The sequence below is a fragment of the Actinomadura sp. 9N407 genome, from assembly GCF_044326315.1.
Classification (GTDB): Bacteria; Actinomycetota; Actinomycetes; order Streptosporangiales; family Streptosporangiaceae; genus Spirillospora.
The window spans coordinates 1-56833 of the sequence record NZ_JBIRAW010000036.1 but is presented as its reverse complement, the minus strand read 5'-3'; the positions used below and the strand labels follow the sequence as shown (position 1 = coordinate 56833).

The 56833-nt window shown below is 72.9% G+C and carries 47 protein-coding genes, 1 rRNA gene and 1 pseudogene (1 of these 49 cut by a window edge); 15 read left to right on the top strand and 34 right to left on the bottom strand.

Going from position 1 to position 56833, the window contains the following annotated elements:
* The 4 genes from ACH34Q_RS38945 to ACH34Q_RS38930 form a co-directional block, all read right to left on the bottom strand.
* A protein-coding gene (locus ACH34Q_RS38945; protein ID WP_395988206.1) for a sarcosine oxidase subunit beta family protein crosses the window boundary here: on the bottom strand, positions 1–871 show its 5' portion. 341 nt of this gene lie to the left of the window's left edge; the window shows 871 of its 1212 coding nt (coding positions 1–871); its start codon is at positions 869–871; the stop codon falls past the left edge of the window.
* Complete coding sequence (locus ACH34Q_RS38940) at positions 864–3233, bottom strand: FAD-dependent oxidoreductase (RefSeq protein ID WP_395988204.1); 2370 nt, start codon at positions 3231–3233, stop codon at positions 864–866. The genes ACH34Q_RS38945 and ACH34Q_RS38940 overlap by 8 nt, the downstream gene beginning before the upstream one ends.
* Positions 3234–3384: 151 nt before the next feature.
* Positions 3385–4251: an IclR family transcriptional regulator gene (locus ACH34Q_RS38935; RefSeq protein WP_395988203.1), complete on the bottom strand. Its 867-nt coding sequence runs from the start codon at positions 4249–4251 to the stop codon at positions 3385–3387.
* A 39-nt stretch (positions 4252–4290) separates the two neighbouring features.
* Entirely contained in the window at positions 4291–5730 is a 1440-nt protein-coding gene (locus ACH34Q_RS38930; RefSeq protein ID WP_395988202.1) for a trimethylamine methyltransferase family protein, read from the bottom strand.
* Between the two features lie 112 nt (positions 5731–5842).
* Here ACH34Q_RS38930 and ACH34Q_RS38925 point away from each other — a divergent pair, with 112 nt between their 5' ends.
* The 7 genes from ACH34Q_RS38925 (at position 5843) to ACH34Q_RS38895 (ending at position 11997) form a co-directional block, all read left to right on the top strand.
* Entirely contained in the window at positions 5843–6643 is an 801-nt protein-coding gene (locus ACH34Q_RS38925; protein ID WP_395988201.1) for an IclR family transcriptional regulator, read from the top strand.
* A 99-nt stretch (positions 6644–6742) separates the two neighbouring features.
* Positions 6743–7411: a corrinoid protein gene (locus ACH34Q_RS38920; RefSeq protein ID WP_395988200.1), complete on the top strand. Its 669-nt coding sequence runs from the start codon at positions 6743–6745 to the stop codon at positions 7409–7411.
* The gene (locus ACH34Q_RS38915) at positions 7408–7767 is read left to right on the top strand and encodes a methylenetetrahydrofolate reductase C-terminal domain-containing protein (protein WP_395988199.1); all 360 of its coding nucleotides are present in this window, start codon (positions 7408–7410) and stop codon (positions 7765–7767) included. Before ACH34Q_RS38920 ends, ACH34Q_RS38915 begins: the two co-directional genes overlap by 4 nt.
* Positions 7767–8744, top strand: coding sequence for a methylenetetrahydrofolate reductase (locus ACH34Q_RS38910; RefSeq protein WP_395988198.1), 978 nt, complete (start codon positions 7767–7769; stop codon positions 8742–8744). The genes ACH34Q_RS38915 and ACH34Q_RS38910 overlap by 1 nt, the downstream gene beginning before the upstream one ends.
* On the top strand, positions 8686–9567 hold the full coding sequence (locus ACH34Q_RS38905) for a dihydropteroate synthase (protein WP_395988197.1): 882 nt from the start codon (positions 8686–8688) through the stop codon (positions 9565–9567). Before ACH34Q_RS38910 ends, ACH34Q_RS38905 begins: the two co-directional genes overlap by 59 nt.
* A complete protein-coding gene (locus tag ACH34Q_RS38900) occupies positions 9522–11408 on the top strand; it encodes an ASKHA domain-containing protein (RefSeq protein WP_395988196.1) in 1887 nt (628 codons plus the stop codon). Before ACH34Q_RS38905 ends, ACH34Q_RS38900 begins: the two co-directional genes overlap by 46 nt.
* Before the next feature lie 46 nt (positions 11409–11454).
* Complete coding sequence (locus ACH34Q_RS38895) at positions 11455–11997, top strand: DUF1638 domain-containing protein (protein WP_395988195.1); 543 nt, start codon at positions 11455–11457, stop codon at positions 11995–11997.
* Positions 11998–12024: 27 nt separating this feature from the next.
* Here the strand turns inward: ACH34Q_RS38895 and uvrA are convergent, their stop codons facing one another.
* The 3 genes from uvrA to ACH34Q_RS38880 all read right to left on the bottom strand — a co-directional run bounded on the left by uvrA (position 12025) and on the right by ACH34Q_RS38880 (position 16505).
* Positions 12025–14865 carry an excinuclease ABC subunit UvrA gene (gene uvrA, locus ACH34Q_RS38890; protein WP_395988194.1) on the bottom strand — a complete coding sequence of 947 codons (2841 nt, stop codon included), beginning with the start codon at positions 14863–14865 and terminating at the stop codon, positions 12025–12027.
* Positions 14866–15123: 258 nt separating this feature from the next.
* Positions 15124–15687: a GNAT family N-acetyltransferase gene (locus ACH34Q_RS38885; RefSeq protein WP_395988193.1), complete on the bottom strand. Its 564-nt coding sequence runs from the start codon at positions 15685–15687 to the stop codon at positions 15124–15126.
* Positions 15684–16505: an MBL fold metallo-hydrolase gene (locus ACH34Q_RS38880; protein ID WP_395988192.1), complete on the bottom strand. Its 822-nt coding sequence runs from the start codon at positions 16503–16505 to the stop codon at positions 15684–15686. The genes ACH34Q_RS38885 and ACH34Q_RS38880 overlap by 4 nt, the downstream gene beginning before the upstream one ends.
* 83 nt (positions 16506–16588) lie before the next feature.
* Between ACH34Q_RS38880 and ACH34Q_RS38875 the strand changes: the two genes are divergently transcribed.
* On the top strand, positions 16589–17329 hold the full coding sequence (locus ACH34Q_RS38875) for a maleylpyruvate isomerase family mycothiol-dependent enzyme (RefSeq protein ID WP_395988191.1): 741 nt from the start codon (positions 16589–16591) through the stop codon (positions 17327–17329).
* A gap of 25 nt (positions 17330–17354) precedes the next feature.
* Here ACH34Q_RS38875 and ACH34Q_RS38870 read toward each other — a convergent pair whose 3' ends face one another.
* The 3 genes from ACH34Q_RS38870 to ACH34Q_RS38860 form a co-directional block, all read right to left on the bottom strand.
* A complete protein-coding gene (locus ACH34Q_RS38870) occupies positions 17355–18089 on the bottom strand; it encodes a Crp/Fnr family transcriptional regulator (protein WP_395988190.1) in 735 nt (244 codons plus the stop codon).
* A 151-nt stretch (positions 18090–18240) separates the two neighbouring features.
* Positions 18241–21966, bottom strand: coding sequence for a tetratricopeptide repeat protein (locus ACH34Q_RS38865; protein WP_395988189.1), 3726 nt, complete (start codon positions 21964–21966; stop codon positions 18241–18243).
* A gap of 3 nt (positions 21967–21969) precedes the next feature.
* Positions 21970–22425: a hypothetical protein gene (locus tag ACH34Q_RS38860; protein WP_395988188.1), complete on the bottom strand. Its 456-nt coding sequence runs from the start codon at positions 22423–22425 to the stop codon at positions 21970–21972.
* Positions 22426–22659: 234 nt separating this feature from the next.
* Here ACH34Q_RS38860 and ACH34Q_RS38855 point away from each other — a divergent pair, with 234 nt between their 5' ends.
* Together ACH34Q_RS38855 and ACH34Q_RS38850 are read left to right on the top strand one after the other, a co-directional pair.
* Entirely contained in the window at positions 22660–23313 is a 654-nt protein-coding gene (locus ACH34Q_RS38855) for an MBL fold metallo-hydrolase (protein ID WP_395988187.1), read from the top strand.
* 140 nt (positions 23314–23453) lie between these two features.
* The gene (locus tag ACH34Q_RS38850; protein ID WP_395988186.1) at positions 23454–24059 is read left to right on the top strand and encodes an AAA family ATPase; all 606 of its coding nucleotides are present in this window, start codon (positions 23454–23456) and stop codon (positions 24057–24059) included.
* A 43-nt stretch (positions 24060–24102) separates the two neighbouring features.
* On the opposite strand, the gene ACH34Q_RS38845 is transcribed toward ACH34Q_RS38850, so the two are convergent.
* Positions 24103–25362 carry a hypothetical protein gene (locus ACH34Q_RS38845; protein WP_395988185.1) on the bottom strand — a complete coding sequence of 420 codons (1260 nt, stop codon included), beginning with the start codon at positions 25360–25362 and terminating at the stop codon, positions 24103–24105.
* Between the two features lie 346 nt (positions 25363–25708).
* Between ACH34Q_RS38845 and ACH34Q_RS38840 the strand changes: the two genes are divergently transcribed.
* On the top strand, positions 25709–26287 hold the full coding sequence (locus ACH34Q_RS38840) for a hypothetical protein (protein ID WP_395988184.1): 579 nt from the start codon (positions 25709–25711) through the stop codon (positions 26285–26287).
* Here the strand turns inward: ACH34Q_RS38840 and ACH34Q_RS38835 are convergent.
* Positions 26284–27867 (bottom strand): adenylate/guanylate cyclase domain-containing protein, encoded by a 1584-nt coding sequence (locus ACH34Q_RS38835; RefSeq protein WP_395988183.1) that lies wholly within the window; start codon positions 27865–27867, stop codon positions 26284–26286. The genes ACH34Q_RS38840 and ACH34Q_RS38835 overlap by 4 nt on opposite strands.
* 66 nt (positions 27868–27933) lie before the next feature.
* Positions 27934–28434, bottom strand: a complete 501-nt coding sequence (locus tag ACH34Q_RS38830; protein ID WP_395988182.1) for a winged helix-turn-helix transcriptional regulator — start codon at positions 28432–28434, stop codon at positions 27934–27936.
* 70 nt (positions 28435–28504) lie between these two features.
* Between ACH34Q_RS38830 and ACH34Q_RS38825 the strand changes: the two genes are divergently transcribed.
* Positions 28505–29950: an MFS transporter gene (locus ACH34Q_RS38825; protein ID WP_395988181.1), complete on the top strand. Its 1446-nt coding sequence runs from the start codon at positions 28505–28507 to the stop codon at positions 29948–29950.
* 22 nt (positions 29951–29972) lie between these two features.
* Here ACH34Q_RS38825 and ACH34Q_RS38820 read toward each other — a convergent pair whose 3' ends face one another.
* The 14 genes and pseudogenes from ACH34Q_RS38820 to ACH34Q_RS38755 form a co-directional block, all read right to left on the bottom strand.
* A complete protein-coding gene (locus ACH34Q_RS38820) occupies positions 29973–31430 on the bottom strand; it encodes a VWA domain-containing protein (protein ID WP_395988180.1) in 1458 nt (485 codons plus the stop codon).
* Between the two features lie 5 nt (positions 31431–31435).
* Positions 31436–32329, bottom strand: coding sequence for an AAA family ATPase (locus tag ACH34Q_RS38815; RefSeq protein ID WP_395988179.1), 894 nt, complete (start codon positions 32327–32329; stop codon positions 31436–31438).
* Positions 32326–32814, bottom strand: a complete 489-nt coding sequence (locus ACH34Q_RS38810) for a hypothetical protein (protein WP_395988178.1) — start codon at positions 32812–32814, stop codon at positions 32326–32328. Before ACH34Q_RS38810 ends, ACH34Q_RS38815 begins: the two co-directional genes overlap by 4 nt.
* A 119-nt stretch (positions 32815–32933) precedes the next feature.
* Positions 32934–35135 (bottom strand): acyl-CoA dehydrogenase, encoded by a 2202-nt coding sequence (locus ACH34Q_RS38805; RefSeq protein ID WP_395988177.1) that lies wholly within the window; start codon positions 35133–35135, stop codon positions 32934–32936.
* Between the two features lie 103 nt (positions 35136–35238).
* A complete protein-coding gene (locus ACH34Q_RS38800; protein ID WP_395988176.1) occupies positions 35239–36318 on the bottom strand; it encodes a TerC family protein in 1080 nt (359 codons plus the stop codon).
* 292 nt (positions 36319–36610) lie between these two features.
* Positions 36611–37759 (bottom strand): glycosyltransferase family 4 protein, encoded by a 1149-nt coding sequence (locus tag ACH34Q_RS38795; protein WP_395988250.1) that lies wholly within the window; start codon positions 37757–37759, stop codon positions 36611–36613.
* Positions 37760–37836: 77 nt separating this feature from the next.
* Entirely contained in the window at positions 37837–39441 is a 1605-nt protein-coding gene (murJ, locus tag ACH34Q_RS38790; protein WP_395988175.1) for a murein biosynthesis integral membrane protein MurJ, read from the bottom strand.
* A gap of 200 nt (positions 39442–39641) precedes the next feature.
* Positions 39642–40706 carry a hypothetical protein gene (locus tag ACH34Q_RS38785; RefSeq protein WP_395988174.1) on the bottom strand — a complete coding sequence of 355 codons (1065 nt, stop codon included), beginning with the start codon at positions 40704–40706 and terminating at the stop codon, positions 39642–39644.
* A gap of 5 nt (positions 40707–40711) precedes the next feature.
* A complete protein-coding gene (locus ACH34Q_RS38780) occupies positions 40712–41671 on the bottom strand; it encodes a copper transporter (protein WP_395988173.1) in 960 nt (319 codons plus the stop codon).
* Positions 41668–42906, bottom strand: a complete 1239-nt coding sequence (steA, locus tag ACH34Q_RS38775; RefSeq protein ID WP_395988172.1) for a putative cytokinetic ring protein SteA — start codon at positions 42904–42906, stop codon at positions 41668–41670. The genes ACH34Q_RS38780 and steA overlap by 4 nt, the downstream gene beginning before the upstream one ends.
* Positions 42907–43245: 339 nt before the next feature.
* Entirely contained in the window at positions 43246–44943 is a 1698-nt protein-coding gene (gene recN / locus ACH34Q_RS38770; RefSeq protein WP_395988171.1) for a DNA repair protein RecN, read from the bottom strand.
* Positions 44944–45184: 241 nt separating this feature from the next.
* A pseudogene (locus ACH34Q_RS38765) lies at positions 45185–46072 on the bottom strand (NAD kinase); the annotation flags it as partial.
* Positions 46073–46153: 81 nt separating this feature from the next.
* The gene (locus ACH34Q_RS38760) at positions 46154–46963 is read right to left on the bottom strand and encodes a TlyA family RNA methyltransferase (protein WP_395988170.1); all 810 of its coding nucleotides are present in this window, start codon (positions 46961–46963) and stop codon (positions 46154–46156) included.
* Positions 46960–47292: a hypothetical protein gene (locus ACH34Q_RS38755; RefSeq protein ID WP_395988169.1), complete on the bottom strand. Its 333-nt coding sequence runs from the start codon at positions 47290–47292 to the stop codon at positions 46960–46962. The genes ACH34Q_RS38760 and ACH34Q_RS38755 overlap by 4 nt, the downstream gene beginning before the upstream one ends.
* 114 nt (positions 47293–47406) lie before the next feature.
* Between ACH34Q_RS38755 and ACH34Q_RS38750 the strand changes: the two genes are divergently transcribed.
* Positions 47407–47748, top strand: coding sequence for an SCP2 sterol-binding domain-containing protein (locus ACH34Q_RS38750; RefSeq protein ID WP_395988168.1), 342 nt, complete (start codon positions 47407–47409; stop codon positions 47746–47748).
* 16 nt (positions 47749–47764) lie between these two features.
* Here ACH34Q_RS38750 and ACH34Q_RS38745 read toward each other — a convergent pair whose 3' ends face one another.
* From ACH34Q_RS38745 to ACH34Q_RS38735, 3 genes are all read right to left on the bottom strand, one after another.
* The gene (locus ACH34Q_RS38745) at positions 47765–48826 is read right to left on the bottom strand and encodes a glycerophosphodiester phosphodiesterase family protein (RefSeq protein ID WP_395988167.1); all 1062 of its coding nucleotides are present in this window, start codon (positions 48824–48826) and stop codon (positions 47765–47767) included.
* A 99-nt stretch (positions 48827–48925) separates the two neighbouring features.
* A complete protein-coding gene (locus tag ACH34Q_RS38740) occupies positions 48926–49930 on the bottom strand; it encodes an HAD-IIA family hydrolase (protein WP_395988166.1) in 1005 nt (334 codons plus the stop codon).
* A 21-nt stretch (positions 49931–49951) separates the two neighbouring features.
* Positions 49952–50392: a tetratricopeptide repeat protein gene (locus ACH34Q_RS38735; protein ID WP_395988165.1), complete on the bottom strand. Its 441-nt coding sequence runs from the start codon at positions 50390–50392 to the stop codon at positions 49952–49954.
* A 71-nt stretch (positions 50393–50463) separates the two neighbouring features.
* On the opposite strand from ACH34Q_RS38735, the gene ACH34Q_RS38730 reads away from it, so the two are divergent.
* Positions 50464–51735, top strand: coding sequence for a DUF1015 family protein (locus ACH34Q_RS38730; RefSeq protein WP_395988164.1), 1272 nt, complete (start codon positions 50464–50466; stop codon positions 51733–51735).
* Positions 51736–51831: 96 nt separating this feature from the next.
* Positions 51832–52764, top strand: a complete 933-nt coding sequence (locus ACH34Q_RS38725; RefSeq protein WP_395988163.1) for an MBL fold metallo-hydrolase — start codon at positions 51832–51834, stop codon at positions 52762–52764.
* A gap of 36 nt (positions 52765–52800) precedes the next feature.
* Here ACH34Q_RS38725 and ACH34Q_RS38720 read toward each other — a convergent pair whose 3' ends face one another.
* The 4 genes from ACH34Q_RS38720 to rrf form a co-directional block, all read right to left on the bottom strand.
* Positions 52801–53970 (bottom strand): alkaline phosphatase PhoX, encoded by a 1170-nt coding sequence (locus ACH34Q_RS38720; protein ID WP_395988162.1) that lies wholly within the window; start codon positions 53968–53970, stop codon positions 52801–52803.
* 128 nt (positions 53971–54098) lie between these two features.
* Positions 54099–55280 carry a hypothetical protein gene (locus ACH34Q_RS38715; protein WP_395988161.1) on the bottom strand — a complete coding sequence of 394 codons (1182 nt, stop codon included), beginning with the start codon at positions 55278–55280 and terminating at the stop codon, positions 54099–54101.
* Complete coding sequence (locus ACH34Q_RS38710) at positions 55262–56089, bottom strand: hypothetical protein (RefSeq protein WP_395988160.1); 828 nt, start codon at positions 56087–56089, stop codon at positions 55262–55264. Before ACH34Q_RS38710 ends, ACH34Q_RS38715 begins: the two co-directional genes overlap by 19 nt.
* Before the next feature lie 623 nt (positions 56090–56712).
* Positions 56713–56829: ribosomal RNA gene (gene rrf, locus ACH34Q_RS38705) — 5S ribosomal RNA — on the bottom strand.
* Between the last annotated feature and the right edge of the window lie 4 nt (positions 56830–56833).

The following is a 56833-nucleotide window of genomic DNA, read 5'->3' as shown; positions in this document are numbered from 1 at the left end:
ATCCGTTGTACGAATCGACGCCCGCGCCCATGACCAGTTCCCCCTTGTGGGCCTGGCTCACGTACACGTGGACGGCGTTCGACATCACGACCGTGTCCAGGACCTGTTCCAGCAGTTCCGAGACGAGTGCCTGGAGGGGGTGGCTCTGCACGGGGAGGTCGAATCCGAGCATTTCCGCTAGCACGGACGTGTGCCCGGCCGCGCAGAGTGCAACCCGTCCGGCGCCGATGACGCCCTTTGAGGTCTCCACTGCCGTGACGGAACCCTTCGTTCGCCGGAAGCCGGTCACCTCGCAGTTCTGGACGAGGTGAACGCCGAGCGCGTCGGCGGCCCGCGCGAAGCCCCAGGCCACGTGGTCGTGCTTGGCTATCCCGCCGCGCGGCTGGAACGTACCGCCCAGCACCGGGAACCGCACCGACCGGCTCGTGTTCAGGATCGGCACGAGTTTCTTGATGTCGTCCGGGGACAGCCATTCGGCGTCGACGCCGTTCAGGCGGTTGGCGTTGACGCGGCGCGTTCCCTCCCGCACATCAGGGAGAGAATGCGCGAGGTTGAGAACGCCCCGCTGGCTGAACATCAGGTCGTAATCGAGCTCGTCCGCCAAGCCTTCCCACAGTTTCAGAGAGTGCTCGTAGATCGCGGCACTCTCGTCCCAGAGGTAATTGGAACGGATGATGGTGGTGTTGCGGGCCATGTTGCCGCCGGCCAGCCAGCCGCGTTCCAGCACGGCGACGTCCGTGATTCCGTGATCGCGTGCGAGGTAGTAGGCGGTGGCCAGCCCGTGCCCTCCGGCGCCCACGATGACGACGTCGTAGGAGCTCTTCGGCTCGCGGTCCCGCCACAGGAACTCGGGGTGGGTGTCATCAGCCACGCAGCCGCTCCATCCCGGGGTCGAACAGCGGCTCTCGCGCGACGACGGCCGGTACGCGCCGGTCGAAGTAGCCGATGTCCACGTCCGCTCCCGTCACGGCCAGGTCGGAGGGCAACCACGCGTAGGCGATGCCGTGCCCCACCGTATGGCCCCAGGCGGCGCTGGTGACGTACCCGACCGGCCTGTCTCGCATGTACACAGGCTCCCTGCCCATGACCACCTCATCAAGAGCGAGGCAGGTGAGGCGCCTGGCCGGCCGCGGTCGCTCGGGGTCCTTGCCGTGGACGGCGGAATCGTGGACGGCGAAGCCCAGGCCCGCCTCGTACGGGTCGTGCTCGCTGGTCATGTCGATCCCGTACGAGCGGTAGCCCTTCTCCAGCCGCAGGCTGTTGAACGCGCCGCGCCCCGCCGCGATGAGGCCGTGCGCGCGGCCCGCGCCCCACAAGGTGTCCCACAGCTTGAGACCCATGTCGGCCGTGGTGCACAGCTCCCAGCCGAGTTCCCCGACGTAGGACACGCGCAGTGCCGTCACCGGCACCATGCCGATGTGTACACGCCGGACCTGGAAGTACCGGAAGGCTTCGTTGGACAGGTCGTCGTCGGTCAGCGGCTGCACCAGGTCACGGGCGCGGGGGCCCCACACTCCGACGCAGCATGTCCCGGCCGTCACGTCCCGTACGACCACGGTCTCCGGTGCTGAACGCGCCAGGTGGGCCGCGTCCATGACGGTGTTGGCGCCGACCTGGAATTCCTCCTCCCCCAGCCATGCCACCGTGACGTCGCTGAGGATGCCACCGTGCTCGTCCAGCATCAGGCAGTACGTCACCGAGCCGGGGCCGCGCACCAGCTTTCCGGTCGTCATCCGGCGCAGATGGGCCAGCGCCCCAGGGCCGGACACCTCGATGCGCTTGAGCGAGGTCATGTCGTACAGGGCGACGCGTTCCCGCGTCACCTGCGCCTCCGCGCCGACGATGGGCGACCAGTAGCGCGACGCCCAATCCCCCGGCTCGTGAATGTCACGCCCCTCGACCAAGGGCGCGTTGGCCGCGTACCACTGGGGGCGTTCCCAGCCCGTCCCCTCCAGGAAGGCCGCGCCGAGCTCGCGTTCGCGCTGATGGAACGGCGTCGTACGCAGAGGGCGCGGATCCTCCATCGGCTGCAGCGGATGGATGATGTCGTAGACCTCGGCGTAGTTCTGGCAGTCGCGGGCCAGCACGTACGCCGGAGCACGCTGGTGCGTCTCGAAGCGCCCGATGTCGCACTCGCGTACCGCCGTCGTGGGCTTCTCCCCAGTCATCCACTCGGCCATGGCCCGCGCGACACCGGCCGAGTGGGTGATCCAGACGGCCTCGGCCACCCAGAGGCCGTCGACCTCGGGCGCGGGACCCATCAGCGGCAGCCCGTCGGGAGTGAACGAGAAGAGCCCGTTGATGCCCTCCTCGAACTTCGCCTCGCGGGCAGCCGGGAACAGCCACCGCGTTTCGTACCGTGCCTCGGCGAAATCGTCCTCGGTGAACGCGAGCGTCGCCGTCCCGCCCAGGTCCTCGGCGCGGACGGGCAGCGGCCGGTGGCCGTAGTTGCCGACGCCGAGCCGGTCGAACCGTTCACGGAAGTACAGGCCGGCGTCCTGATGCCGCAGGATCGGATGCACCGCCTCCTGCTCCGCTCCGGCCAGCGCGGGGATCGGATCGGTCCAGGCGAGCTGGTGGGCCAGCGGCGTCAGCGGGAGCGTCACCCCCGCCATCCGCGCGATCCTCGGGCCCCAGATCCCGGCACAGCAGACCACGATGTCGGCCGGGACCGGGCCGTCGCCGGTGACGACCCCGGTGACGCGGTCGCCCTCCATCGTGAGGTCGAGGACCTCGCGGCCGCCGTGGAACGCGGCGCCGCGTTCCCTGGCGGCCGCCGCCTGGGCCGCCGCAGCGTCGAGCGCACGGGCGATCCCGTCGGACGGCACGTACAGGCCGCCGAGCACCCGGCCGGGATCGACCAGGGGATGCAGGCGGGCGCACTCGTCCGGTGCGAGGACGCGGGCGCCGATGCCCCACGACTCGGCCCAGCCCCGCCTGCGGTGAAGCTCGGCGAGCCGTTCGGGAGTCGCCGCCAGTTCCAGCCCGCCGACCTGGTCGAACGCGCCGAGCGCCGCGTACTTGCGGGCGGTGTAGCGGGCGAACTCGGCCATCGCCTTGACCGGATTGATCTGGAAGACCAGCCCGGGCGCGTGCGAGGTCGAACCGCCGGTGGCGAACAGCGGCCCCTGGTCCAGGACGGTCACCGCCCGCCGGCCGCGCCGGGTCAGCTCCTCGGCCAGGGCGCACCCGACGATGCCGGCACCGATGATGACCACACGGGGCTCCGCCATCACGCCACCCCCTATGCGTTGCGTCATCCGCAACTAATAACTGGTATACGCAACACACTGATGCACGTACCACGGTAGGCCGCCAGGGGACGGCGTCAACCCTCTCCGGCGAGATCGCCCGCGATCGCTCCCTCGGCGGGAGCGCCCGCCATCATCCGGGACCACCGGTACCCGGACTCCAGCCGATCCGCCGGGAGATCTCGGCGGCGGCGCGGACCACGGCGGCTCCGACGGCCGGGATCCGGTCCGGCGGCAGCCGGAAGCCCGGCCCGGACCCGCTGACGCTCGCGGCCACCTCACCGTCCGCGCCGCGGATCGGCGCCGCGACCGCGGTCAGCCCGAACTCCAGCTCGTCGACGGCGGTGGCGTAGCCGCGCTCGCGCACCCTCGCCAGCTCCTCCTCCAGCGCCCGCCGGCCGGTGATCGTACGGTCGGTCAGCCGCGCGCGGGGCGGATCGAGCTGCGCGGCGAGCCGGTCGGGCGGCAGGTACGCCAGCAGCGCCTTGCCATTGGACGTGGCGTGCGCGGGAAGCCGCTGCCCGACCCAGTCGTGCGGCCGCAGCACCGACGGGCCCGCGACCTGGTCGACGTACAGCACCTCGTGCCCCGACAGCACGGTGAGGTTGACGGTCTCGCCGATCTCGGCGGCCAGCTCGCGGCAGACGGGACGGCCCGCGCGGACCACGTCCAGCCGCGCCGTCGTGGCACCGGCCAGCCGGACCAGGCCGAGACCGAGGCGGTACTTGCCGCGCTCGCTCTCCTGCGCGACGAGCCCGCGCTTCTCCAGCGCCGCGACCAGCCGGAACGCGGTGGACTTGTGCACCCCGAGCCGCGCCGCGATCTCGGTGACCCCGGCCTCGCCCTGCTCCGCCAGGATCTCCAGGATCGTGACCGCGCGGTCCACCGACTGCACGGGCGATGCGACGTCGCGTAGCCGGCCGTCCTGGTCGGGCCGGCCAGGCTGCGCGTGCTGGTCATGCTGGTCGCCCTGCGCGTCCTGCGGAGCACTGTTGCCCATTGGGGAACAGTACCCAGCTTGTTCAGCCGCCCATCTCGTTCAGTCGCCCAGCTCGACCCGCCGGCGGGCCACGTACTCCTCCAGTTCGGCGCGGACCGCCTCGTCCAGCGGCGGCGGCTCGTACTCCGCCAGCCGGGTACGGACGATCTCGGCGGCGCGGGCGGCGGTGTCGGCGGCGCCGTTCTTCACCCAGCGCTCGTAGTTCTCCGACGAGGACAGGAACGGCCGGTAGAAGCAGGTACGGAAGCGTTCCAGCGTGTGCGCGGCGCCGAGGAAGTGCCCGCCGTGCCCGACCTCCTCGTGCGCGCCGAACGCGAGCGACTCCTCGTCGATGTCCAGCGGGCTGAACTCGTGCTGGAGCATCTCCAGCAGCTGCAGGTCGATGACGAACTTCTCGTACGAGGCGACCAGCCCGCCCTCCAGCCAGCCGGCCGCGTGCATCACCCAGTTCGCCCCGGCCAGGAACGCCGGCAGCATCGTCATCAGCCCCTCGTACGCGGCCTGCGCGTCGGGCAGCTGGGCCGAGGTGAGCGCGCCGCCGGCCCGGAACGGCAGCCCGAAGTGCCGCGCGATCTGGCCCGTGCAGAGCAGCCCGGTCGCGGACTCGGGCGTACCGAAGCAGGGTGAGCCGGACTGCATGTCGATGTTGGACAGGAACGACCCGAACACCACGGGCGCGCCGGGCCGGATCAGCTGCGACAGCGCGATCCCCGACAGCGCCTCGGCGATCTGCTGGACGAGCGCGGCCGGGACGGTGACCGGTGACATCGCCCCCATCAGCAGGAACGGGGTCAGCACGACCGGCTGCCCGGCCCCGGAGTAGGCGAACTGGGCGTCCAGCATCCGGCCGTCCCAGCGCAGCGGCGAGTTGCAGTTGACCAGCGACAGCGTGACCGGGGTGCTCTCGACGGCCTCCCGGCCGCCGAAGAGGATCGCCGACATCGCGAGCGTGTCGCGGGCGTTCTCGCCGGACACGACGTTGCCCATGTAGACCTTGTCGGTCAGCGTCTGCAGCGCGTACGTCATGTCGAGATGGCGGGAGTCCAGCGGCGCGTCGTTGGGCTCGCAGATCACCCCGCCCGCCGAGTCCAGCGCGCCGGCGGTCTGCGCCAGCATCGCCAGCCTGCGGAAGTCGTCCAGCGTGGCGTCCCGGCGCAGGGCGCCCTCGCGGACGAACGGCGGCCCGTACACGGCGCCGAAGGACATGTGGTCGCCGCCGATGTGCAGCGACCTGGCGGGCTCGCGGGCGCGGACGTCGAACTCGCGCGGGGCCTTGGCGACCTGCTCCAGCACGAAGCCGGGATCGAGCCGTACGGTCTCGCCGTCGACCCGCTGGCCAGCCTCGCGGAACAGGCGCAGCGCGCGCGGCGAGTCGAACTGGACGCCGACCTCGGTCAGCAGGCGGCGCCAGCCGCGGTCCAGGACGGCCATCGCGTCGGGCGTGAGGATCTCGTAACGCGGCATCCGGTTGACGAACATTCCGGCTCCCTTCGGCGCGGGGAGGAACGCGAGGGGGAATCGGCCCTTGACGGCGTTCTGCCCGGAATCTTACGCTCGATTTATGGAACCAAGGTTCCATATGATGGAACTCATGAAGCGACCCACCGCACCCGCGTCCGCCCCCTCGGGCACCCAGGCGATCGACCGCGCCGCCGAGCTGCTCCGGCTCGTCGTCGAGTCGGCCGGGCCCCGCACGTTCACCTCCCTCGTCGAGGAGACCGGGTTGGCCAAGTCGACCGCGTCCCGGCTGCTGCAGGCCCTGGAACGGCACCGCCTCGTCCGGCGCGACCGCGACGGCGCGTTCCGGGCCGGCGCGGTCTTCACGCAGTACGCGCTGCGCGGCGACATCACCGACGTGCTGGCCGACCTGGCCGGCCCGGCGCTGGAACGGATCGGCGAGCGCACCGGCGAGACCGTCACGCTCGCCGTCCCCCGGGCCGGCGCCGTCATCACGATCGCGCAGGTCGACAGCAGCTACCTGCTCAGCGCGACCACCTGGGTCGGCATCGACCTGCCGCCCCACTGCACCTCCACCGGCAAGGTCTTCTTCGCCCACGAGCGGCTCCGGCCGCCCGCCGGCGCGCTGGACCGGCGCACCGAGCACACCCTCACCAGCGGCATCGAGCTGGCCCGCGAGTTCCCCGCGATCCTGCGCCGCGGCTACGCGGTGGCGCGCGAGGAGCTGGAGATCGGGCTGGTCTCCATCGGCGCGCCCGTCCTGGCCGCCGACGACACCGTCATCGCCGCGGTCGCGGTCACCGGCCCGACCGCGCGCCTCACCCCCGACCGCACCCCCGAGGTCGGAACGCTGCTGGCCGAGGAGACCCGCGCGCTGTCGGCGCTGCTCGGCCACGCCCCCGGCCACCACATCCGCGGAGGCCCACGCCTCTGAACCATCGATCTCCCGCGGCTCGATCCCGCGGAAGGGCCCGGTCCCGGAGAAGGCCCGATCCTCCGGAAGGGCTCGATCGTCCAGAAAGGAAGGCGCGGCATGTCACCGGAGGAGATCCTCACCGCCCTCTACGACGAGACGCTCGTCGGGAACGCGCCCGCGGTCTTGGAGCTGACGCACACCGGCCTCGCCACGGGGCTGACCCCGGAGCGGATGCTGTTCCAGGCGCTCATCCCGTCCCTGGAGGAGGTCGGCGCACGGTTCGAGCGCGGCGACTTCTTCGTTCCCGAGATGCTGATCGCCGGCCGCGCGATGGCCGGCGCCCTGGAGGTGCTGCGGCCGCTGCTGGCCGAGACCGGCGCGCGGACGACCGGCACGTTCCTGATGGGAACGGTCAAGGGCGACGTGCACGACATCGGCAAGAACCTGGTGAACATCATGCTGGAGGGCGCCGGGTTCCACGTGATCGACCTCGGCGTGCAGGTCTCCCCCGAGCGGTTCATCGAGGCGATCCGCGAGCACCGGCCCGACATCGTCGGCTTCTCGGCGTTCCTCACCACGACGATGCCGATGTTCAAGGCCAACATGAACGCGCTCACCAAGGCCGGGCTGCGCGACGAGGTGATCGTCATGGTCGGCGGCGCACCGGTCACCCAGGAGTACGCCGACGCGGTCGGCGCCGACGGCTACGCCTCCGACGCCTCGGCGGCGGTCAAGCGCGCCAAGGAACTGCTGGAGCGGCGCCGCACGATGGCGGGCGCCCCGTGACTCCCCGGCTGCTGCCGCTGGTCGAGCGGGCGGTGAAGGGCCCGGTGTTCGGCTGCCGGATGTGCGGGCGGTGCGTGCTGCACTCCACCGGCCTCACGTGCCCCATGACCTGCCCGAAGACGTTGCGGAACGGGCCGTGCGGAGGGGTGCGCGAGGACGGCGGCTGCGAGGTCGTGCCGGGCATGCGCTGCGTGTGGCTCGCCGCGTACGAGCGTTCCCGGCGCCTGCCGCGCGGCCGGCGCGAGGAGTTCGCCGAGGTGCGCCCGCCCGTCGACGAGCGGCTGCGGGGCACCTCGTCCTGGCACAACCTCATCACCGGCCGCGACCGCGAGACGCCCGCGGGCTGGGGAGCGTGATGTCGCGGCTGGCCGACCTCGTCGAGAACGGGGGCCGGCCGATCGTCACGGCGGAGCTGCCCGCGGTCGACGGCGGCGGCCTTGACATAGTAAGGCGGCACGTGGCGGCGCTGGCGCCCTGGGTCGACGCGGTCAACGCCACCGACAACACCGCCGCGCACGCGCACGCGTCCAACGTCGCGGTCGCCATCGCGCTGCGCGGGCTCGGGGTCGAGCCGATCCTGCAGGTGGTGTGCCGGGACAAGAACCGGCTCGCCGTCCAGTCCGACATCGTCGGCGCCGCGCTGCACGGCGTCACCAACATCTGCTGCCTGACCGGCGACGACGTCAGCGCGGGCGACGAGCCCGAGAGCCGCCGGGTGTTCGACCTGGACGGGCCGCAGCTGGTCCGGGTCGCAGCGGGCCTGCGGCGCGGCGCGTACCTGTCCGGCCGCCCGATCACCCCGCCGCCGCGGCTGTTCATCGGCGCGGTGGAGAACCCGTCCGCGCCACCGCACGAGTACCGGGTGCGCAGGGCGCTGCGGAAGGCCGCGTCCGGGGCGCGGTTCTTCCAGCTGCAGATCTGCTTCCGGCCCGAACGGCTCGAGCGCTTCGCCACGCTGGCCGAAGAGGCGGGGCTCACCGCCCGCGCCGCCCTCCTGCAGACGATCGTGCTGGTCAAAGGCGTCCGGGGGCTGCGGTTCATGGACGAGAAGGTGCCCGGCGTCAGCGTCCCGGCGGAGACCCTCGAACGGATCGGGCGGGCCGCCGACCCGGCCGAGGCCGCCTACCGGCTGGCCCTCGAACAGGCCCGGCACGCGCTCGCGCAGCCGGGGATCCGCGGCCTGCACCTGGCCGACATGCGGCGGGACGGCTCGCTCCCGCGCCTGATCACCGAACTCGGACTGCGCGGGCCGTCCGGAGAAGGGAACCGGCACGATGCGCACGACCCCCACGACGCACACGACCCCGACGCACACGACCCTGCGCTCCCGTGACGAGGAGATCGTCATCGGCGCGGACCGCCCGTTCTGCGTGATCGGCGAGCGGATCAACCCCACCGGCCGGCCCGCGTTCGCCGAGCGGCTGCGCGCCGGCGACCTGTCCCGGGTCGAGTCCGACGTCAAGGAGCAGGTCGCGGGCGGCGCGATGATGCTGGACGTCAACATGGGCGTGCCGCTGGCCGACGAGGCCGAACTGCTCGCCCGCGCGGTCCGGCTGATCCAGGACCGCACCCGCCTGCCGCTCTGCCTGGACTCCTCGGTCATCGAGGCGCTGGAGGCCGGGCTCGCCGCGTACGAGGGCAAGGCGCTGGTCAACTCGGTCACCGCCGAGGACGACCGGCTCGAGCGGATCCTGCCGCTGGTCAAGCGGTACGGGGCGGCGGTGGTCGGGCTGCCCAACGACGCCGACGAGATCCCCGCCGAGCCGCGCCGCCGGCTCGAGCTGGCCCGCAAGATCGTCGACACCGCCGGCGGCTACGGGATCCCGCCCGAGGATGTGCTGATCGACCCGCTGGCGATGCCCGTCGGCGCCGACACGTCGCTGGTGCGGACCACCCTGGACACGATCGCGCTGATCCACGATGAACTCGGCGTCAACATGACGCTCGGCGCCTCCAACGTCTCGTTCGGGATGCCCGAACGGCACGCGATCGGCGCGGCGTTCCTGCCGATGGCCATGGCGCACGGCCTGACCAGCGCCATCATGGACGCCCGCGCGCCGCGCCTCGTCCAGTCGGCCAAGGCCGCCGACCTGCTGCTCGGCAACGACCCGTGGGGCGGCGCCTGGATCGCCGCGTTCCGCGCCGGGCGGCCGTGACCGCCGGCCGGGTACGGCTGACGTACCGGCTCGGCGACGGCCGGGAGCGCGAGGTCAGCGCGCCGCCGGGCGTGACGGTGTTCGACGCCGCGAGCTGGAACGGCATCGCCGTCGACTCCACCTGCGGCGGGCACGGGACGTGCCGCAAGTGCGGCGTGCGCGTGTCCGACCCGGCGCCGCCCACCCTGGCCGACGCCCGCGCGTACGACCCGGACCGGCTCGCCGCGGGCTGGCGGCTGTCCTGCCGCGCGGTGGCCCGCCACGACCTGGCGATCGAGGTCCCGCCGCTGCTCACCCGGCCCAAGGCCGCCACCGTCGGCGTCGGCCGCCAGGTCATCCTGCGCCCCGCCGTACAGAAGCGCGCCCTGGTCCTGGACGAGCCCACGCTGGCCGACCAGCGCCCCGACCTGGAACGCGTGCTCGACGCCATCGACGACCTCGAACCGCGCGCCGGCCTCGGCCTGCTCCGTACCCTCGGCCGGACGCTGCGCGAGGCGGACTGGCAGGTCACGGCGGTCGTCGTGGACGATCTCCTCATCGCCGTCGAACCGGGCGACACGACCGGCCGCCGCTTCGGCCTCGCGTTCGACCTCGGCACCACCACCGTCGTGGCGACCCTGCTGGATCTGTCGGCGGGCGTCCCGCTGGCGGCGGCGTCCCGGCTGAACGCGCAGCAGCCGTACGGCGCCGACGTCATCACCCGGATCAGCGCCACCATGCTGGACCATGAAGCCCTCCCCCGCCTGCGCGACCTGGCCCACTCCACCCTCTCCGAACTGGCCCGGGAGGTCTGCGCCGAAGGCGGCGTCGACGCCGGGGAGGTCTACGAGATCGCGGTGGCCGGCAACGCCACAATGATCCATCTCGCCCTCGGCCTGGACCCCGAACCGCTCGGCGTCGCCCCGTTCACCCTGGCCGCGGCCCGGCTCCCGGAGACCCGCGCCGCCGACTTCGGCGTCCCCGCGCACCCGTCCGCGCCCGCCATGGTGTTCCCCGCGCTGGGCGCCTACGTCGGCGGCGACATCGTGGCCGGGCTGCTGGCCGCGGGCATGGACCGCGACCGGCGCGTCCGGCTGTTCATCGACGTCGGCACCAACTGCGAGATCGTGCTCGGCTCGGCCGCCGGGCTCGCCGCCACCGCCGCCCCGGCCGGGCCCGCGTTCGAGGGCGCCGCGATCCGCTGCGGCATGCGGGCCGCCGAGGGCGCCATCGAGACCGTACGGCTGGGCGGCGGTCCCGGCGTCGCCGCGGACCCCGTTGTGGACGAGGTCGTTCTCGGCGTGATCGGGGACGTGGAGCCGCGCGGGCTGTGCGGATCGGGCCTGGTCGACGCCGTCGCCGAACTCGTACGGACCGGTCTCCTGGACGCCTCCGGCCGCCTGGTCACGCCCGGCCGGGCCGCCGAGATCGCTCCCAAGATGGCCGAGCGCTTCACCGAGGTCGGCGGCGAGCGCGTCTTCGTCCTGCACGGCGACATCTACCTGTCCCAGCGCGACGTACGGGAACTGCAGTTCGCCAAGGCCGCCATCGCGACCGGCTGGAGCCTGCTCCTGGAGGAGATGGGGACACAGGGGCCTGCGGTCGAGCAGGTCCTGCTGGCCGGCTCGTTCGGTTCCTACCTCTCCCCCGCCAACGCCATCCGCATCGGCCTGGTCCCCCGCCTCCCCGTCCCCCGCGTGGTCAGCGCGGGGAACGTCGCGGGCGAGGGAGCCAAGCTCGCCCTCCTCAACCTGCGCGAACGCGCGGGCGCCGACGCGCTCCTGCGGGAGGTCCGCTATGTCGAACTCTCCGACCGGCCCGACTTCAACGACCGCTTCATCGCCAACCTCGCCTTCCCCTGAAGGCCGCGGGGTCGCCGTGGTGGGTTGCGGGGCGCTGGCTGGACATGTGGAGGAGATCGTGCGCCGGAACGGCTGGCCGGTGGACGTGTACGCGCTCGCGCCGCTGCTGCACAACCGGCCCGCGCTGATCGCGGGGGCGGTGGAGGAACGGGTGCTCGCACTGCGCGATTCGTACGAGCGGGTGGCCGTCGCCTATGCCGACTGCGGCACCTACGGGGCGCTGGAGGAGACGTGCCGGAGCCTTGGTGTGCGGATGCTGCGGGGGGCGCACTGCTACGAGATCTTCGCGGGGCCCTACGGCTGGGACGAGGAACCCGGGACGTACGTGCTCACGGACTTCCTGGTCCGGTCGTTCCGGCACACCGTGATCGGGCAGTTGGGTCTGGACCGGTACCCGGAGCTGCGCGATGACTACTTCCGGCACTACCGGCGAGTGGTGTGGCTGGCCCAGCGGCCGACGCCGGAACTGCGCGCCAAGGCCCAGCACGCGGCCCGCCTTCTTGCCCTGCCCCTGGTGGTAGTGCCCACCGGGGATGCCGGGCTGGAAAACGGACTCCGCGCGCTGGTCCAGGGCGGCCAGGACAACTGAGGCGGCTAAGGCACCGTGAGCCTGGACTTAGGAAGAAAGCAGCTTGGCCAGGAAGTGTCCGGTGTGGCTGGTCTCGACCTTGGCGACGTCCTCGGGGGTGCCGGTGGCCACGACGGTGCCGCCGCGGGAGCCGCCCTCGGGTCCCATGTCGATGACCCAGTCGGCGGTCTTGATCACGTCCAGGTTGTGCTCGATGACGATCACCGTGTTGCCCTTGTCGACCAGGCCGTTGAGCACCCCGAGCAGCTTGCGGATGTCCTCGAAGTGCAGCCCGGTGGTCGGCTCGTCCAGGACGTAGATCGTCCGGCCGGTGGAGCGGCGCTGCAGCTCCGAGGCCAGCTTGACGCGCTGCGCCTCGCCGCCCGACAGGGTCGGGGCGGGCTGGCCGAGCCGGACGTAGCCGAGCCCGACCTCGTTGAGGGTGTGCAGGTGCCGGTGGATCGCCTTGATCGGCTCGAAGAAGACGGTGGCCTCCTCGATCGGCATGTCCAGCACCTCGGAGATCGTCTTGCCCTTGTAGTGGACCTCCAGGGTCTCCCGGTTGTAGCGGGCGCCGTGGCAGACCTCGCACGGGACGTAGACGTCCGGCAGGAAGTTCATCTCGATCTTGATGGTGCCGTCGCCGGAGCAGTTCTCGCAGCGGCCGCCCTTGACGTTGAACGAGAACCGGCCCGGCTGGTAGCCGCGCACCTTGGCCTCGGTCGTCTGCGCGAACAGCTTGCGGATGTGGTCGAACACCCCGGTGTAGGTGGCCGGGTTGGAACGGGGCGTGCGGCCGATCGCCGACTGGTCCACGTGCACGACCTTGTCGAGCTCCTCGACCCCGAGGACCCGGCGGTGCTTGCCCGGCACCGTGCGGGCGCCGTGCAGCTGCTTGGCCAGCGAGTTGTAGAGGATGTCGTTGACCAGCGTGGACTTGCCGGAGCCGGACACGCCGGTGACCGCGGTGAACACGCCGAGCGGGAACGCCACGTCGACGCCCTGCAGGTTGTTCTGCCGGGCGCCCTTGACCGTGACCTCGCGGCCCTTCTCCCGGGGACGGCGGATCGGCGGCACCGCGATCTCGCGGCGGCCGGACAGGTAGGCGCCGGTCAGCGAGCGCTCGGAGGAGATCAGGTCCTGGACGGTGCCGGAGACGACGATCTCGCCGCCGTGCTCGCCGGCCCGGGGGCCGATGTCGACGATCCAGTCGGCGGCCTGGATGGTGTCCTCGTCGTGCTCGACGACGATCAGCGTGTTGCCCATGTCGCGCAGCCGCAGCAGGGTGTCCAGCAGCCGGTGGTTGTCGCGCTGGTGCAGGCCGATGGACGGCTCGTCCAACACGTACAGCACCCCGACCAGGCCGGAGCCGATCTGGGTGGCCAGCCGGATCCGCTGCGCCTCGCCGCCGGCCAGCGTGGCCGAGGCGCGGTCAAGGGTGAGGTAGTCCAGGCCGACGTCCAGCAGGAAGCCCAGCCGGGCGTTGATCTCCTTGAGCACCCGCTCGGCGATCTGCTTGTCGCGCTCGTTCAGCTCCATGGCCAGCAGGAACTTGGCGCACTCGCCGATCGGCATCGCGGCCACGTCGGCGATCGAACGGCCGGCCATGGTGACCGCCAGAATGATCGGCTTGAGCCGGGCGCCGTCGCAGGACGGGCACGGGATCTCCCTCATGTAGCCCTCGAACTTCTCCCTGCTGGAGTCGCTCTCGGACTCGGCGTGCCGCCGCTGGATGTAGGGGATCACGCCCTCGTAGGAGGTGTAGTACGAGCGGGTGCGGCCGTAGCGGTTCTTGTAGCTGACGTGCACCTGGGTCTCGTGCCCCTGCACGATCGCCTTGCGGGCCTTGGCCGGCAGCTTCTCCCAGGGGGTGTTGAGGTCGAAGCCCATGGCGTCGCCGAGCGCCGACAGCAGCCGCAGGAAGTAGTCGCTGACATGCCCGCTGGACCAGGGCTGGACGGCGCCCTCGCCCAGCGTCATCGTGGGGTCGGGGATGACCAGCTCGGGGTCGACCTCCATCCGGGTGCCCAGGCCGGTGCAGTCGGGGCAGGCGCCGTAGGGCGAGTTGAACGAGAACGAGCGGGGCTCCAGCTCCTCGAACGACAGGTCGTCGTAGGGGCAGTAGAGGTGCTCGGAGAACATCCGGGTGCGGTGCTCGTCGGCCTCGGGCAGGTCGACGAAGTCGAGCACGATGGTGCCGCCGGCCAGGCCGAGGGCGGTCTCCACCGAGTCGGCCAGCCGCTGGCGGGCCGAGTCCTTGACCGCCAGCCGGTCGACGACGATCGAGATGTCGTGCTTCTCCTGCTTCTTGAGCTTGGGCGGGTCGTCCAGGCGGATCATCGCGCCGTCGACCAGCGCCCGGGAGTAGCCCTTGGACTGCAGCTCGCGGAACAGCTCGCCGTACTCGCCCTTGCGGCCGCGGATCACCGGGGCCAGCACCTGGAAGCGGGTGCCCTCCTCCAGCTCCAGCACCCGGTCGACGATCTGCTGCGGCGCCTGCCGGCTGATCGGGCGGCCGCAGTCGGGGCAGTGCGGGTGGCCGATCCGGGCGTACAGCAGCCGCAGGTAGTCGTAGACCTCGGTGATCGTGCCCACCGTGGAGCGCGGGTTCTTGCTGGTGGACTTCTGGTCGATCGACACCGCCGGGGACAGCCCCTCGATGAAGTCGACGTCGGGCTTGTCCATCTGCCCGAGGAACTGCCGGGCGTACGCCGACAGCGACTCGACGTACCGGCGCTGGCCCTCGGCGAAGATCGTGTCGAACGCCAGGCTCGACTTGCCGGAACCGGACAGGCCGGTGAACACGATCATGGAGTCCCGCGGCAGGTCGAGCGAGACGTCCTTCAGGTTGTGCTCGCGTGCTCCACGCACGATGAGTCGGTCATGCACGGCGTTGTTCCGGCTTCCTCTAGTGGCGTCTCTCGGCCCGGCAGGCCTCGGCCGGCCGGCGGTCCCGGGGGCATGCTGGGGACACACTCGTCGTTCTCAGGCTAGTCAGGGGGTCCGACAGAAATCCGGCGGTCGTCCCCGTCCTTCAACAGCGGGGCGCCCCGCGGCATTTCTCATGACCATCGCCGCACGCTCCTCCCCCGTCCCGGAAGCCTGCGGCGCCACTCAGAAACCGTACACGTGTTCGAAGATCTCTCGCTACCGGAACGCCTCGCGGGTCAAGGTCCAGCACATCGTACGTCCGCTCTCGGCGGGCGCACCGATCTCGCGCGGCTCGTAGCGGTCGAGCCGGTAGCCGAGCTTCCGCGGCACCGTGGCGCTGGCCACGTTGGCCTCGTCACAGCGGATCTGCACGAGGTTCACGCCCGGCGAGTCGAAGGCCGCCCTGGTCAGCGCGCCGGCCGACAGGGTTGCCAGGCCCCGGCGAAGGTACGCGGCGTGCGTCCAGTAGCCGATCTCGCGCAACTCCGGGCCCGCCGGGACCATGAGTGCGGCGCTGCCCTGGACCGTCCCGGCCGGGTCGAAGATCCCGTAGGTGTAGGACGTGCCCTCGTCCCACTCGCGGATCGCCTGCCGGACGAAGCGCCGCTCGTCCTCGAACGTCGGGGGCTCGGCCGCCCAGGCCGCCCAGGGGTGCAGGTGCTCGAACGACTCGGTGACCGCCAGGAACACGCGCTCGGCGTCGTCCTCGGTCCAGCGGCGCAGCTCGAGCCCCGGCGCGGCGGAGGTGGACAGGGGGATCCGCTCGGGCGGGGGTGTCATGGCTCCGATCCTGCCTCGTCGTCGAGGGCGAAGTCGAGGTAGCGGGCGGCCGAGCGGGCCACGGCCTGCTTCCCGTCGGTCTGCACGATCCGCTTCCACCATGCCCCGTACACCCGGCTGAACGGGTAGGGCTCCAGCAGCCGCAGGGCCCGGCGGACCGTACGGGGCCGCTCGGGGATGAAGTTGGGGTAGCTGTACATGAAGCTGACCCAGTCGCGGTCGCTGACGACCTGGAGGATGTCGCCCGACAGCAGCGCGCCGGCGCCGTCCTCGCCGTCCCGCCAGTGCAGGACCTGCCCGCCGTCGAAGTGCACCCCGGCGTTGACCAGGGTCATCCCGTCGGCGATCTCGAGCGTGTCGCCGGTCCAGAACGTCACCGCGTCGTCCGGCCGGGCCACCCAGCGGCGGTCGGCCTCGTGGATGAACACCGGCGCGCCGAAGGCGTGCGCCCACTCGATCATGGTGCCGTAGTAGTGCGGATGGCTGATCGCGATCGCCGCGATCCCGCCCAGCGCGCGGACCTCCTCGACCAGCGCGTCGTCGATGTAGGTGATCATGTCCCAGAGCACGTTGCCCGCGGGGCTCCTGACCAGCAGGGCGCGCTGGCCGATGGCGGTCGCGGGCTCGGCGCCGATCCCGGTGAGGCCCGGGCCCTCGTCCCGGACGACGCCCCGGTGGCCGGCGGCGCGCAGCTCCTCCAGGGTCGTCCAGCGCTGGCCGTCCCAGCCCACGTACTGGCGCTCGTCCTCGCAGATGGGGCAGTCGGGACGCGGGTCGGAGTACTGGACCCCGCAGGTGGCGCAGATGGGAAACCTCATGGAGATCATTGTCACCGGCGTGGCCCGGGACATGCCAGGGCAGGATGGATCCGACCGGACGGGCGCGACGGAGGCAGGGCGAGATGAGCGAATGGCGGAAGGTCCTCGCGGAGGTCGACGCGGGGACGGAGCGGATCGTGGCGACGGTGGCGGGGCTCGGCGAGGAGGAACTGCGGGCGCCGTCCGCGCTGCCGGGCTGGACGCGCGGCCATGTGGCCACCCATATCGCGCGCAACGCCGATTCCCTGTGGAACCTGCTCGAATGGGCGCGGACCGGCGAGGAGATCCCGCAGTACCCGAGCCTGGACGCCCGCAACGCCGATCTGGAGGCGGGCGCCGGGCGGCCGGCGCGGGTCCTGGCCGACGACGTCCGGGCGACGGCGGAGCGGTTCAGCGCGCAGGCCGAGGCGCTCCCGGAGGAGGCGTGGCAAGCGCCGGTACGGGCGATGCCGGGCTGGTCGCATCCGGCCTGGTTCACGGTCTACCGGCGCTGGCATGAGGTGGAGGCCCATCACGTGGACCTCGCGGCCGGCTACGGGCCCGCCGACTGGCCCGTCACGTACGTGGAGTGGGCGCTGACCTGCACGCTGGCCGATCTGGAGGGGCTGCCGGAGGGCCTGCGCGGCGGGCTGGCGGGGTACAAGCTGGTGGCCACCGACACCGGTGACACCGCGGACCTCGGCGACGCTGCCGAGATCGCGGGCGGTGGCCGGGCGCTGCTGGCCTGGCTGAGCGGCCGGTCGGAGGGCGAGGGGCTGATCACGCGTCCGGAGGGACTGCTGCCCGCGCCGCCGCCGTGGCCGCACGCCCCCAGCGGTTTCTAGGGACTCGGGAGTCAGCGGGACGGGGTCAGGGCGCCACGCGCTCGCGGGCGTCGTGCAGGTGCGGGCGGGGGGCGAACGGCTCGACGACGGCCGGCTCGGGGTCGTCGGACAGGCGGCGCAGGGCCTCCGCCGACCGTACGGTGATCATGTTGCGGGCGACGGTGACCCGGCCGCCCTCGGCGGCCAGGATCTGGGCCACCTTGCGCCGGCCCATGCCCGCCCAGCGGCCCAGGTCCTGCTGGCTGACCGGGACCTGGACCGCGTGGCCGAGGCCGCCGGGCAGCGGCTGGCCGAAGCGGGCGACCAGGCGCCGCAGCCGGCCCGCCAGGCGCCGCCGCGGCTCGTCGGGGAAGTGCGCGGTGCGCAGGGTGTTGGCGTCGCGGAGCCGTTCGGCCAGGACGGCGGCCACGGCCCACGACGAGCCCGGATGGGCGTCCAGTACGGCGCGGAACCGGTCCGCGGGCAGGACCAGCGCCTGTACGGCGGTGAGCGCCTCCACGCTCGCGTCGCGGACGCCTCCGTCCACGGCCTCCAGTTCCCCGACGATGTCGCCGGGGCCCAGCACGTCCAGGATGACGGTCTCGCCGTCCCGCTCGACCCAGACCTTGGCCGCGCCCGAGCGCAGCACGAAGACCGGCGCGGCGCGGGTGTGCTCGCGGGCGAGGAACCCGCCCGGTTTGATCATCACGTTGGTGCCCGCCCGCAGCAGGCCCTCCCGTGCCCGCTCGGGCAGCACGTCCCAGAATCTGATGATGTCCATACCGCCAGTGAACGCGGTGGTACGGCGGCCGACCGCGTACGACGCCACATTCGCTGCGCAATACATGCAAATTGCACCACGGGTTGCGATTCCTCCCCCGCCGTTCTCCTCCGCGCCGTCCCGCGTTCGCGTCGGTCGCCCAAGCCCGCTGTCAGTCCTCCTCGGGCGCGGCCGACTCCAGCCAGCTGTCGATGGCGCGGAGCCTGCGGTCGCAGTCGGCGACACCGGCACCGTCGCCGAGCATCAGGCACGAGTCGCGCAGCCGTTCCAGCGCGGCCCGCTGGCCCCGGTGGTCGCCCATCTCCCGGCGGATGACGATCTCGTCCAGGAAGCGGTCGACGGACCGGGAGTGCCGGCCGAGCCGCTGGGAGGCGCGCCCCATGGTGTGCAGCGACATGGCCTGCTCGCGGGTGTCGCCCAGCTCGGCGGCCATGCCGTGGGCCCGCTCGCCGGTCTCCAGCGCCTCCTCCGCGCGGCCGAGCTCCAGGTAGATCGCGGCCAGATGGACCAGCGCGGTGCCCTCGCCGTGCCGGTCGCCGACCTCGACGAGCAGCCGCAGCGCCTCCAGCTCCTTCTTCAGCGCCTCCTCGGGACGGCCCCTGGCCCGCAGGACGGCGGCGATGGTGTCCATCCCCACGCCCATCCCGTACCAGTCGCCGATCTCCTGCCGGATGGCCAGCGCCTGCTGGGCGGCCTGCTCGGCCTCCTCGTACAGGTGCAGCCGCAGGTAGGTGCGGGCGAGGCTGCCCAGCGTCCCGGCGAGCCCGCCCTTGGCGCCGAGCCGGTGCCACAGGTCCAGCGCCTCCAGGCCGAGAACGAACGCCTCCTGGTCGCGCTCGAGCCGCCGCATGACCATCGAGAGGTGCTCGAGGTCGTGCGCCTCCCCGTGCAGGTCGCCGATCTCCCGGCGGATCTCCAGGGCGCGGACGAGATGCTCGCGGGCCTCCCGGTAGCGGCCGAGCCGCCAGTGCACGATCCCGGTCTGCGCCAGCGCCTCGGCCTCCCCGGAGCGGTTGCCGGTCTCGCGGTGCAGCCGCAGCGCCTCGCCGCAGTGGGTGAACGCCTCGGCGAACCGGGTGGCGTCGCACATGAGCATGCCGAGCGTCGACAGCGCCCTGGCCTCCCCATGGCGTGCCCCAAGGGACCGATAGGTGCGCAGGGCTTGCTCGGCGTCCTGCAGGGCCAGGTCACGCAGGCCCAGGGCGGCGTTCATGCGGGCGAGTTCGGTGAGCGCCTGCGCGGCGCCGTACAGGTCCGACAGGTCCTGCCTGATGTAGAGCGCCTCCAGCGCGTGCGAGACGGCCTCGTGTACGGCGCCGCGCCGCCGGTGCACCCGCGCCAGGGTCAGCAGCGTCTCCGCGACGCCCGGCATCTCCCCGATCTCCCGCCGGATGTTCAGCGCCTCGCCCGCATGGTCCAGGGCCGCGTCGTAGTCGGCCAGGCCTATGTAGGCGGTGGCGAGGGTCTCGTGTCCCTTGGCCACGCCGCCTCCGTTGCCGAGGGCCTCATGGATGTTCAGGGAGCGGCGCGCGTGCTCGATCGCCGTCAGGTAGCGCCCCAGCGACGCGTGCACATCGGCGAGCGTCGCCTGCGCCACGGCCTCACCGAAGCGGTCGGGCGGTTCGACCGAGCGGAAGCCGCGCCGCGCGTCCTCGCCGTAGCCGATGGCCTGGACGGACAGGCCCAGCTCGAAGTGCGCGACCGCCAGGTTGTGCAGCATGACGGCGGCGGCCTGCCAGTCCTCCTCCGCGCGGGCGGCCCGCAGGCCCGCCTGGTGTACGGCGATGTTGTCCTGGCTGTAACGGCGGAACGCCTGGAAGTCGAACAGGGCGTCCGCCAGTTCCCAGCACGTCCGGTGCAGTCCCAGCCGTGCCGCCTGGTGCACCGCGGCGACCAGGTTGCGGCGTTCGGCCTCGAACCACGACAGGGCGACGGTCCGTACGGCGGACTCCGGCTGCGGGCCCTCCCGCCCGTCCAGCACGGGGCGCCGCGTACGGGGCAGATGCGCGCCCGCCCGCCGCGCCTCGGCCAGGTACCGGCCGAGCAGGCGGCGCTGCGCCGCGAGGCGCTCGTTGTCGGCGTCCTCGCCGAGCCCGCGCTCGCGGGCGAAGTCGCGCAGCAGGTCGTGCATGCGGTAGCGGCCGGGGCCGAGGTCCTGGACGAGGTGCGCCTGGCGCAGGTCCTCCAGGCACTCGCCCGCCTCCTCCTCCGGCGCGTCCAGCAGGGCGGCCAGGGCGCCGGCGTCGAAGTCGGGCCCGGCGATGAGCCCCAGCAGCCGGAACGCCTCGCGCCGGTCGCGCCGCAGGCCCCGGTAGGCGATGTCGAACATGGGGCTCAGCACGGTGGTCAGGCCCTGCCCGACGGCCGGTGAACCCCGCCCGACGGCAGGCGAGGTGTCCGCCAGCTCCCGTACCGTCTCGGCGACCGACTCCCCGGGGTTCTCCGCGAGCCGCGCGGCCATGATGGCCAAGGCCAGGGGCAGGTGGCCGCACTCGCGCGCGAGCCGTTCGACCGCCCGGTTCTCCTCCCGGACCCGCCTGTCCCCGGGGCCCAGCACGCCCGCGATGAGGTCCACCGCCTCCTGCGTCGCCATCTCGCGCAGCTCCAGGGTCCGGATGTCGGCCCCCTCCACCAGCGCCGGCAGCCGCCGCTGCGTGGTCACCACGACCAGGCCCGAGGTGACGGCCGCGACGACCGGGCGGATCTGCTCGGCCTCCGAGGCGTTGTCCAGGATCAGCAGCACCCGCCGGCCGGCCAGCAGCGAGCGGCACTGCGCCGCCAGCTCCCGCTCGGTCCGCGGCAGCAGGTCGCCCTGGACGCCGACGCCGCGCAGCACCTGCCCCATCGCCTCCGCCGGGGTGGCGGTCGCGCGCAGGTCCACGAAGATCGAGCCGTCCGGGAACCGGTCGGCGGCCCGGTGCGCCCAGTGCAGCGCGAGGGTGGTCTTCCCGACGCCGGCCATGCCCTGGACGATCACCGCGCGGGGCAGCTCGGCCTGCGACACCAGCAGATCGAGCTTGCCGAGGCTGACCGCCCGCCCGGCGAAGAACGGCTTGGCCTCCGGCAGCCGCGGCGTCCGGGCCGGCGGCTCCAGCCGGACGGGCGCGCGCGCCGCGATCCTGGTGGCCTCCAGCGGAGGCTGGGGCGGCCGTACGGCGGCGTCGGGCCACTCGTCGCCCCAGGGGCTGGCGGCCCGGCGCAGCGCGTCGGGATCCAGGATGGTCAGCGGGCGCGGCTTGCGGTCCAGGATCCCCCGCGACCGCCAGAGCCGGAACCAGCGCACCAGCGTCTCCCGCGAGATGCCCGACCAGTTGGCCAGCTCCGCCTGGCTCATCCGCAGCGGGATCTCCACGCCCCGCGCCGTCCGCCTCCCGAACCGGTGCGCCAGCTCCAGCAGGTGGTACGCCAGGCGCTGCTGGTGCTCGGCCGACCGGACCGCGTGCCGCCGCCCCCCGAACGTGGTGGTGCGCGCGAGCGTGTGCATCATCGCCTCGGCGACCCGCGGGTTGGCGGCCATCAGGCTGCCGAACTTCTCCCGGTCCAGCCGCAGCGTCGCCACGTGGTCCAGGGCCGCGACCGTGGCGCGCTGGGGATGCCCCCACGGGGCCAGCGCGCCCACCAGGTCGCCCGGCCCCACCAGGTCGATGATCGACTCATCGCCCTCGCTGGAGTCCACGAACTCCTTGGCCACCACGTCGCTGGTGGTGCGCGCGCCCAGCTTGAACACCACGTGCACGCCGGCCGCGATCACCCCCTGGTGGCACAGCATGCCGCCCGGCGGGATGTCGGTACGCCGTCCCATCGCGCGCAGCGCCTGCCGGTCGGTGTCGCCCAGCCGCTCCCAGAAGCTGCCGGGCCGCGCGTCATGGTCGGCCATGGCTCACCCCGCCGCCGTCATGATCGTCGTCCAGAGCAGGAAGGCCCCGCCGGTCCCCACCGCCCAGACCACCGCCTGCCAGGACAGCTCGGCGCACCGGTAGGCCGCCCCCAGCAGCCGGCGCAGCTCGGCGTCGCGCACCCGCGGTTCGACGTCGGCGCTGAGGCCGAACGGCGTCCACGGCACGCCCGGGTCGAGCGGGGCTCCCGTGCCCGCTCGTACCGCGCCCAGCGCCGACACCATCGTCCGCCGGGCCCGTACCGCGAGGCTCGCCGCCATCGCGAACGGTCCCACCACGGGGGTCAGCAGCACCAGCGGTATCACTCCCGCCACCATCTGAGTGATGACCCCGGCCGCCACCAGCGTCAGCAGCATCGCGGCGATGGCGGCGTCATGCGCACAGAGCCGCAGCAGCGTGCACGCGTGCCCGAGCAGTTCTTCGGGCGTGCCGGTGAGCACCGGTGCGTCGTGAGGCGAACGTGTCTCGTGACGCGAACGGAAAACCGTAGCCAACGCGCCCTCCAAGGTCGAAACTGCCCTTGCGTACTCGATACTGGGGCATCGCGCCGGAGACGTCCGTCCGGAACGGCACTCTTCGACTGAGTCCGGTGACTCATTCTGGCTGCGGGCCCCTTGCGGGGCCACCCCCGGCGATGGGGGAGGATGGTCACAGCACCACGGACGGAGACGCATATGGGCTACACGGGAACCGTCGAAGTCGGCGGCAAGGCCGAGGTACGGGAACTCGACGGGCTGACCATCACCAAGGTCGCGGTCGGCCCTTACGACAACAACGCCTACCTGCTGCGCTGCACCGCCACCGGTGAGCAGCTCCTCATCGACGCCGCCAACGAGGGCCCGCGCCTGCTGGAGCTGATCGGCGACGCCCCGCTGGCCCGCATCGTCACCACGCACCGCCACCAGGACCACTGGATGGCCCTGGCGGAGCTGGTCGAGGCCACCGGCGCCCCCGTCGTGGCCCACCCGTTCGACGCCGAGGCCCTCCCCGTTCCGGTGGCCGAGCCGGCCGAGCACGGCTCCACCGTCCAGGTGGGCGAGGCGTCACTGGACGTCATCCACCTGCGCGGCCACACGCCGGGCTCGATCGCCCTGCTGTACGCGGGGGACGACCGCCCCCACCTGTTCACCGGCGACAGCCTCTTCCCCGGCGGCGTCGGCAACACCTGGGGCGACGAGGGCCGCTTCAAGCAGCTCCTGACCGACGTCACCGAGCGCGTCTTCGACCCGCTGCCCGACACCACCTGGTTCTATCCCGGCCACGGCAAGGACTCCACCCTGGGCCGCGAGCGGCCGAGCATCCCCGAATGGTGGAACCGCGGCTGGTAGCCGGGAACGGCGGGGCGACCGCGCCCTCTGGAGTACCCTCCGGTAACGGAGGAGGCCGCCTTTCGGTCATAGGAACCACTGGTCACAGGTGTTCGTTTTCCCAACCACCAGTGATTCCGGGGGCCGAGACCAGGAGATGCGTGATCCGCGAACTCAAGAAGGCGGAGCCGGAGGCGGGGGCCGGCGCCGAGCTGCGCTTTCCCGCCGGCTCCCTCGTGCTCGTGGCCGGGCTGCCCGGCGCGGGTAAGAGCACGCTGCTGGAGCGGCTCTACCGGCTGGGCGGTGAGGAGACGGCCCCCGTCGCGATCGACGGCGGCTTCGTGATCGACTCCCGCCAGGCCCGCAACCGGTGGTCGCACCGGCTGCGGCTGGTCCCTGCCCGGGCCAGGGTGCCCCTGGTGAACGCCACGCACGTCTGGTGGATCGCCCGCGCGGTCAGGAGGGGCGAGGGCGTGGTGGCCCACACCCGCGGCACGTGGCCGCACATCCTGCGCATGTTCTCCTGGCTGGCCGCCCGGCACGGCGGCCAGGTGCATCTGGTCCTCATCGACGTGGACCCGCGTACGGCGCTGGAAGGGCAGCGCGCCCGCGGCCGGGTGGTGGCCACCATGACCTTCGCGCGGCACTGCCGCCGCTGGCATCCCCTGCTGGAACGCGCCCGTGACGGCGCGGTGCCTCCGGCCGCCACGGTCACCCTGCTGTCGCGCACCGAGGTGGACGCCCTGACCGCGATCCGCTTCCGCTGAGCACGCGGGTCGGCCGAGCACCCGGGTCGACTGAGCACGCAGGTCAGCCGAGGGTGGCGAACCAGCGCGCGATCATCGCGGTGCCGGCCACGTTGGCGCCCAGATGGCGGGACTCCCCGTAGGTCCGCTCCCCCACGTCCACGACCGGCACGTCCGCACCCGACGCGGCGAACGCGTCGCGGCAGTGGTCGGTGTTCGCGGTGACCGCCTGCTCGTCCCGGCTGATCTTGTAGAGCCGGAGCGGTGCGCGCGGCGTCCAGCCCGAGCAGACCTCGTCCCGGCGCAGGGCTTCGGCGAACCGGCCCGACGGCTCGCGCAGCATGGCGAACCCGTCCTTCGTGAGCAGCTCGTCCAGCGTGCCGGGCAGGCCGGCGAGCATCTCCTGGCCGGGAGTGGTGCCGTCGAAGAACCTCTCCACGCGATCCGCGTACGGGGCCTGGAAGAGTTCGGACGGCGAGTCGTACAGGCCGTAGACGCGGTTCCAGGAGGTCAGCAGGTACGAGGTGTACGCGACGGCCAGCTTCGGGGGCAGCGGCGAAGGCACCTCGTCGCTCAGCATCGCCGGCAGCTGGGCGCCCCGGAAGTCGTACCCGCCGGCGATCGGAGCCACCGCGCGGACGCGGAACCACCGGTCGTACTGCAGTGCCCTGGCGAGGCCCAGCGCGCTGGAAGCACCCTGGGAGAACCCGGTGACCAGCACGTCGCGGTCCAGGGTCCGGCCGGTACGGACCACGGCGCGGCGGGCGGCGCGCAGCATGTCCAGCGAGGCGGTCGTCTCCGAGGCCACGTGCTTCCAGGGGTGGACGCCCGGTCCCTTGCCCAGGCCGAGGTAGTCGGGCGCGACGGCGGCGAAGCCCGCGGCGGCATAGGTGACCGCCGGGCCCGGGCCCCAGACGTCGCTGAACATCGACGGCGCATCGGGCTTGTAGCTCATCGTCCCGTGGGTGTACGAGACGGTCCGCAGGTGCCTTTGGTGGTTGCGGGGCAGCACCAGCAGCCCGCTGGCGGTGGTGGGCCGCTTCCTGGCGTCGACGGTGCGGTAGACGACCTGGTAGGCGTCCACCCCGTACCGTACGGACGACACGTCGAAATCGTCACCGGCCAGCCACGCGCGCACCTGCTTCGCGGTGAACCCGCGAACGTGCACGGCCGACACGACGTGGCCGCGCTGGACGGAGTCCCGTGCGTGGACGGCACGTACGCCGTCCTGGGACGGCACGGCCAGCGCGGGCGCGGCCATCGTGGTAACGGCCAGCCCGGCGCCGATGGCGGCGGCGGCCAGGGTGGTGCTGACGCGGTTCATGAGGATCCCCTCGTGCTGGACCGGCCTCGTCGCCGGCCGGAGTACAGCGTCCGACGGGACGAGCCGGACGGGCATCACGCATGAAGGTGATCTCGCAAGTGGCTCTGAGGACAGACGCGGCCGGGCCCGCGTGGCACCATGGTCTCCGTCCGGGCGGCGCGGGAGAGGGACATTGATGCGGTCGAGGCCCTTCCGTCTCGCTCTGTGGGGGCTGGTGCCGTGCGTGTTGGCGGCGGGCTGCGGTACGCCCTCCACGGCCTCCACCGGGACCCAGGACGTACCTCCCCCGACCGCCACGGCAGGCACGCCGTCCTCGGCCCCCACCACGCCCACGAGTTCCGCGACCGTGCCGAGTCCTGCGCTCCAGCCGCTCGGCAAGGCGGAGTCGTGGCGTATCACCACGTATTACACGGCGGTCCAGTCGTTCCACGGCGGGAAGCCCAAGGCGGTACGCGGCTGCCCCGAGCTGCACTGCAAGTGGGGCAAGACGCCGCTCGGTGCGTACCCGGAGGACTTCCTGAAGATCATCCAGACCGAGGGCAGCGGCCGGATCACCGGCGGCCCGCAGCGCGGCCGGTACCTCAACTGGTCGAGCAGTACCGGCTGGTGGCTGGACGACACCACCCGCGACTCGACGGCGCGCCCGCTGAAGGCCTGGTCCTCGGCGGCGGCCGACCGGGACGTGATCACCCGCGGCCGGCGCTTCAGGATCCTCGACTGCGGCAAGGACTGGAAGGGACGACCGGTGCCGTCCCGGGTGTGCGACCGGTTCCGCGCGGCCACCTGGACGGTGACGGACCTGTTCCGTCCCGGGTACGGGGGCGAGCACCACGCCGACGTCTACATCGGCGAGGAGACCGGGCCCGACTTCACGAAGTCGCCGTACTACACGACCCTGCGCAAGGCCACGATCGCCGGGAGCTAGCGGGCCTCGCGGGGTACGGCCAGCACGGTGGGCTCGGTACGGCCGCGCAGCACGACCTCGTCGCCCAGCAGCCAGTGGGCCGACTCCTCCGGCCCCGCCTCCTCGACGAGCCGGCCCGCCGCGAGCACCCGGCCCTCGGTGTTCTTGGCCAGGTCGGTCAGGCGGGCGGCCTCGTTGACCGGGTCACCGATGACGGTGTACTCGTAGCGTTCCTCGGCGCCGATGTGCCCGGCGACGGCCTCGCCCGCCGACACGCCGACGGCGGCGCTCAGGGCGGGGACCTCCGCGCGCAGCCGGGCGGCCAGCGCGCGGGCCGCCGCCAGCGCCCGTACGGAGGAGTCCGGCAGCGGCAGCGGCGCCCCGAACACCGCCAGCGCCGCGTCCCCCTCGAACTTGTTGATCCAGCCGCCGTGCTCGCCGATCGTCTCCACCACCACGGCGAAGAAGTCGTTCAGCAGCTTGACCACCTCGGTGGGGGGCCGGTCGGCGGCCAGCCGGGTGGAGCCGATGATGTCCACGAACACCACCGCGACCTCGCGCAGCTCGCCGCCGAGGTCGATCCCGCCCTCCAGCGCGACCTTGGCGACGTCCTCGCCGACCTGGCGGCCGAACAGGTCCTGCAGCCGGGCGTGCTCGCGCAGCCCGGCGGCCATGTGGTTGAAGCCGGCCTGGAGCAGGCCGATCTCGCTGGCGTCGTAGACCGGGACCTCCACGTCGAGGTCGCCGCGCTCGATCCGGGCCAGCCCGAGCCGTACCGACTCCACCGGGTCGGCGATCGCGCGGGCGGCCCCGTAGGTGACGCCCAGCCCGACGACGAGCGAGGTGCCGCCCAGCGCGAGGACGGCCAGGGCGAAGTCGCGCAGCGTGACCCGGTTGATCAGGAACGAGCCCACCGCCAGCACGATCAGGCCGAGGATCGGGACCGCCGTGCCGAGCCCCCAGGCCAGCACGGACCGCGCGACCACGCCGGGCAGGCCGCTGCGGCGCGGCGTCCCGGTGGCCAGCGCGGTGGTCACCGAGCGCCGCAGCAGCCGCTCGGTGAGCAGGTAGACGATGGTGCAGGTGGTCAGGCCGCCGAGCAGGCTGGTGAGGCCGAGCTTGACCGCCACCAGCCAGGAGAACGGGAGGTTGATCAGGACCCAGCCGACCGTGCCGATCCCCCACAGCGTCAGGTGCAGGCCCATCAGGCGCAGCGGCCCGTACAGCAGCAGCGACCGCTCGTGCTTGTCGGGGGCGCCGTGCCGTTCGGCCAGCCGCCGGACCCGCCGGAAGAACCGCTCGCCCAGCAGCAGCCCGACCGGCACCGCCGCGATCACGTACGCGCTGAACAGGACGAAGTTGAACGTGCGCAGCCGTCCGGAGCCCTCGCCCTCGGGATCGGGCACCACGATCGTGAAGAGCAGCACGACGAGGGCCCCGCCCAGGTTGGCCAGGCCGGTCGACACGGTGACCAGGAGCCGGGCGCGGCGCGCGACCAGGGCGCGCGAGTCGCCGGGACGGCCGTCGATCAGGCGCCAGAAGGGCCCGAGAAGGCTCCCGCGGGTGCGCGCACCCGTCCCTTCCGTCGCATCTGTCTCCATGGGGGTGCAGATTAGCCGCTCAGCGTGACCGATCTGACACCCGCCCGTCAGACACGGCTCGGCTCGTCAGACAGGGACCGGCTCGAGCAGCCGGTGCGGGCTGCGCAGCGCCACGCTGACCGGGTCCTGCCGCGCGGCGTCCAGGCCGGGACCGGGGTGGATCTCCAGTTCCTCCGGCGGCACGACCCGCCCGCAGGCCGGGCACGCACCGCCGGCGTCGATCGGCTCCGAGCAGCCGATGTGGACGAACAGGCGGCACGGCCCGCGGTCGGAGAAGTTGCGGTCGCCCCAGCGGGCCAGCGAGTGGACGATGGGCCACAGGTCGCGGCCCGTCCCGGTGAGCACGTAGTCGTGCCCCTGCTTGTCCAGGACGCCGGTGTCCACGAGGGACTGGAGCCGGGCGGAGAGGACCGCGCGCGGGATGTCCAGGTGGGTCTGGAAATGACCGAACCGGCGGACCCCGTACAGCGCGTCCCGGACGATCAGCAGCGTCCAGCGTTCCCCCACGACCTCCAGCGCGCGGGCGAGCGAGCATTCCTGCTTGACATAGTCCTTGCCGAGTGCCATGCCCTCACAGTACCGCCCGTCCAGTTCGGTCACCGAACCACGCGTGTTACGGTCATCCCACCTTGGTTCGATGACCGAACTCGCGAATGGGAACAGGATGACGACACTGGCCACGCCCCGTGCCTGGCAGCCCCGTGCTTGGCGGCGGCGGAACGGCGCGTCGGGTGCCGGCGGCGCGCTGGCGATCCCGGCCGCCGCGACGCTGCTGGCGCTGATGAACTACACCGCGCCGCTGGCGATGCTGACCGACACGGCCGCCGGGCTGGGCTCCGGGGCCACCGCGCAGATCTGGCTGATGAGCTCGATCAGCCTCGGTCTCGCGGCGGCGCTGCTCCCGGTCGGGAGCCTGGCCGACGATCACGGCCGCAAGCGGGTGTTCGTGCTCGGCGCCGCACTGCTGGCGGTCTCCAGCGCGGCGTGCGCGGTCGCGCCGGGCTCGGCGGTGTTCGTCGCGGGCCGGATCGTCCAGGGCGCCGCCAGCGCCGCCCTGATCGCGGCGGGGCTGGGCCTCATCGGCGCCACCTTCGCCGGTCCCCGCCGCGCGCACGCCACCGGGATCTGGGGTGCCATGGTCGGGCTGGGCATCGCCCTCGGCCCGATCGCCGCCGCCGGGCTCGGCGTGCTGGCCGGCTGGCGGCTCTGGTACTGGTTCACGGTCGCCGCGGCGGCCCTGCTGGCCGTCGTCGCGGCCCGTACGCTGCGCGAGTCCCGCGCCGAGCGGCGCCGCGGCCTGGACGTGCCGGGCGCGGTCACGATGAGCCTGGGCGTCACCGCGCTCCTGTCGGCGGTCACGCTCGGGCGGCTGGGCTGGGGCCGCCCCGAGGTCGGCGGCCTCCTGGTGCTCGCGGCCGTGCTGCTGGCCGCGTTCGTGGTGGTGCAGGCCCGCCGCCGCGAGCCGATGCTGGACCTCGGCCTCCTCCGGCGGCCCCGCTTCCTGCTGTCGATCGTCGGCGCGCTGGTCACCGGCCTGGGGATCATCGGCGTGATGAGCTTCGTGCCGACCGTCCTGTACGTGACGCTGGGCATGGGCCCCCTGACCACCGCGTTCCTGCTGGCGATCTGGTCGGGGCTGTCGTTCGTCGCGGCGGCGCAGGCCCGGCGGCTGCCGGCGCGGCTGCCGGCGGCGCGGCTGCTGGCCGTCGCGCTGGCACTGAACGCCGCCGGCCAGCTCGCCCTGCTGGGCTTCGGCCCGGACGGGCACTGGTGGCGGCTGGTCCCGGGCCTGGTCGTGGCCGGATTCGGCAGCGGCCTGGGCAACGCCATGCTGGCGCGCATCGCCGTGGAGAGCGTGCCGCCCGAACGCGCGAGCATGGGGTCGGGCGCCAACAACACCGCGCGCTACATCGGCGCCTCGCTCGGCGTGGCGCTGGTCGGCGCGATCGTCACCGGAACCGGCTCCGGCCACGCGAGCCCGGCCGAGGCGTACGGCCACGGCGCCGATGTGGCGATCGTGGTCTGCAGCGCCATCGCCCTGCTCGGCGCCGTGTTCGCGGCCCTCGTACCCGACCGGGACTGAACCCGGCCGGCACCGAGCGGTATCAGGCCAGTTCCTCGATGAACTCGGTGAGCTGGGCCAGGTTGCGGCACTCGTGCATCGGGACGATCTCGCCGTAGCGGGACGCGGCCGAGTCTCCGGTGTCCCACTGGGAGCGGGGCTCGGGGTTGAGCCAGTACGCGTGCCGGGCCCGTCCCGCCATCTCCTTCAGGATCGGCAGCGACAGCTCGCCGTAGTTGGAACGGGCGTCGCCCAGCACGAGCAGGGAGGTCCTGGACGTGATCGCGTCGGCGTACTTGCGGTCGAACACCTTGATGGCGTGGCCGTAGTTGCTGCGCCCGGTGATCCAGACCAGGTCGGCCTCGCTCGCCAGCCGGGCCATCGCGTCCACCACGTCCACCCCGGGCGCGAAGAACCTGGTGATCTCGTCGGTCGCGTCGATGAACGCGAACGCCCGTACCTTGCTGAACTGCTCCCGCAGCGCGAACGTCAGCAGCAGCGTGAAGTGCGCGAACGCCGACACCGAGTCGCTGGCGTCGCACAGGATGACCAGCTCGGGCTTGTGCGGGCGGCGGGGGCGGTGATGGGTGGTCAGCGGTACGCCGCCGCTGGCCAGCGACGCCCGCACGGTGCGGCGGAAGTCCAGCCGGCCCCGGTTGCCGGCCCGCTGCTTCTGCTGCAGCCGGGTCGCCAGCCGCCGCGCCAGCGGGTAGACCTCGCGGCGCAGCGCGGCCAGGTCGGCGCGGGCCGCGCGGCCGAAGTCGAGCCGTTCCAGCGGCGGCCGGACGACCATCCGCGCGGTCCGCTCGACCCCGGTGTCCTCGGCGATCCGCCGCCGCACCTCGCCCGCGACCATGTTCTCGAACCGCGCGATCCGGGACCTGAAGTTCTGCCGGGCCACCCGCTCGGCCATCCCGCCGCGCTCCTGGCCGTTCAGGACGGCGTTGAGCAGGCTCGACATCAGCGTCTCGGGCGACATCGCCCGCAGCACCCCGGAGGAGAACCACGACTCCTGGCCGGGCGTCTGCCCGTACTCGGCCACGGCCGACCGGACGAACTGGCGCAGCCCCGCCTCGTCGCCCGACAGCAGCAGCTCGTACAGCTCCCGGCGGCGCGCCTGGACCTCGGGGTCCAGCGGCGGCGGTACGCGGCGCTCGCCGGGATCGCGGCGCCGCCTGACCCCCGGATCGACCGCGGCACCGTCGCCCAGCGCCGCCGGGAACCACAGGTCGAACAGCGTGTCGAAGGTGGTCCGGTGCGCGGGCCGCTTGACCAGCGTGGCGGCGTACGCGGCGCGCAGCGCCTCCCGGTCGACCAGGTCGATCACCTGCATCGCGCGGACCGCGTCCAGGCCCTCGGCGACCGACACCGGCAGCCCGGCCTCGCGCAGCGCCGCCGTGAAACCCGTGTGCCGGTCGACCAGGGAGCGCCGGCCGGCGGCGGCGCCCCGGTCGGCGCCCTGGTCGGCGGCGGCGCGCCGGTCGCCCGCGGAGGAGGTCATCGCGATCAGCTCCTGAGGCCCAGTTCCTTGACGGCCCGCTCCTGGTCGGAGACGTGCTTGAGCACCACGCCGAGGGTGCGCGCCACCGCGGCCTCGTCCAGCTCGTCCAGCCCGAGGGCCAGCAGCGTGCGGGCCCAGTCGACGGTCTCGGCGATCGAGGGGGCCTTCTTGACCTCCAGCGCGCGCAGCGTCCCGACCGTGCGCACCAGCTGCTCGGCCAGCGCGGCCTCGATCCCCGGCACCTGCGCGAGCACGATGTCGCGCTCGCGCTCGGGGCCGGGGTAGTTCAGGTGCAGGTAGAGGCAGCGCCGCTTGAGCGCCTCCGACAGCTCCCGCGCCGCGTTCGAGGTGATCAGCACGAACGGCTTGCGGACCGCGCTGATGGTGCCCAGCTCGGGGATCGTGACCTGGAAGTCCGACAGCACCTCCAGCAGCAGCCCCTCCACCTCGACGTCGGCCTTGTCGGCCTCGTCGATCAGCAGCACGGTGGGGTGGGTCCGCCGGATGGCCGCCAGCAGCGGCCGTTCCAGCAGGAACTCCTCGGAGAAGATGTCGTCGTGGGTCTGCTCCCAGGCCCGGTCCTCGCGGGCCGCCTGGATCGCCAGCAGCTGCTTCTTGTAGTTGAACTCGTACAGCGCGCGGGCCTCGTCCAAGCCCTCGTAGCACTGCAGCCGGATCAGCTCGGAGCCGGTGGCGGTGGCGACGGCCTTGGCCAGCTCGGTCTTGCCGACCCCGGCGGGGCCCTCCACCAGCAGCGGCTTGCCGAGCGCCTGGGCGAGGAACACCGTCGTCGCGATCGCCTCGTCCGCCAGGTAGTCCACCTCGGCGAGCCGGCGGTCGACATCGGCGGGCGAGGCGAAGGACGCCGCGGTGTCCGGTTCGATCCCTTGAACGGTCATCCCTTGGCCTTCGTGTAGGTCTGGTTGGTGCCGGCGAACAGCATCTTGGTGCCGCCGTCGGTCAGGGTGGCGCCCCAGTACGAGGCGCTCTGGGGGTCACCGCCCTGCCAGGAGAAACGGAACTTGCCCTTGCCCTCGGGAATGACCTTGCCGTTCCAGAGCGCCTGGCCGCCCTTCATCCAGGCCCCGGTGCCGTCGGCCTTGAACTCGAAGTGGTCGCCGTTGGGGCCCGTCCAGCGTCCGACCAGCGCCTTGACCTGGGCGGCCTGCACCTTGGGCACCGCGGGCATCTTGGACGCGCCGGGCGCCGGGGTGCCGAGGGGCACCGAAGGGACGGCGATGGGCGGGGACGAGGACGCGCCCGCCTTCGCCGGTTCCTCACCGCCGCCGCAGCCGGCGACGGTCAGCGCCAGCGCTGACGCGAGCGCCGCGCAGCCCAAGACGGCACGGGCATGGGGGGCGGCCGAACGGGCGCGAGCTCTCACGTGGGTCCTCCGGGATCGCGATGGGACGAAGTCGGCATTTTAGCCAGCCCATGCCCACCGGCCGGCCCTGCCGTGCGGGACCGCGGCGGGCCTGGTATGCCCGCCGCGGTCCGCCTCGCCTACTTGCCCGGCTCGGGGTCGCGGGGCAGGCCCAGCAACCGCTCGCCGATGATGTTCAGCTGCACCTCGGTGGTACCGCCGTAGATCGTCATCGCCCGGCTGAACAGCATCGCCCGGGCCACGATGCCGCTGCGCGTCATCGGCACCTCGGTCGCGGCCTCGACGCCCTGGGCCGCCCAGCAGTAGTCGGCGACGTCCTGGTTGAACTGCACGCCGAGCAGCTTGCGGACGCTGGCCTCGGCGCCCGGCTCCACGCCGGTCAGCTGCTTGAGCGTCGTCCGCAGGCCCAGCAGGTCGATCGACTGGCCCTGCGCGATCAGCAGGCCCACCTCGGCCTCGGCGATCGGGTCCAGCTCCTCGCCCGCGAGGAACTTCAGCAGCTCCGGTACGCCCATGCCCATGCCGCCGCCGGTCGACAGCGACACCCGCTCGTTGCTGAGCGTGTTGCGGGCGACCTGCCAGCCCTTGTCGACCTCGCCGACGACCTGGTCGTCCGGGACGAACACCTCGTCCAGGAAGACCTCGTTGAACAGCGCCTCACCGGTCAGCTCCCGCAGCGGGCGCACGTCCACGCCGGGGGCCTTCATGTCGACCAGGAAGTAGCTGATGCCGTCGTGCTTGGCCGCGTCCGGGTCGGTCCGGGCCAGGCAGAAGCCCCACTGCGCGTGCTGGGCCACCGACGTCCAGATCTTCTGGCCGGTCAGCTTCCAGCCGCCCTCGACCCGCTCGGCCCGCATCGACAGCGAGGCCAGGTCGGAGCCGGCGCCCGGCTCGCTGAACAGCTGGCACCAGATCAGCTCGCCGCGCAGGGTCGGGCGCAGGAAGCGCTCCTTCTGCTCGTCCGAGCCGTACGCGACCAGCGAGGGCACCAGCCAGGCACCGATCACCAGGTTGGGCGCCTTGACGCCGGCGGCCTTCAGCTCCTGCTGGATCAGGACCTGCTCGACCGGGTCGGCGCCGCGGCCCCAGGGCTCGGGCAGGTGCGGCACGGTCCAACCCGCGTCGCCCATCGTGCGGTTCAGCTCGCCCTTGTCCTTGATGGCGGCCAGCTCGGCGATCTGGGCGCGGACGCGCTCGCGTACCGGCTGCGCGTCCAGCTCCAGCTCCAGCTCGACCTCGCGGCGGCCGCCGGCCAGCGCGAGCCCGGCCACCTCGGCCGCGTAGTGCTTGGCCGGACCGGCCATCGCCCGCAGCGTCAGCGCGCGGCGCAGGTAGATGTGGGCGTCGTGCTCCCACGTGAAGCCGATGCCGCCCAGGATCTGGATGGCGTCGCGTGCCGAGCGCGCCCCGGCGTCGAGGGCGATCACGCCGGCGACCGCGGTGGCGAACGGGGCGTCCTCGGCCCCGTCGTCCAGCGCGCGGGCGGCGTCCCAGACGGCGGCGCGCGCCTGCTCCTGCGCGATCAGCATCCGGGCGGCCTTGTGCTTGACGCCCTGGAACTGGCCGATCGGGCGGCCGAACTGCTCGCGCACCTTGGCGTACTCGGCGGCGGTGGTCACGCACCAGGAGGTGATGCCGGCCGCCTCGGCGCCCAGCAGCGTGGCGGCCAGGCCGATGACCTGGCCGTCGGTGAGCCCGTCCAGCACGCGGTCGGCGGCCACCGGGACGCCGGTGAGCTCCACCTTGGCGACCCGGCGGACCCGGTCGAGGCTGGCGGCGATCGGGGTCACGGCCGCCTCGGTCGCGTCGACGGCCAGCCACTCGCGGCCACCGCCCTCGACCGACACCGGCAGCACCAGCACGTCGGCGAGCGCGCCGCCCAGCACCGGCTCCGCGGTACCGGTGACGACGAGGGTGTCGCCGTCCCGGCGGGCGGTGAACTCGCCGGACCCCAGCAGCGCGCCGGTCACCGACCCGTCACCGAGGCCGGGCAGCAGCGCGGCGCGCGCCTTGGCGTTGCTGGAGGCGTGCACCGCCGCGCTGGCCAGCACGGTCGGCAGGAACGGGCCGGGCGCGGCGGCCCGGCCCAGCTCCTCAAGGACGACCGCCAGCTCCAGCAGGCCGTAGCCCTGCCCGCCGTGCTCCTCGTCCAGATGCAGCCCGAGCAGCCCCTGCTCGGCCAGGGCCGACCAGAACTCCGGCCTGGTCTCCTCGCCGGCGTCCAGCGCCGCCCGTACGACCGCGGCCGTGATGTTGCGCTCGGCGAACCCGCGCACCGATTCGGCGAGTGCCTCATGCTCTTCGGTCAGCCCGATGGCCATGCGTCACCTTCTCTCAGCCCATTAGTGATCCTGATTCTAGAACAGGATTCGGGTCCGATGGGCAGGTGAGCTTCGTCTCAGCCCAAAGTTCCGCGCGACCTTCTCACACCTCGCGTGACTCCAGTGCGTCCGGGTCACTCGCGGCACCCTGGCCGGCGTCCGGGCCGGCCTTCTCCGGGACGGCTTCGGAAGCCTTCGCGGAACCGGCCGCCCCGGCCGCTTCGGCCGCGGCCCGTGCGGGGGCACGGCGGCGGTCGGCGGCCAGGCTGGCGAGCGTGGTGGCCACCAGCGTTCCGGCGATCACCGCCAGGGACAGCCAGATCGGGACGTCGGGCGCCCAGTCGACGCCGTACTCGTGCATCGCGTGCAGGATCAGCTTCACGCCGATGAAGCCCAGGATGAAGGCCAGCCCGTGGCTGAGGTAGACCAGCCGGTCGGCGAGCCCGCCCAGCAGGAAGTACAGCTGCACCAGGCCCATCAGGGCGAACGCGTTGGCGGTGAAGACCAGGTAGGGCTCGGTGGTGAGGCCGAAGATCGCCGGGATCGAGTCGATCGCGAACATCACGTCGGTGGAGCCGATCGCGATGATGACCACGAACAGCGGGGTGAACACCCGGCGCCCGTTGCGGCGCGTGACGACCTTGTTGCCCTCGTACTCGTCGCTGGTCGGCAGCACCCGCCGCACCCAGCGCAGCAGGAAGTTCTCCTTGACGTCCTCGTCCTCGCCCGCGGTGCGGATCAGCCCGATCGCGGTCCAGATGAGGAAGACACCGAAGATGATGAACACCCAGGTGAAGGCGTTCAGGGCGGCGGCGCCCGCCGCGATGAACAGGCCGCGCAGCACCAGCGCGATCACGATCCCGGCCATCAGCACGGTGTGCTGGGCGTGCTTGGGCACCGCGAACCGCGCCAGGATCACCATGAAGACGAACAGGTTGTCGACGCTCAGGCTCTTCTCGGTGACGAAGCCGCCGAAGTACTGCGCGGCGTACTCACCGCCCGAGAACGCCCACACGCCCAGCCCGAAGGCGACGGCGAGGCCGATGTAGACCATGGACCAGAACGCGGCCCGGCGGGTGGTGAACTCCCGCGTGTCCCCTCGGTGGATCACGAAGAGGTCGGCGGCGATGATGGCGAGGATCCCGAGCAGGGTGAGACCCCACACCAGGGGTGAGACGTGCAAAACATACCTCCGGCGGGCATGGCTTAGCGCCGGAGGTCTCTCCCGCCCTGCTGATACGGAACGGGCCGAAGGCCCCGGGCCGGTATGGACCGACCGTGCTGACGAGACCAACGCGCGGGGATACTCCCCTCCATTACCTCCTCAAACGCCGCAGCCGACCCGCGCGTTCCAAGATCTCGCCTTTTTTCTGAACGGGCTCGAACCGGAACCGCGTGGGAGGCGTCTAAGACCCGACCACCTCCCACGCGCAAGCCGCCCTCAGCCGGGCGGTGCCCGGCAGGGGGCGGGTCCGTCAGATGGTGAGCCCGAGGTAGATCCCCGCCAGCTGGTCGACCGCGTCCGACTCGACGGGCAGCACCCGGGAGCGCTCCGCCGCCGCCGCGCCGAGCCGTACCGCCAGGGCCGAGTCGTCCAGCACGCGGCTCACGGCCCGTTCCAGCGCCTCGGGGTCGGCGGGCGGGACGAGCAGCGCCGCCTCCGTCCCCGTCTCCGGCGCGCCCGTGCGGTCGGCGCCGACCATCCGCGGGATCCCGCCGACCCGCGTGGCGACCAGCGGCCGCCCGGTGCGCAGGATCTCCTGGACGATCAGCGGCTGCCCCTCCCACACGCTCGGGACCACGGTCACGTCGGCCGCCGCCAGCAGCGCCGGGACGTCCCCGCGCCCGCCCAGCAGCCGTACCGGCAGGTCCTCGGCCTCGATCCGGCCGCGCAGCATGGCTTCGAGGGGTCCGCTGCCGACGATCGCGACCAGCGGCGGCGGGGTGCGCCGCGCCCAGCCCCGGGACGCCTCCAGCAGCGTCGGCAGGCCCTTCTGGTCGGCCAGCCGGCCGACGGTGAGGATCAGCGGGCGCTCCCCCACGCCCAGCTCGGCGCGCAGTTCCGACCGCGCGGCCGGGTCCGGCTGCGCCTTCGGTACGGGCGCCGGCACCAGCGCATGCCCGACCGAGCGGGCGCCGAGCTCGCGCATCCGCTGCTCCAGGTCGGGCGAGACACCGAGGACCTCGTCGGCGCCGAGGGCGACGACCCGTTCCAGCGCGGCGTACGCCACGGCCGTCTTGCCGCCCGCGATCACCGCGTTGTGCAGCGTGACGACCAGCGGGGGCCCGCCGCGCCCGAGCCGCAGCGGGCCCGGGGCGACCCGCGCGCACGCGGCCGCCGCCAGACCGCCCGCCCGCAGCCCGTGCGCGTGCACCACGTCGGCGCCACGCAGCAGCGTGCGCAGCCGGCCGACCGCCTTGGCGTCGCTCATCGGGCGCGGCCGGTCGGCCAGGTCCACCGCCGCGAACCGGACGCCCTGGCGCGCGAACCTGAACGTCTTCTCGGTCTCGGGCGGCCCGCAGACCACCACCCGCGCCCCCCGCCCGGCCAGCCCGAACGCGACGGACCGCACATGCCGGCCCACCCCGCCCGCGCTGGTGCCCAGGACCAGCGCGACCCGCAGCCCGTCCAGCTTGGCCACGTCACCCGTCAGGTGCCCCGCCGCGTCACCTACCGCGTGCCCGGCAGCGTCTCGTTCCGTCATTTGCGCGCGACCTTCCTGCTCAGGACGGCCCGCAGATCCCGGCCGTCGATCACCAACGCGAACGCCGCGAACACGGCCGCGGCGACAACGGCGGCGAGTGCGGCGATCCCGATGTTCAGCACCTGTCCTCCTGTACCGAGGGCGGCCGCGACGGCGTTGCCCGCGGCCCCTCCGGCCACTCCCCCCGCCAGCCCGGCCGCCAGCGCGCGCGGTACGCCCCGTACCGCCGCCCGGCCCCGGGCCCTGACCACGACGCCCAGCAGCAGCGCCCCCGCCACGGTCATGCCGATGGCGTTGCCCAGGCCCAGCGCCGCCACCACCCACTGCCGGTCGACCGTGAGCACCAGGATCACGTCCGCCACCATCACCAGCACCCAGCCGGCGACGACGGCGGCCGCCCCCATCCTCCCGCGATGGCAGGCGAACAGCACCCGCGACAGGTGGGCGATCAGTCCGTACCCGATGAGGCCCGGCGCGAAGGCGAGCACCGCCCGGCTCAGCACCTCCTGCTGATCGGGCTGCCCGGGGTTGAAGACCGCGGCGGCCGGGACCGCCACCGCGGCCAGCACGGCGGCGCCCGCGCACGACACCAGGATCACCGCGCGGGTGGTAGAGGCGGTGATCCGGTCGAACTCCGCCACCTCGTCCATCCGCGCCGACAGCATCGGGAACGCGCTGGTCGCGATGGGCACCGCGAGGATCGCCCACGGCAGCAGGTAGATCGCCCAGGCGTACTGGTAGTTGGCCAGCGCGCCGCCGGTGCCCTCATAGCTCAGCCGTACGACCAGCAGCGCCGACAGTTGCTGCGCCACCACCGTCGCCAGCCCCGCGGCGGCGAGCCGCCGCACCTTGGGCGCCACCCCCTCGGGAAAGCGCAGCGTGGGCCGCAGCCCGAGGCGCAGCCGCCAGGCGGCGATGCCCGCCGTCACCGCCATCGCGACGCCGCCGAGCGCGGTCCCGATCGACAGCGTCAGCTCCGCCGACAGCGGCAGGCCCGCCAGATCGTTCTCGTACCCCCGGCCGAGCGGCGCGTAGACGAGGTAGGCGCCGATCACCACCAGGCTCGACATCAGCGGCGCCAGCGCCGGGGCGACGAACCGGCGGTGCGACTGCAGCAGCCCGTACAGGACCACCGCCACCCCGTACATCACCATCTGCGGCGCCATGATCGCCATCATGTCGCCGCCCACCGACACGATCCCCGACCGCGAGCAGCCCTGCAGGTCGCCGCCCACCAGCAGCTCCATCAGCGGCCGCGAGAGCAGCGCCATCAGCGCCGACAGCGGCACCATCAGCAGCACGATCCAGGTGAGCAGCGCCGAGGCGATCTGCCGCACCCGCTCCCGGTCGCCGCGCTCGGCCGGGCCCGCCAGCACCGGGACGACCATGCTGGCCAGCGCGCCGCCCGCGACGATCTCGTACACGATGCTGGGCAGCTGGGTCGCGGTGAAGTACGCCTGGCTGAGGCACGACGTGGTGACGGTCTGGGAGAACGCGAACGTCCGCCCGAACCCGGCCAGCCGCGACAGCACCGTGAGCACCCCGATGAGCACGGCGGCGCCCGCCAGCCCGCCGGCCAGGCGGCGCATGCTCGGTGTCACGCCCGCCCCCGGGAGGACGGCGGCGCGAAGGTCGGAGTCACGATCTGGAGCTCACCACTGGCGGTCGGGGCGGGTGCGGTCGGGGCGGGTCCCGGCGGGCCGGACGATTCCGGCCGGCCTGCCGGCCGCTCAGGTCTGCCGGCTCTGCTCCGCGGTGCGCCCGGCTGCGGTACGCCCGCGGGCACCCGGAGCGGGCGGGCTCAGGGGGCGGGGTCGGTGACCGGCGCGAAGCCGGGTTCGCCGGCGGCGTGGCCGAGGGGGTGGCCCGGCTGCGCGGGGACCGAGGCCGCCGTGCCCGGGGTGGCCGGAGGGCGGCGGCCCAGCATGTCGATCCGGTCGAGCACCGGCGTGTTCTTGATCACCTTGGTGAAGCTGACGAACTCGCTGGCGGCGTTGAGGCCCGCCAGACCGGCCAGCACCGCCAGCCGCGGGCCGCGTCCCAGCCGGGTCGCGGCCAGGCCCAGCAGCGCGCCCAGGGCGTTGGAGCCGGTGTCGCCGAGCATGGCGCGCTCGGCCAGGTCCTCGGGGAGCAGCGCGGTGGCGGCGCCCAGCGGGGCCGCGACGACCGCGGATCCGGACCGGGTCAGCGCCAGCGGCGCGCCGGTGATCAGCGCCACCTTGATCGCGCGGCCCGGCCGCAGGTCGAACAGGTTCATCAAGTTGGCGCCCGCGGCCACGATCGCGCCGTTGACCAGCGTGTCGAAGGCCCGTCCCGGACGGGTCGGGGCCGGCGAGCCGGCGATCGCGGCGGCGGCCAGGCCGGTCGCGCCGATGCCGAGGATCTTCACCGCGCCGCTGGTGACCTCGCCGCGTGCCAGCGCGCCCAGATGGCCCTTGAAGCCACGGGAGTCGGCCGATCCGGCCAGGTCGTCGTAGCCGCCGAGGACACCGGAACCGGCGCCCGCCAGCAGCGCGGCGGCGCGGGCGCGGCCGCCCAGCCCGGGGGCCAGCAGCACGCCGGCGGTGGCGCCCGCCACGAACGCGGGGCCCTCCAGCAGCGTGACGGCCTCGCCCCGGTGGTTGGTGCGGCCCCAGACCTCCTCGCCGGGCAGCCCGTTCACACCGGGCGGGCGGCGGCTCAGGGAGCGGTAGGCGGCGCGCGCCGCGATGGCGCCGAGCGCGGAGCCGGCCAGCAGCCGGCCCGTGCTGCGGGACGCCGTGGTCCGGAACACCGCCGAGGTCGGGGGCACCGTGGTCTGGGGCACCGTGGTCCGGAAGACCGTGGTCGGGGGCACCGTGGTCGGGGGCACCGTGGGTCCGTTCATGGGGGTCACCCGTTTCCTCCGGCGGCGGGGGGCGGCGGCGACGGCAGGTACCCGCTCACGCCCGAGCCCGTCCCGTAGTGCCCGACCTTGCCGCTCATCTCGTTCTGCAGCGCCAGCAGCGTCGCCACCTGCCCCGAGGCCGTGTCGACGGTGTCCTGCGAGGAGACCGACTTGTCGATGTCGGAGTCGCGCAGCGCGGCGACCAGCCCGCCCTCCTGGACGGCGGTCGACGGGCCGCCGAGCACGGTGCCGCTGTTGGCGCCGTCCAGCGCCGCGGCCAGCGACAGCAGCGCCTTGTTGTCGGTGTCCCCGCCCTCGGAGGCGTACGGGGAGGACGGTGCGATCATGACCGCGAGTGTCGCATGCTGGCCGGGCTTGCCGCTGGTGGTCACGTAGCCCGCCTGCCGGAAGCCGGCCAGGATCGAGGCGGCGGCACCGTCCTCGCGGCCCGTCTTGGCCGCGTCCTTGGTGACCAGCGCCGAGGCCAGCACCGCGCCGGCCTTGTCGTAGCTGCCTGCCCCCGACGGGAACGTCATGTCAGCGGGCTTGAGCTGGCCGGCCAGCTCGTCGACGGTACTGGTCTGGTCGTCGTCCAGGAACTTCTTCTGAATCGTCACCCGGCCGGTGACCGCGGCGCCCGCGTTCTTGGCCAGCTCGCTCAGCTGCTCGATGCTGGCGTTGCTCGCGCCGGGCGTCTCGACGAAGATCAGCGACTGGCCCTTGAGCCGGTCGGCGACGATCTGCGGGCCGAGCGTGCGGGCGAAGTTCTCGTCGCCCTCCACCTGGGTGCGCAGCTTGGTCCCCGTACGGCGGTGCTCCTCGTTGCTCTTGGCCAGCTGCGCGGTCTGCCGCTGCAGGCCCTTGGTCACCGACTGCGACAGCGTCGTGGAGCCGAGGATGATGCCCAGCGCCAGCGCCAGGAAGACCGCGACGATGGAGACGAGGTGGTATCGGAAATCGATCACGTGAAGAGTCCGGTCAGCCAGAAGAGGAAGGCGTGCCAGCGGTCGGCCAGCAGGGGACGGATGACGTCCCCGGCCGGTGACATGAACACGGCGGTGGTCATGGCGATGAAGGCGCCCAGCACCAGGAACAGCAGCGAGCCGGTGGAGATCCGGCTGCGGTAGAGCCGGCTCACGCCCTTGGCGTCCACGAGCTTGCTGCCCACCCGCAGCCGGGTCAGGAACGTGCTCGCCATCCCGGCCCGGCCCTTGTCGAGGAACTCCACCATGTTGGCGTGCGTGCCGACCGCGACGATGAGCGAGGCGCCCTTGTCGTCGGCGAGCAGCATCGCGATGTCCTCGCTGGTGGCGGTGGCCGGGAACACCACCGCGTCCTGGTCGAGCTCGTGCACCCGCTGTAGCCCGGGCGCCCGGCCGTCCCGGTAGGCGTGCACGACGATCTCGGCGCCGCAGGTGAGCGCGTCGTCGGAGACCGAGTCCATGTCGCCCACGATCATGTCCGGGCGGTAGCCGGCCTCCAGCAGCGCGTCCGCGCCGCCGTCCACGCCGATCAGCACCGGGCGGTACTCGCGGATGTACGGGCGAAGCGCGGCGATGTCCTCGCGGTAGTGGTAGCCGCGCACCACGATCAGCGCGTGCCGGCCCTCCAGGGCGGTGGCCACCTCGGGCACGCCGACGCCGTCGATGAGCAGGTCGCGCTCGCGCTTGACGTACTCCATCGTGTTGGCGACGAACGCCTCGAGCTGGTGCGCCAGGCCCGCCTTGGCCTCGACGAGGGACGCCTCGACCGTCTCGGTGGTCTGCAGGGTGCCCTTGGCGATCACTTCGTCGCCGCGGTGCACGACCGCGTCCTCCAGCCGGATCTGGTCGCCCTCGTCCAGCCGGCTGAAGATCTCCGGGCCGACGTCGTCGACCAGCGGGATGCCGGCCTCCACCAGGATCTGCGGGCCGAGGTTGGGATAGCGCCCCGAGATGCTGGGCGCGACGTTGACCACGCCGCCCACCTCGCAGGACACCAGCGCCTCGGCGCTCACCCGGTCGAGGTCGACATGGTCGATCACGGCGATCTCGCCGGGCTGCAGCCGCTTGGTCAGGTTCTTGGTCCTGCGGTCGAGGCGCACCGTGGCGCTCACCCCGGCACGGCCCTCGTCGCGGCCACGGCGCAGCGGAAGGACGCGCCGCGGCAGCCTCTGCGAGAGCCGGACGCGCCGCTCGGTGGTCGGAGTCGGGTCGTTCATCGTTTCCCGGCGACGGAGACTGAGGCGCCCATTGCGAAGAACAACCCTTCTCATCTTGACCAACTGCTAGATTACATGCTGTCAGTGATAACCAAGCTGACGGTGTTCGAGACCAACCTCGCCGCCGGGCCGGTGGAGAGGTGAAACGCCTGCGGAGGCGGTGCAAGTCCCGCTGAGAGTTCTGCTTTCAGTGGGCGGCTGCCTGTGAAACAGGAAACCCGGTGGGTGACCACCGGCCTCTCCACAAGGAGAGCAGGCCAACAACTGCCATCCTGCCAGAACGCGAGAGCAGACACGCCCCAAGCCATACAGTGGGCGTGTCTGCTCTCGCGTTCTGGCTCAGCGCTCCTCGGCGGCCAGTTCCAGAAGCTCTTCGGCGTGGGCGCGGCCGAGTTCGGAGTCCTCCAGGCCGGCCAGCATCCGCGACAGCTCGCGCACCCGGCCCTCCCTGTCGAGCGCCGTCACGCCGCTGCGGGTGACGGTGCCGTCGTCGGACTTCTCCACCAGCAGATGCTGGTCGGCGAACGCCGCCACCTGCGGAAGATGGGTGACGACAATCACCTGGGCGTTGCGCGCCAGCCGGGCCAGCCGGCGCCCGATCTCGACCGCGGCCTTGCCGCCCACGCCCGCGTCGACCTCGTCGAACACGAACGTCGGGACCGGGTCGGCGCCCGCGAACACCACCTCGATCGCCAGCATCACGCGCGACAGCTCACCGCCCGAGGCGCCCTTGTGCAGGGGCAGCGGCGACGATCCGGGATGCGGCGCGAGCCGTACCTCCACCTCGTCGGCGCCGTGCGGGCCGTACTCGCCGGTCGGGTTGACCATCACGTGGATGCGGGCGTGCGGCATCGCCAGCGCGGTCAGCTCGGCCGTGACGGCGGCCGAGAAGCGCTCGGCGGCGGCGGTGCGCACCGACGTCAGCTCGGCCGCCTCGGCCTCCAGGCGCCCGGCCAGCTCGGCCTGCTCGGCGGCCAGCCCCTCGATCCGGTCGTCGTCGCCCTCCAGCTCGGTCAGCCGCTCGGCCGACCGCCCGGACCACTCCAGGACCTCGTCCAGCGTCGGCCCGTACTTGCGGGTCAGGCCGATCAGCTCGGCGCGCCGCTCCTGGACGGCCGCCAGCCGCGCCGGGTCGGCGTCGACCGACTCGGCGTAGGCGGCCAGGTCGGTGCCCACGTCGGAGACCAGGTAGCCGGCCTCGGCGAGCCGGTCGGCCAGCCCGGCCAGCTCGGGGTCGTGGTCGCGTACGGCGTCGAGCGCGTTGCGGGCCGTGCCCAGCAGGGTCACCACGTTGGCCGCCTCGAACGCGGCGGACGGGTCGCCCAGCAGCGACTCGTGCGCGGAGTCGGCGGCGCCGCGCAGCGCGTCGGCGTGCCCGAGCCGCTCCTCCTCGGCCGCCAGCTCGGCGTCCTCGCCCGGCTTGGGATCGACCTTCTCGATCTCCTCCAGGCCGAAGCGCAGCATCTCGGCCTCCTGGGCGCGCTCGCGCGCCCGGGTGGTCAGCTCCACCAGCAGCGCGGAGACCTGGCGGTGCCGCTCGTACGCCGCGGTGTAGGCGCGCAGCGGCTTGAGCAGCGCGTTGCCGGCGTACCGGTCGAGCGCGCCGCGCTGCCGGCCGGCCTGCAGCAGCCGCTGCTGGTCGGACTGCCCGTGCACGGCCACCAGGTCGTCGGCCAGATTGATCAGCAGGCTCACCGGCACCGAGCGGCCGCCCAGATGCGCCCGCGAGCGTCCCTCGGCCGACACCGAGCGGGTGATCAGCAGCACGCCGTCGTCCAGCTCGCCGCCGGCCTCCTCCACCCGCTCGACCACCCGGCCGCCCGGATCGAGCACGATCCGGCCCTCCACGGTGGCGCGGTCGGCGCCCGGCCGGACCCGCTGCGGGTCGGCGCGGCCGCCGAACAGCAGGCCCAGGCTGGTGACCACCATGGTCTTTCCCGCCCCGGTCTCACCGGTGACGACGTTGAAGCCCGGCGACAGCTCCAGCACGGCCTCGTCGATCACACCGAGGCCCTGGATCCGCACCTCATCGACCATCGGACGCACCAGCGTCACAACCCCTCGCAAAACAGATCCCGGTTTCAGCGCCTCGCTGGTGAGATTACCGTCCCGGCCCGATCCCGGCCTCCCCGGCGGGCTCGGGACCGCCCGTACCGCAGGCATCGTCGCTGGTCACCTCGCTCGTACGGGTCCTGCTCACCTCGCGGCCCGCCGGGCCGTCCTCGAGCGGGCCGTCGCCGGCCGGCCCGGGGGGCACCGCCGCCGCGGCCGCGGCCTGCCGGGCCCGGCCTCGCCAGCCGGTGACCGGCAGCCCGAACTTGGTCACCAGCCGGTCGGTGAACGGGGTCAGATGCAGCCGCGCGAGCCGTACCGGATCGGCGCCGCGCCGTACCTCGACCCGCGCGCCGGGCGGCAGGGCGATGGTGCGGCGGCCGTCGCACCACAGGACGGCCCGGGCCGTGCCGGGCTGTACCTCGATCGCGACCGTGGACTGGGGCGAGACCACCAGCGGGCGGGAGAACAGCGCGTGCGCGCTGATCGGCACCACCAGCATCGCCTCGACCTCCGGCCACACCACCGGGCCGCCGGCGGAGAACGCGTACGCCGTGGAGCCGGTCGGGGTGGCGCACACCACACCGTCGCAGCCCCAGTTGGACAGCGGGCGGCCGTCGATCTCGGCGACGACCTCCAGCATCCGCTCGCGCTCGGCCTTCTCGACGCTGGCCTCGTTGAGCGCCCAGGTCGTCCCGTCGACGCCGCCGTTGCGGCGCACCACGACATCGATCGTCATCCGCTCCTCGACGTCGTAGCGGCGGGTGACGACCCGGTCGACGGTCGCGGCGAGGTCATCCCGCTCGGCCTCGGCCAGGAAGCCGACATGCCCGAGGTTGACGCCGAGCAGCGGCGTGCCCACCGGGCGGGCCAGATCGGCCGCCCGCAGCAGCGTGCCGTCGCCGCCGAGGACCATCACCACCTCGGCGTCCTCGGCCGCCGCCCCGGTGCCCGGGCGCACGTCCACGCCCGCGCAGCCGATGTCGGCGGCCTCGCTCTCGAGCACCCGTACCGAGATGCCCGCCGCACTGAGCCGGTCGATCACCAGCTGCGCGCTGCGCACCGCCTCGGGCCGTCCCGTGTGCGTGACGACCAGTACCGATCTCTCACCCATGGGCACGCTCCGACACCGCTTCCGCGTTCGCTTCCAGTGTGACTTCCACGCCCGCTACTACGTCCGGGCGGCCCGCAGGGATCACTGGGGTCCCTCCGCCACGGCCCTGGCCAGGTCGGCCTCGTCGAGCCGCGGCGCACCCGCCCGCAGCCACAGGAAGTACTCCACGTTGCCCGCCGGGCCCGGCAGCGGGCTCGCCGTCACGCCCAGCGCTCCCAGGCCCAGCGTCCACGCGTGCGCGGCCACCCCCCGTACCGCGTCGGCGCGCAGCTCGGGATCGCGGACGACGCCGCCCGCACCGACGAGCTCCTTGCCGACCTCGAACTGCGGCTTGACCATGATCGCGTAGTCGGTGCCGGGGGCGACGCAGCGCCGCAGCGGCTCCAGGACCAGGCGGAGTGAGATGAACGACAGATCGCCCACGACCAGGTCGGGGGCGGGCGCCTCGGGCTGCCCGAGCAGCTCGGGCGTGAGGTCGCGGACGTTGACCCGCTCCAGGACGCTCACCCGGTCGTCGGTGCGCAGCGACCAGGCGATCTGGGCGCGCCCCACGTCGACCGCGTAGACCCGCGAGGCGCCCGCGCGCAGCAGCACGTCGGTGAACCCGCCGGTGGAGGCGCCCGCGTCCAGGCAGACGCGGCCGGCCACCTTCAGGTCGCCGAAGGCCTCCAGCGCGCCGGCCAGCTTGTGGCCGCCGCGCGAGACGTACTCGGGCCCGGCGTCCCCGGTCGCGACCAGGATCGCCGCGCCGGTCTCCACCTGCGTCGCGGCCTTGCCCGCGACCTGCCCGCCGACCTTGACCCGGCCGTCGGCGATCAGGTCGGAGGCGTGCTCGCGCGAACGGGCCAGCCCGCGCCGGACCAGCTCGGCGTCCAGCCGCCGGCGGCTCATGGCCACGATCCCGGACGCGGCCCCTGGGGCCAGGGCCCGGGCCTCGGCGGCCCGGGAGCCGCTTGGGCTCCGGCGGGCGCTTGGGGCGGGGCGGCGGGTGCGGGCTCGTCCTGGTCGGCGGAGACCAGCAGCTCCTGCAGCCGCTGGTGGATCCCCTCGAAGACCGGCACGTGGCCGGACACCGGCACGCCGCCCAGCTCGCCCAGCCGGGCCAGCACCGCGTCGATCCGCGGATCGCCGGTCGGCTCGGGGCCGGGCGGGACCGGCGCTGGCGCCGGCGCGCGCGGAACCGGCGCCTCCGCCGGGTCGTGCGCGGCCTCGTCGGACATCACGTCTCCCTCCAAGCGGGCCACCGATCGCCCGCCGCGAGTCGCACGGGCCCAGTCAGAACGCTACCGTCCCATCACGACATCGTCGTCGATCGAAGGGGGAACGGCCTGACCATGGCCAACGAGGAGGAGTGCCGAGCCGCGCTCGACCGGATCGCCGAGCGCCTGGCGGCGGTCGACGCCGACCGGCTCGCCGAGCACGTCGTGGAACGGACGATCAGCTGCCGGATCCCCGATCTGCGGGTGGCCTACGCGTCCCGGCTGCACGCGGGCGGGCTGGACCCGTTCGAGCCCACCGGGGACGCGGGAGGCGCCCAGGTCCGCCTCACGGTGAACAGCGACGACCTGGTCGCGCTGGCCGCCGACGAGATGAACCCGGCCAAGGCGTGGGCGACCGGCCGTCTCAAGATCGACGCGAGCATCTTCGACCTGCTCCGCCTGCGCAAGCTGCTCTAGCCCGCCCGGCCCACGCTCACGGCCGTGCCCGGTACGGGCGGGGCAGGCGCAGCCCGCGCTCGGCCATGACGGCACGGAGCCGGTCGGGGTGGTCGGTGATGATCCCGTCCACGCCGTCGTCGATGAGCTTGTTCATGGTCGGCTCGTCATCGACGGTCCAGGGGATCACCTTGAGCCCCATCCGGTGCGCGCGCCGGACCATGTCCCCGGTCACGTACGGCCGGTAGCCGGGGTCGGTGACCTTGCCGTTCTGCGGGAAGCCGTGCACGGGCGAGAACGCACCGGCTCCGAACGACTTGACCGCCCTCAGCGGGTCCCCACCGAAGTCGTCGATGTCGATCCCGCCCAGCCACGGCGACCGGCCCGGCTGCCCGGTCTGCAGGAAGTCGTGATTGGTGAGCGCTACGAGCGGAAGTCTCGGCTCGACCTCGCGCATCCGCATCAGGGCGCCCCAGTCGAAGCTCTGGATCGTCACCTGACGCCGCATGCGCGCGCGGCGCACCTCCTTGGCGGTGACCTGGACGAACTGCTCACGCGGCGCCGTCTCGTGGGGTGCTCCGGCTTCCACCTTGGTCTCGATGTTGAGCTTGACCCCGTACGCGCGGTAGCGGTGCACCAGCGTGAACACTTCGCGCAGCAGGGGCATCTTCGCCCCGGGTACGGCGCGCTGCTCCGGGAACTCCGCCAGTGTCCGCGATCCGCAGTCCATCGTGCGGACCTGCTTGAAGGACAACGTGTTGATGTACTTGCCGACGTAGGGGTATTCGGGGTCGCCGGCCACGGCGGGAGCGGTGTCCCGGCACTTGCGGTCGCTGATGCGGCGGTCATGGGTGACGACCGCGTGCCCGTCCTCGGTGATCTGCACGTCCAGTTCCAGCGTGCTGACCCCGAGTCGCAGCGCGTTGGCGAACGCCGGAACCGTACTTTCCACGACCAATCCCAGGCCGCCCCGGTGAGCCTGCAGATCGAAATCCTCGCCCTTGGCCTTGTCCTTGGCCAAAGCGGGATCCGTCAGGGCCGAAGAACCCATCGCGACCAACCCGGCACTCAGCACTCCCACCAGCATCGAACGCCTCACGGCATACCCCTCCCAAGGTGAATTCAGGAGAGGTAACCATCCGCCCGTGACCGCCGGGGGAACGTGATGCGGCCGTTGGGCCAAGTCCCGCCGGGCCGGTCAGGTGAGGGCGAGGCGCTGGAGTGCTCCCTCGAGTGCCTTCGCCGGCGGAACGGTGTCGTCCCGCCATGCGGCGGCGGCCAGTGCGCGCAGTCCGTCGTAGGGGTCGCCCTCGCCCGTGAGTTCGACCCGGTCGTCGTCCCAACGGGCGGTCCAGCCTTCGCACTCGTAGCCGACCCCGTCGGCGTGTACTCCGGGATGCGGCGCGAGCAGCCCCGTCAGGTCAGGGGCGATGTAGGTGGGGCGGTGGTGGAACGGGGCGGTGAGAGCCGTCATCGGGTCCGTCACGCCTGTGAAGACCAGCAGGCTGTCGGCGCCCCCGTTGTAGGCGCCTTCGATGTCGGTGTCGAGCCGGTCGCCTACGACGAGGGGACGCTGTGCCTCCGTACGGAGGATCGACTCGTGATGCAGGGGCCGTTCGGGCTTGCCGGTGATGATGGGCTCCACACCGGTGGCGGCGCTGATGACCTTGAGCAGCGACCCGTTGCCGGGCTTGGGCGGGCCGCCCCCACCGGGAATCGTGAGATCGCCGTTGGAGCCGACGAACAGGGCCCCGTTCCGTACGGCCGACGCCCCCTCGGCCAGCAGCCCGTAGGACAGGCCCGGGTCGTACCCCTGGGCGACTGCCGCCGGCCGTTCCGCAGCGGTGGACACGGGCTTCAAGCCCCTCGCGTAGAGGGCCTGCCGCAATCCCATGCCTCCCACGACGAGTACGCTCGCGCCCGCTGGAAGCCTGTCGGCCAGGAGGCGCGCGGCGGCCTGCGCGGACGTGACGACGTCGTCCGCCGCCGCGGGGACGCCCACGTCCGTGAGCAGCGCCGCGACGGCGGAGGGCGTACGGGAGGCGTTGTTGGTCACAAAGGCGAGCCGCTGCCCGGCCGCGCGGGCCTTGGCGAGCGATTCGGCCGCCGCCGGCACCGGCCGGTGGCCGATGTAGACGACCCCATCGAGATCGAGCAGAGCGACGTCGTAGGCCTCGCACAACGGCCGATCACAGCTTTTCATCGCCGCCATCGTACGAGAGCGTCACTTGCGGGCCTCCAGGGTGGCCCGCGCATGCCGCAGGGCCTTGGCATAGTCCCTGTTCTCGGGCTGCATGGCCACCGCGAGGGCCAGTGGCTCCACCGCCCCCCGGAAGTCCCCCAGACGGCTCAGCGAGAGCCCCAGGCCGAACAGGGCGTAGTCCTCGGCCGGATCCGTCTCGACGATGTAGCGGAAGTTCTCGGCCGCCTCCTGGAAGCTCCGTGCGCCGAACTGCGCGCGCGCCAGCGCCTCCCGGATGGACCGTGATGACGGCTCCGCCTCGGCCGCCCGTACCAGAAGCTGTGCGGCGGCGGCCGCGCTCCCGGACTTCAGCAGTTCAAGGCCCCGCGTGTACCACTCGTAGACCCCGCCGTCCGGGCCGGCGGGGCCGGGATGGGCGCCGCCGGGGGAATCGTCCGACCGTCCTGATCCTTGAACATCCATATGGACCTCCCTCGGACCCCGATCACTTGGACCGTACCCGCCCGCCGTTCACTCACCCGTCGCTCAATAGCATGCCCACGGTGAAGGCCGATTTCCCGTCCGGGCTCGGACCGGAGGAGTTCAGCGCCTGGATCTTCGGGACCACCGGGCCGCGATCGCGCGCCGGGCTGGAGCTGGCGCCGTTCCGCGGCGTCCGCTTCGCCCCGCGCATCGACCCGGCGGAGGTCACCAGCCCCCCGTACGACCTGCTGGACCGCGACCAGGTCGAACGACTGAAGGCGCGCGGCGGCCACAACATCGTCCGGCTCACCCTGCCGGAGGACTACGGCGGCGCCGCCGCCACGCTTGGCCGTTGGCTCGCCGACGGCTCGCTCGTCACCGATCCCACGCCGGCCCTGTACCTGTACGAGACCGACGGCCAGCGCGGCCTGATCGGCGCCCTGGGGCTGCGCGCCGAGGCCGATGGCGTGGTCCTGCCCCACGAGAACGTCTATCCGGGCCCGGTCCGCGACCGGTTCGCCCTGATGGAGGCCACCCGCGCCAACCTGGAGCCGATCTTCCTCGTCTACGAGGGCGGCGGCGACACGGCCGCGATCATCGACACGACCGCCGCGCTCCCGCCGCTGATGGAGTTCCGCGCCGGCGATCAGCTCCATCGGCTCTGGCGCGTCGACGATCCCGCTCTGCACGCCCGGATCGCGGAAGACCTGCGCCCCCGCCAGGCGCTCATCGCCGACGGGCACCACCGCTACGCCACGTACAGGGCCCTGCAGGCCCGCCACGGGCCGGGCCCCTGGGACTACGGCCTCGCCCTCCTGGTCGACTCCACGCGCTATCCGCCCCATCTGGGCGCCATCCACCGGGTACTCCCCGGCCTTCCCCCTGAGACCGCCCTGGAGCAGGCGCGGGAGGCGTTCCGAACGACCCGCCTCCCGTTCCCGCAAGCCATCGCGGCCCTCAAGGACGCCGGAGGCCCCGCGTTCCTGCTGGCGACCGGCGAGGACCTGCATCTGCTCACCGATCCCGCGCCCGAACGCCTCGCACGGGCCCTGCCCACCGGCCACTCGCCACGCTGGCGCGCCCTGGACACCGCGATCCTGGACCACCTCCTGATCCGGGACATCTGGAAGATCCCCGAGGACGAGCACAGCGTCGAGGTCGTCCACGACGACCCCGTGGCCGCCATCGACCGGGCGCGCCGTACCGGCGGCACGGCAGTGATCCTCAACCCCCTCAAGGTCGAGGACGTCCTGGCCGTCGCCGCCGAGGGGGAACGGGTGCCCCGCAAGTCCACCTCGTTCGGCCCCAAACCCCGTACCGGCCTGGTCCTGCGCCGTCTGTGACGGCCTGTAGCCGTCCTCGGAAGATGGCGCGGTGCTTTGGAGATGGCGCCGTGCGAACCGTGGCCAACCCGGCCGGACCCGCGAGATGATCCTCCGATGGACACCACGATCACGCCACTCGGCGGGGACGTCTACGAGATCGACACGCGGATGGCGGGCTACGCGGGCATCACCGCGGGATACCTGATCCTGTCCGACCGGCCCTGCCTGGTGGAACCGGGAACCGCCGGTTCGGCGCCGGTCGTACGGCAGGCGCTGAGCGAGCTGGGCGTCGGCGCCGCGGATCTGGCGACGGTGGTCGTCACCCACATCCATCTCGATCACGCGGGCGGGGTCGGCGACATCGCCGAGATGTATCCCGAGGCGGAGGTGGTCGTGCACGAGAAGGGCGCACGGCACCTGGCGTCGCCGGAACGGCTGATGCGCAGTGCCCGGATGGTGTACGGGGACAGCCTCGACACACTGTTCGGGGAGCTGCGCCCCACGGACGCGGCACGGATCCGCGCGGTCGAGGACACCGGCGTGATCGACCTGGGCGGGGGGCGGCGCCTGGAGTCGTACTACTCCCCAGGGCACGCCAAGCACCATGTGGGGCTGATGGACTCCGGGACGGGAGACCTGTACGTAGGGGACGCCGCCGGCATCTACGTCCCGGAGACCAAGGACGTACGGCCGGCGACGCCTCCCCCGGACTTCGACCTCGAGACGGCCTTGGCGTCGCTGCGCAAGTTCCAGGACCTGGGGCCGCAGCGTCTGCTGTTCGCCCACTACGGCCCGGTCGTCGAAGTGAGCGACACGCTGGAGCGGTCCGCGGAGGAACTGCGGATCTGGGTGGACGCGGTGAGCGACGCCAAGGACGAGGGCCTCGACCTGGACCATGCGGTGGAGATGGTCCGCGAGCGTACGAACGAGCGCTACGCGGTCACGCGCAAGGGCGGCGACCCTGAACTGGCCGCCAAGTACGAGGTGCTCAACAGCACCGAGAGCAACGTCGCGGGCATCATGCACGCCTTGAACCGGCACGCATGATGCCCACCCATCGCTGGAATCGCCGCTGACGCCCCGTCAGCGGCGGAAGGGGCCCGTCACCTCGTACGTGTAGCCATCGGTGCCCGCGATGAAGCCGCTCTTGCCTCGCTGGGAGGAGAAGTACAGCCGGCTTCCATCCGGCGAGAACGCGGGACCGGTGATCTCCGAGTCGTCATGCCCGTTGAGTCGCAGGAACGGCGCGACGGTGCCCTCGGGCGTGATCAGGTTGATCTCCATGTCGTCGCCGTCCTCGGCGACGTACAGATCGCCCGAGGAGGTACCCGTGATGTTGTCGACGCCCGAGAGCGGGGGCTCTCCTCCGGTGACGAGGTCGTCGTCGTAGGTCAGGTCGAGCCGTCCGGCAGCGGCGTCGTACGACCAGACGCGCTGGTCGCCCTTGGTGGTGAAGTAGCAGATGCCGCCCGCGTAGTAGCAGCCCTCACCGCCGTCGAACCGCATGGCTCCCGCCACCTGGTCGCGGGGCGCGGTGGTCCAGATCCGGGGGTTCGGCACCTTGGCCCAGCTCACGGGGCCGACGTCCGACCCGACCAGGACCTCCAGGGTGCCCGCGGACAGGTCGCCCCAGGTGCTGGGCCGGAAACGGTAGAAGCAACCGTCCGACTGGTCCTCGGTGAGGTAGACGACCTGGCGTTCGGGGTCACAGGCCGCGGCCTCGTGCTTGAACCGCCCCATGGCGGGACGGGGCTTCGCCGACTTGCCGCCCTGCGGGTACGTCTCGTACACGAGCCCGAAGTCGTGCTCCTCGCACGACAGCCAGGTGTCCCAGGGCGTCGCCCCTCCCGCGCAGTTGAGGGTCGTTCCGTTCAGGATCCGGTACGCGGACGCCACAGTGCCGTCCGCGCCGAAACGGACCGCGGAGACGCCTCCCACCAGGGGGACCTCGGAGTTGCTGACGTAGATCCAGCCATCACCGTCACGGAAGCACGCACCGCCGTCCGGGGCCGCATGCCAGGTGTGACGCGTACCGGCCACCCGCTGCATGGAGCGGGCCAGGATCCGGCCGGTGAAGCCCTGCGGAAGCTGGAGTCCGTTGGCGTCGGCGGCCAGCAGCGCGCCGTACGGGCCGGGCCCCGGCTGCGCGGGCCCGGCGAACGCCTGGTGCCACAAAGCGCCCGAGAAGGCGGTGGTGCCACCGGCGATCGCCGTGGCGCGCAGGAACATGCGTCGGTTCAGGGGGGTGGGCATGACGCTCCTCACGAGAACAAGATCGTGGAGGAGTCGATCACGACCGGATGACTCCCCCACCCCCCGAACGACACGATCTCGTGAATATCGGGCGAACCGCCCCGCCCGTCAAGCCCGCGAGGGATCTGTCAGCCGGACGGGGGCCCTTCCTCGTCCGGCTCGTCGGCCGCCTGCGGCTCCAGGAAGACCGCAGGCGCCTCCGGAACCTCCGGGGCGGGCACGTCCCGTACAGGCTCCTCAGCCGCCCCTGAGGGCGTCTCTGGAGCCGTCTCGGGCTCGGCCGGAGCCGCCATGAACGCGATCGCCGTCGGATCGGACGGCTCCGCGGGCACGGATGCCTCCGGAACGCCGCCGGACTCGTCCTGCGGCTCCGGCTCGGGCCGCGGCTCCGCCGCCACGACTTCGGCCTGAGCCTCATCGCCGGCATCGGCCTCGTCCTCGGTCTCGGCCTCGCCGCCGATCACCTCGTCCTCGTCGTCCTCGTCGTCCTCGTCGTCCTCGTCGTCCTCGTCGTCCTCGTCGTCCTCGTCGTCCTCGTCGTCCTCGTCGTCCTCGGCCAGTGGCGCCGACGCCTCGCCGGCGGACTCGGCCTGACGGTCCTGGCCCGGCTCGAGCGTTCCGGCCGACTCATCGTCCTCGGTGTCGACGATCTCCAGGCCCTCAAGCTCGGCGTACCGCTCGGCCGCGTCGGTCTCCCCGTCGCGGTCGGCGGCCGACGCCCTGGCGAACCACTCCGCCGCCTCGCTCTCGCGCTGCGCTTCGGCGAGCGCGTCGGCGTACGCGTACAGGAGCCGCGCCGACCAGGGCCGGAGCCTGCGGTCCCGCAACTCCGGTATCTGAAGGGTCACCACGGCCGCCTCGTACTGGCCGAGGTCACGCCGCGCCCCGGACTCGACGATGCGCAGCTCGATGTGGCCAGCCTGATCCAGCTTCTTCGCCTCGGGCGCCTTGACCAGGTCGAGCGCACGCTCGGGACGTCCCAGGCCACGCTCGCAGTCCGCCATGATCGGCAGATACGCATCCTCGGCGCTGCTCAGGCGCCGCGCCGCACGCAGCTCGGCGAGGGCCTCGGACCACTCCCCCGCGTGGTACGCGGCGAAGCCCGCCGCCTCCCGTACCAGCCCGACCCGCGACGCCAGCCGGCGTGCCGCCTTGGCATGCAGGTACGCGGTCTCAGGCTCCTCCTCGGCGAGCCGCCCCGCCATCACGAGGTGCCGCGCGACCCGTAGAGCCAGGTCCTTGGGCAGCGAACGCAGCTCGGCGCGCGCGTCCAGGTCCAGCTCCTCGCCCGTCACATCGTCCGGCAGCACCGGATCGTTGTGCCTGGGCGCGGGCCGCTCCTCCGCGTAGTCCCGGCGATCGGAACGGTCGCGCGGCCCAGAGGGCCGCCCGGCACCGGCTTCCTGGGGCCGCTTCGAGTAACCGCCCGGCGACCTGTCACGGTCACCCGGACGTCCCCGGCCGCCCTCACGACGCGGCCCGGAGCCGCGCTCGGCGCCCGCCCCCGGCCGCCGCTGTCCCGGCCCGCCACGATCATCCTGACGCGGCCGGTCATCACGGCCACCCCGGTCATCCCGCTGAGGCCGATCGTCCCGCTTCGGCCGGTCATCGCGACCGAACCGCGCATCGCGCTGCGGACGGTCGTCCCGGCGCGGCCGATCATCACGCTGGGGACGGTCATCACGGCGCGGCCGGTCGTCACGACCCGAACGCGCGTCCCGCTGCGGACGATCATCACGAGGTCCACGAGCGTCACGAGCCGGACGATCATCACGGCGGAAGCGATCGTCTCGCTGCGGCCGGTCATCACGGCTCGGCCGGGCGTCTCGGGAACCCCGGTCATCCCGCGGCGGCCGGTCATCGCGTGCGAAGCGGGCATCCCGCTGCGGACGGTCATCACGGCTCGGCCGGGCGTCCCGAGAACCCCGGTCATCCCGCTGGGGCCGGTCATCGCGTCGGAAGCGGTCGTCCCGCTGGGGCCGGTCGTCACGACGCGGCCGGTCATCGCGCTGGGGCCGATCATGACGCTGCGGCCGATCGTCACGGGCGGCACGGTCGTCCCGACGCGGACGGTCATCCCGCGGCGGACGCGCGCGATCGTCCCTGCGAGGACCGCCATCGCGGTCCCGGGGAGGCCCGAACTTCCGGCCCTGGGAACCCGAAGAGGGCTTGCGCCCTTCCTGGGGACCGCCTGCTGGACGCGAGCCGCGAGGGCCACCCGGACGGGATGCTCCGCGCTCGCTCGAGCCGGCGCCGGTCGCACCCGGACCCCGCCGATCGTCGGAACGCTTGAAGGGCCGGTCCTGCCGCCGATCGTCCCGGTCGCCGGGACGCCCCTTGGCGCCACCACCGGTTCCGGGACGTCCCTTGGCGCCACCACCGGTACCGGGACGGCCTCCGCTGAACGGCCGGCCGCGGCCGCCGCTCCCCTGCGGTCGTCCGCCCTCGCCGGTACCGCCTTCAGAACGGCCACGGCCCCCCTGCGAGCCACCGCCCTTACGGAACCCCGCACCTCCGGAGCCACCGCGGGCATCGCCTCCGCGACGAGGGGGCGGCGTACCGCGCCCTCCGTCCTTGCCGCGCCGCTCGCGGCTGTCGTCGCTGCGGCCGTCCTCTTCCGCGCTCATCACGTCCGTCACTGTTCATTGTGGTTTCGTGGGCCTGCCCCACCCATTTTGGCAGGTCCTAGACACGCGTCGAGGGCCGCCCCAGAAACCGGGGCGACCCTCGACCAATATATATGTCCGGCGGTGTCCTACTCTCCCACACAGTCTCCCATGCAGTACCATCGGCGCTGAAGGGCTTAACTTCCGGGTTCGGGATGGGACCGGGTGTTTCCCCTTCGCCATGACCACCGAACGCT

Coding starts and splice junctions, on each gene's coding strand:
- ACH34Q_RS38815 (WP_395988179.1), bottom strand. CDS start 32,329: ATGACCGTTCAAGGGATCGAACCGGACACCGCGGCGTCCTTCGCCTCG.
- ACH34Q_RS38710 (WP_395988160.1), bottom strand. CDS start 56,089: ATGGCGGTCCTCGCAGGGACGATCGCGCGCGTCCGCCGCGGGATGACC.
- ACH34Q_RS38720 (WP_395988162.1), bottom strand. CDS start 53,970: ATGCCCACCCCCCTGAACCGACGCATGTTCCTGCGCGCCACGGCGATC.
- ACH34Q_RS38845 (WP_395988185.1), bottom strand. CDS start 25,362: ATGAACCGCGTCAGCACCACCCTGGCCGCCGCCGCCATCGGCGCCGGG.
- ACH34Q_RS38880 (WP_395988192.1), bottom strand. CDS start 16,505: ATGAGGTTTCCCATCTGCGCCACCTGCGGGGTCCAGTACTCCGACCCG.
- ACH34Q_RS38740 (WP_395988166.1), bottom strand. CDS start 49,930: ATGAAAAGCTGTGATCGGCCGTTGTGCGAGGCCTACGACGTCGCTCTG.
- ACH34Q_RS38870 (WP_395988190.1), bottom strand. CDS start 18,089: ATGGACATCATCAGATTCTGGGACGTGCTGCCCGAGCGGGCACGGGAG.
- ACH34Q_RS38855 (WP_395988187.1), top strand. CDS start 22,660: ATGGGCTACACGGGAACCGTCGAAGTCGGCGGCAAGGCCGAGGTACGG.
- ACH34Q_RS38750 (WP_395988168.1), top strand. CDS start 47,407: ATGGCCAACGAGGAGGAGTGCCGAGCCGCGCTCGACCGGATCGCCGAG.
- ACH34Q_RS38925 (WP_395988201.1), top strand. CDS start 5,843: ATGAAGCGACCCACCGCACCCGCGTCCGCCCCCTCGGGCACCCAGGCG.
- ACH34Q_RS38940 (WP_395988204.1), bottom strand. CDS start 3,233: ATGGCGGAGCCCCGTGTGGTCATCATCGGTGCCGGCATCGTCGGGTGC.
- ACH34Q_RS38755 (WP_395988169.1), bottom strand. CDS start 47,292: ATGTCCGACGAGGCCGCGCACGACCCGGCGGAGGCGCCGGTTCCGCGC.
- ACH34Q_RS38910 (WP_395988198.1), top strand. CDS start 7,767: ATGTCGCGGCTGGCCGACCTCGTCGAGAACGGGGGCCGGCCGATCGTC.
- ACH34Q_RS38835 (WP_395988183.1), bottom strand. CDS start 27,867: ATGGAGACAGATGCGACGGAAGGGACGGGTGCGCGCACCCGCGGGAGC.
- ACH34Q_RS38905 (WP_395988197.1), top strand. CDS start 8,686: ATGCGCACGACCCCCACGACGCACACGACCCCGACGCACACGACCCTG.
- ACH34Q_RS38760 (WP_395988170.1), bottom strand. CDS start 46,963: ATGAGCCGCCGGCGGCTGGACGCCGAGCTGGTCCGGCGCGGGCTGGCC.
- ACH34Q_RS38805 (WP_395988177.1), bottom strand. CDS start 35,135: ATGGCCATCGGGCTGACCGAAGAGCATGAGGCACTCGCCGAATCGGTG.
- recN (WP_395988171.1), bottom strand. CDS start 44,943: ATGGTCGATGAGGTGCGGATCCAGGGCCTCGGTGTGATCGACGAGGCC.
- ACH34Q_RS38730 (WP_395988164.1), top strand. CDS start 50,464: ATGCCCACGGTGAAGGCCGATTTCCCGTCCGGGCTCGGACCGGAGGAG.
- ACH34Q_RS38820 (WP_395988180.1), bottom strand. CDS start 31,430: ATGACCTCCTCCGCGGGCGACCGGCGCGCCGCCGCCGACCAGGGCGCC.
- ACH34Q_RS38825 (WP_395988181.1), top strand. CDS start 28,505: ATGACCGAACTCGCGAATGGGAACAGGATGACGACACTGGCCACGCCC.
- ACH34Q_RS38725 (WP_395988163.1), top strand. CDS start 51,832: ATGGACACCACGATCACGCCACTCGGCGGGGACGTCTACGAGATCGAC.
- ACH34Q_RS38930 (WP_395988202.1), bottom strand. CDS start 5,730: ATGTTCGTCAACCGGATGCCGCGTTACGAGATCCTCACGCCCGACGCG.
- ACH34Q_RS38735 (WP_395988165.1), bottom strand. CDS start 50,392: ATGGATGTTCAAGGATCAGGACGGTCGGACGATTCCCCCGGCGGCGCC.
- ACH34Q_RS38875 (WP_395988191.1), top strand. CDS start 16,589: ATGAGCGAATGGCGGAAGGTCCTCGCGGAGGTCGACGCGGGGACGGAG.
- ACH34Q_RS38785 (WP_395988174.1), bottom strand. CDS start 40,706: ATGAACGGACCCACGGTGCCCCCGACCACGGTGCCCCCGACCACGGTC.
- ACH34Q_RS38885 (WP_395988193.1), bottom strand. CDS start 15,687: ATGACACCCCCGCCCGAGCGGATCCCCCTGTCCACCTCCGCCGCGCCG.
- ACH34Q_RS38830 (WP_395988182.1), bottom strand. CDS start 28,434: ATGGCACTCGGCAAGGACTATGTCAAGCAGGAATGCTCGCTCGCCCGC.
- ACH34Q_RS38920 (WP_395988200.1), top strand. CDS start 6,743: ATGTCACCGGAGGAGATCCTCACCGCCCTCTACGACGAGACGCTCGTC.
- ACH34Q_RS38935 (WP_395988203.1), bottom strand. CDS start 4,251: ATGGGCAACAGTGCTCCGCAGGACGCGCAGGGCGACCAGCATGACCAG.
- steA (WP_395988172.1), bottom strand. CDS start 42,906: ATGAACGACCCGACTCCGACCACCGAGCGGCGCGTCCGGCTCTCGCAG.
- ACH34Q_RS38865 (WP_395988189.1), bottom strand. CDS start 21,966: ATGGCCGACCATGACGCGCGGCCCGGCAGCTTCTGGGAGCGGCTGGGC.